This window comes from Acinetobacter wuhouensis (assembly GCF_001696605.3).
Lineage (GTDB): Bacteria > Pseudomonadota > Gammaproteobacteria > Pseudomonadales > Moraxellaceae > Acinetobacter > Acinetobacter wuhouensis.
On the sequence record NZ_CP031716.1, the window covers coordinates 2882479 to 2940149 of the forward strand.

A 57671-nucleotide genomic window follows, 5' to 3' on the forward strand; every position below is an offset into this window, starting at 1 on the left:
TATGGGACTCAAACCATCTGAAATCATCGAACTTTGGCCAGTAAAAATTTTCTTTATTATTTTTTCTGTGACCTTGTTTTATAACTTTGCTCTTGCCAATGGTGCACTCGAAAAGCTTGCCAGTCATCTCCTGTATAAATGTCGGAAATTCCCACAGTTATTGCCTTTGGCAGTGTTTTTTGCCTCAACCATCATCGCGGCTTTAGGTGCAGGTTTCTATACCGTCTTAGCCTTTATGGCACCAATCACCCTATTGTTATGTCGTAAAACCAATATGAGCATGATCATTGGTGGTATGGCGGTCAATTACGGTGCGCTTGCAGGTGCAAACTTTATGACCTCGCAAAGTGGCATTATTTTCCGTAGTTTGATGGAAAATGTCGGCATTGATAGCGCAACCAGTTTCAGCTATGCCACAGGTATTTTTGTGGTGACACTGGTTATTCCGATTGTGGTATTGGGCATCTACACTTTATGGAATCGAAATAGTAATTCGATTCATATTGAAGATACACCACCTGAAGCATTTGACGAAAAACAGAAAAAGTCTATCGCCCTAATTATTGGCATGATGGCGATTGTTTTGATCTTCCCGATTTTAAATTTATTGATGCCAGATCAACAGACCATTGCCTTCTTAAACTCAAAAATTGATATCGGTTTTATTGCCATCATCTTTGCCCTGATCAGCCTGTTCATGAAACTTGCCGATGAGAAAAAAGTCATGGCATTGGTTCCTTGGAACACTTTAATCATGATCTGTGGTGTCGGCATGCTCATTGCATTGGGTGTAAAGCTCGGTGTCATTACGCAACTGTCTGATTGGTTAGCCAATAACGTGCCGATTTGGTTGATCCCGATTCTGATTTGCTTGATCAGTGCCATCATGTCTGTTTTCTCAAGCACTTTAGGTGTGGTTACACCGACGCTTTTCCCGATTGTACCTGCGATTGCACTTGCTTCGGGCTTAAACCCTTTGGTCCTTTTCCTTTGCATCGTTGTTGGTGCGCAAGCTTCCGCCATCTCCCCGTTTTCGTCTGGCGGAAGCCTAATTTTAGGATCAGCACCCGCGGATGTTGATAAAAACCAACTCTTTAATCAACTGTTATTTAGAGCTGTTCCTATTGGTTTAATCGCAGCTTTGATTGCAGTACTGATACTTAAATTTGTAATGTGAGATAAAAATGTTTGCTGTTGATACGCATGCCCATGTATTTTCAAAAAATGATCCTTGTATCGCCACTGCACGCTATACACCAGATTATGATGCTTCTGTAGGCGAATATATTGCGCATCTGGATCAACATCATTTAACACATGGCGTTTTAGTTCAACCCAGTTTTTTAGGTACAGATAACCGTGCAATGCTGAATGCTATTGCGCAATATCCTGAACGTCTCAAGGGCATTGCGATGGTCGAGCCAGACCTTTGCATTGATGAATTGGTCAAACTCAATCAGCAAGGCATTGTAGGGGTTCGTTTAAACCTATTTGGTAAAGAACTACCAGATTTTTCTACCTCTGCATGGCAGAGCTTGCTTAATCATTTATCTTTTATGAATTGGCAAATTGAGTTACATGCACCGCCCGCCTATTTGGTGCAAATCTTACCTGTGCTAAGTCCGTATAAACTCAATGTGGTGATTGACCATTTTGGACGTATTGACCCAATTAAAGGTATCGCAGACCCTGATTATCAAAACTTTTTGAATATGTTAGATGCAAATCAACACTGGATTAAAGTCTCTGCTTTTTATCGTCTGGGACAATTCCCTGAAAATATTGCAGTTGCAACTCAAGCCTTTCAATTACTCAAAGAAAAAGGTTTTATGCATAAACTCATCTGGGGCAGTGATTGGCCACATACGCAGCATGAATCTAAAATATCTTATGAAACTGCCATAAAAGCATTTAAGACAATTGTTCCTGATCTCAAAGAACAGCAACAGATTTTGAGTGAAAATGCGCAAAAGCTTTTTTTATTTTAAGACCATAAAATAATACCAATCTGTTAAATTAACTTTATATAAATTAGCCTCTTTTGCTTTTCTGCACCAATCGCTTTAAACGTGGTGTTGCTATTGTGAGGCGACATGGATGTCGCCGTTGGGCAAGGGTACAGGGACGAACCCTTTGCCCAACAAAGGATTTTTGTCACCTTGCGGAATACATTCCTCATCCTTCAAAAGTGAGGCATCGACTACGCAAAGCAATTTAAACTTGTCAATGTAATTCGAGTCTGTGCAAACCTTTAATTTATATTATCTAACTTTAATAGAATGGTATAACAGCTTTTAAAATTCGATAGATAAAATAAAGTCGGAATAATTTAAGTTATTCCGACTTTTTTATCGTCTAGCATTTTGATTGGCTCAGAACATTTCCATATAAAACTGTTCTTTTAAAATTTTTAAAATCAACGCAATCGCTTCATTTTTCTGATCTTTACGATAGCTCGCATACAATCCAATCATCGGTAAAGGCTCGATGGTATTTTTCACCACGATCTTATCGCCCAGTAAAGGAATCACATAGGCAGGGACTAAACTCCAGCCTACACCCATACCCACCAAATTGACATTCAACAAAATATTGGTCGACTTCTGCACCACATTAACATTCAGCTTAGACTGCTTGAAGAAATCTTGAATAATTTTATGCAATTGAGGTGAAGCATCTTCATCACTAATCACAAAATCTTGATGATTAAATTCTTTAATACTCACTGTGCGCTGATCTGCAAATGTAGAAGCCTTTGGAATAATTAAAGCCAGAGGTTCCTGAAAAACCTGCACATTTTCAAACTCACCCGACTCATCGGGATAACGGGTAAATGCAATATCAATTTCACCCTTACGCAAAGCACTAAACTGTGCTGAATCCGTCAAACTGTGGAAATCAATTTTAATCTCAGGAAAATGCGCCCGAATATTCGGCATGATGTATGGAAATACTTTCATTTCTGCGACAGGAACAAAGCCAATTTTTAACTGATCTTTATTGATATTGGCGATTTGACGTGCATCATAAATGGCTTTTTCAGCGTGTTCTAAACTCAGCAATGCCTCTTTTAAAAATGCTTTCCCCTCTTCGGTCAACTCAACTTTACGGTTGGTACGAATCAAAAGTTGCACACCAACTTCATGTTCCAAATCTTTAATTTGCTGACTGAGCGATGGTTGTACCGTACACATTCGATGTGCCGCTTTAGTAAAATTTAACTCTTCAGCAACAGCAACAAAATATCTTAAATGACGTAATTCCATAATGCAGTCCTCACTGTACTGAAGTTAACTGTGGTGCAACTTTGGCTTTATAAATGAATAAAGTGACCACGATGATTGCAGCACAAAATAAATAAGTAAAAGAATAGCCCAACTCAGCAATCAATAAGCCCATAAGAACAGAACCGATCGCCATACCAAAGTCGAATAATGTAAAAAAGCTTGCGATGGCATGCCCCATCCGCGCTTTAGGTACAGATTGAATCGCAACAGTTTGAAAGCATGGAAATAATGAACCATAGCCAATCCCGATAAAAATCGCAGACAGCCATAGAATCCATGGATTGGACATAAAACTTACAATCACTAAACCAATAGCAAAGCAAATAAAGGATGGATAAATCACTGAACTCGCACCTTTACGGTCAAATAATTTTCCAATCCATGGTCTGACAATAATCATTGAAACAGCAAAGATGATGAAAAATAGACTGACGTAAGGCAAAAGATGCTTCGACTCTGCATAAGCCGTAATAAAACTCATAATGCTGGAATAGCTAAAAGCAGTGAGCAAAGCAACAAATCCAATGGGAAGTACTTTAAATTCAATGACATCATGAATTGAAAATTTGTTTTTTTGTTCATGCTCAATATTTTGAGATACATTTTTACTTTGCATTGGAATCAATAGGCAGAAGATAAACCCAATACAAATAATCGCAGTAAGAACTTGAAAAAGTATTTTAAAATCTGAATATTGCAAAACAGTTAAGGCAATAAATGGACCAAATACTACCGCCAAATTGGTCGACATCACATAATAGCCCATGCCCTCGCCTTTACGCTGTTCAGGAATAAACTCATTGGCAACAGGTACGGCAACTGTGGTTAGTACACTAAACCAAATACCATGAATGAAGCGTACCAATAACAAAATCCATAAGCTGTCGGCAAATAAATAAGTAAAAGCAAACAGCATGAAGAAAAATTCAGAACCACGAAATGAGAGCTTATGCCCTATTTTTTCAATAATTAAGCCTGAAAATGGACGAATCGCAATGGATGAAATCAAGAATAAGGTCAGCGCTAAACCCGCTTCTTTAACCGAACCACCCAAAGACTTCATGATATAAATCGGCAGAATCGTTAAAAATGCAAAATAATAGGTAAATAAAAACAAATTATTTAAAACACAAAGAATAAATGAACGATTCCATAAACGATCTGGGGTTTGATTTAAACGGGGTGCAGTTGTATTTGCCATTATACCACCTCATCTACACAACGCGCAGGCGCTAAGATTAAGGTGACCAACTGGTGAATATATTCAGCATTTGGAACTTGATTAAAGAAAATAATTTGATAATGAATGGGTGCATATAAGGCATCGAGCATCAATTCATAAGGATAATCTGCTTTAATTTCTTGACGTTGTACTGCTAATTCAATCAGTTTTCGAGTCTGTTCACGGCGCGGTAATAAATATTGTTTAAAAAACTCACCTGCTGCTTCACGATGTTCAGCCATCACCACCAATAAAGCACGACCTACTTGATGATTTAAAGCTTTGGATAACTTAATCAGTTGTTGTTCTAAATTATGCTCAAGACTTTGTGAAAAATCCATTTCAAATACAGAGGCTGTCTGTGCTTTAAAAGTATCAAATACCAGATCAGACTTATGTTTCCACCAACGATAAATCGTTGATTTTCCAACACCTGCTCGTGTCGCAATATCTTCTATGGTCAAGCTACTATATTCATGTTGTTCAAGCGCTTCCACAACAGCATTGAGAATACACTGCTGTCGTCGTGAAGTTTTTTCTATTTCAATCATCCTTGCACCAAACGATACGATACGTTTCGTTTTATTCTAAAAAATCTCTAGCCTTTTTATAAATAGTTGTTTTATTAATCATAATACTTAAAAACGATCATTGAGACGCGTAGACAGCATTTCTGGATTTATACACAATGTACAAATATTCACATTGAAGACTTATATAATAAATGCTCTACTGAACACGTTCTTTGAACTTCTTTTTATAAATAAAACATCTATTAAAAATCTAAGGAATCAAGATGCTTAAAAAACTCATAGGTCTCAGCTTACTCAGCATACTTTTGGTGGCATGTGGCAAACCCTTACCAACAGATAAACATAGTTATTCAGGGACTTGGCAAAGTGAAGATGGTCGCGTGAATTTAATCATCACACCAGAAGGTCGCGTGGAATATAGTAACAAGCAGCCCAATTCAAGCTCATCTGTATCCGCACCGATTACTGAATTTAAAGGCAACAACTTTAGTGCAGGAATTGGACCACTTGCAACTGAGTTTAAAGTTGAGCAAGCTCCTCTGCAGACTGCTGAGGGAACATGGACGATGACTGTCGATGGACATGTACTCAATAAAGTTCAATAAATCCACTCAAAATAAAACCATCTAAAAAATAAAAGACCCCCACAATGGATAATGCCACTCAATTAAGGTTTTTTGGATCCACCCCAACCCTCCTTTTTCAAAGAGGGGTTAGGGGAGATTTTAGGAATCTATCCAATAATTTTTCTTAACTGATCAGCATTATTGACATCGGAGGTCTTTTATTTTCAACTACGAGAATGAATTAACTATGCGATGTCTTTTTATAAATACTGCATGATGGATGATGATTTTCTTGTAAACGTGCCACTTTACGGTGTTCTGCCGCTTCATAACGACAACGTTTCCAATCATTATCCAAGTTCAAAGGTGGTACTTGTTGCGGTTTACCATTTTCATCAACCGCAACCATCGTGAAATAACAACTATTGGTATGACGCACTGTACGTTTACGAATATTTTGCGCTTCTACACGAATCCCAATTTCCATAGAAGTACGACCAACATGGTTGACACTTGCAAGGAAACTCACCATTTCACCGACATGAATTGGCTCTTTAAAATTCACTTTATCTACTGAAAGTGTGACGACATAACTACCAGAGTAGCGACTTGCACATGCATAAGCGACTTGGTCAAGAAGCTTGAGGATGGTTCCACCATGTACATTACCTGAAAAGTTTGCCATATCTGGTGTCATGAGTACGGACATGGTTAATTCTGTTTGGTCATCTGTAGCTGGGATCATTTGATCTAATGGAGACATCGTATGCTAGACTCTATTTTAGGCAGGAGATATATGCCTATTATTATATATCTTTTGAATTAAAAAACATGCTTAATTCGGCAATTGCTCATTATCTCAATTTATGATTGTAAACATGATCATTTATTTGAAATATATTCTAGTGTTTTATTGACTATTCTCTACTTTTTGAAGCATTTCAGCTGCAATATTGTCATATTGAAGTACTTGTTGATCAGACAAATGATATTGGATTTCATAGGAATGATCATGATTTACTTTAGAAATTTCAAAAACCACTTCAGGCTGAATTGCAATTTTAACTTTGTCACCAACAATAAATTTATTCATCTTTTATCTCATTATGCGATTTTAATGATCAACTTCTTTAATCATTTTATCGCACTTAATAGGGTAAAATTATAATAAATTTAAACTCATTGGTAAATTTAAAAATTTGAAAAAACAGAATTTATCCACAGAATGAAATTTTATACTCCAAAAAAAACCTGATCAATAATTTTGCTCAACCTAAGAAGATTAAAAGTAAGAGCGTTAATTTTGGACTTGCAAATGCTCCTGATTTTGTTCAGATTTTAACTTGGTCGCAATTACAACATCTAAATCATGCATCCGCTGATTTGCGGCATCAATACCTGCTTGCATGGTATCTAGCCGTCCTTTGACATCAAAAATATGGGCTTTTTCACGTAAATCAGGTTGAATCACAATATCCGCATTTTTAAGTTCTTCAGCAGCTAAACGATTCTGCATGATATTGATATTTTGGTTAAACAAGCCCCAGACATTGGTTGTTTCTGTATTAACTGGTTGCGCCAATATATCTACCGCTATCACAATATCTGCACCCAGTTGTTTTGCAATATCCACAGGAACAGGACTCACCAAACCACCATCCACATATTCCTTACCTTGAATTTTAGTTGGGATAAACATACTTGGAATTGAAACTGAAGCACGTACAGCTTGCCCTGTATTGCCATAGTTAAAAATAGTTTTTTCACCATTTTTAAGTTCTGTTGCAACCACATACATTGGGATTTTCATTTTCTCTAAAGGGGTTTGATTGATCTGTTTGTTGACATAATCTTCAACTTTTTGACCATCAAAAAATCCCTTCATCCCAATTTTAAAATCACGTACATCGCCTACTTTCATATCTAATGCAATTTGACGTAACTGCTCCGCAGATTTACCACTTGCATAAATTGAACCGACAATACTCCCCGCACTGGTTCCAACAATAAAGTCTGGTTTAACACCATGTTGTTCCAATACTTCAATTACACCAATATGAGCATAACCACGTGCACCGCCACTGCCCAAGACCAAGGCAATGACTGGTTTCTTCTTCACTGTTTGTTTGAAATGATAAAAACTCTTATCTAACTTTGATGTGGCTTCCGAAACTTGTTGTGATTGCAACATTTTCACCTGTTCATTTTTAACAGGTGTAACACTACAAGCCACTAAAGGCAAAGCACAACAAATAGAAATTAAAGTCTTATTGAACAATAGCATATACTCTCGTATTGAAATAATAATCAATGCTCTATTTATCTAAACATAATTTATGAAAATTTGCTGTTGTATTTATTTAAACTGTCATCTTTTTCCCATACATTAAAAGACGTTATGGTCAAAAATAATGCTTTATTTATGCCTAGATTATTTGAAATATTTTGGATTTTTTTAAAACTAGGCTTTACCAGCTTTGGTGGCCCTGCTGCACATTTAGTATTTTTTAAACAGACTTTTGTAGAGCAAAAAAACTGGCTAAATGAACAGCAATATGCTCAGTTACTTGCACTCACCCAACTCCTCCCTGGCCCAAGTAGTAGCCAAATGGGGATGGCGATTGGTTTCTTAAAACAAAACTATAGTGGTGCAATTGTTGCATGGATTGGTTTTACGCTTCCCTCAGTACTTTTAATGGCTTGCTGTGCTATGATCGTGCAACAACATGCTCAATTTTTCGATTCTGCGTTGTTTTCTACCCTCCAATCTATTCTTTTAGCCATCATCATTTTTGCTTTTTGGCAAATGTTTAAGAGTTACTGTAAAACTAAATTTCAATTTACATTAATGTGTTTGAGTACTGTCATTTTAATACTAATTACTAATGCATGGATTCAGTTTGCACTCATTTTCACAACGGGTATCTTTTCATTATTCATCACACACCATCAAAAAAATCATCAGAAAATTCATCCCAAAATTGAGCAAAAACAGAATGCTTCACTATTTGAATTTTCTTACTCAAACAGCTATATCTGGTTAATCATTTTTCTCATACTATTTTTTGCCTTGTGGCTCGGGCAATTATTCACAAGTTCTATACTTTTACAATCAAGCTTTGACTTTTATAAAACAGGTTCATTGGTCTTTGGTGGGGGACATGTTGTACTGCCAATGTTACAGCAAGACTTTGTGAATACAGGATTAATTAACCATAAAAATTTTGAATTGGGTTATATGCTTGCACAGTTTATGCCTGGACCTTTATTTACATTTACGAGTTATCTTGGTGCATTTTTACCACTCACAGATTCAACAATACTCAATATTGGCATTGCGACTATCGCTATTTTTATCCCCTCCTTTTTCTTTATTTTTGCTGCTTTACCTTATTGGTCTAAGTTATTGGAAAATATCTATATCCAAAATATGGTGACCTATATCAATGCCGTGGTCGTAGGATTTATCTTATCAATCATTGTTCCCATGGCTGAAAAATCACTCATTAACATCCAAAATATTCTTTATACTTTTCTAATGTTACTTAGCTTAAAATTAAAAATATCAGTCTTTATCAGTGTTCCAGCTATTTTATTGATTCATTATTTATCCATATTTATTGCATAAAAAAGCCAGTGAGATCACTGGCTTGATGTATAGCTTTATCTAACTTAAACCACGAATTTCAAAATCAACTGAATAACTGTTGCGTTGATCAAATCGACGAAGAATGCACCACATAATGGAACGATCAAAAATGCTTTATGTGAAGGTCCATACATGTTGGTAATCGCTTGCATATTAGCAACCGCAGTAGGAGTCGCACCCATACCAAAACCACAGTGCCCTGCTGCCAATACAGCTGCATCGTAGTTTTTACCCATCACTCGGAATGTCACAAATGCTGCATATAATGCCATTGTCAGTGTTTGCGCTGTAAGAATCACGACCAGTGGTCCTGCAAGATCAGCCAACTGCCAAAGTTTCAATGATAATAATGCCATCGCTAAATAAAGTGATAGTGCCGCATTACCAAATACATCAATCGCGCGATCAAAAATTTTAACGCGCAATAAGCCTTCTAAAATATTTCGAAGGATAACACCACCGCCAAGCGCCCACACAAATGTTGGGAGTTCAAACCATTGCCCTTTACTATAACCCGTCATAAATTCAGCAAAAGCCAAACATGCTGCAAATAGACCCAAGGTGGTAATCGCATTATCAGCAGTGATTAAACGAACTTTTTGTGGGTATTCGAAAGGAACATATTCGCCTAATTCAGAATCTGTATGCTGACTATTTGGATCAGCATCTTTTTCTGTTTTAGGACCAGAAAGTTGGTAACGATTAATCAACAACTTCGCCAATGGCCCACCGATGATACCACCGATAATTAAGCCAAAGGTCGCACTTGCCATACCCAATGCCAATGCACCTTGGATACCGTGTTGCGTCTCAAGGATTTCACCCCAAGCCCCTGCTGTACCATGACCACCAGTCAGTGTGATAGAACCTGCAATTAAACCAATTAGAGGATCTAAACCCAATACTGTTGCCAATCCCATCCCAACAAAATTTTGAACGACGATAAATGATGCAACACAGATCAAGAAGATGACTAAGCCGATCCCACCTTCTTTTAATTTGGCGAAATTCGCACTTAAACCGATTGAGGCAAAGAACACCAACATGAAACTGGTTTGTAACTCGCTGCTGGTGCTAATACTATAGCCCCACAAGTTATGTACCAAGAGAGAAATAATTGCCGCAACAAGACCACCTGCAACCGGTTCTGGGATATTATACTTACGCAGAAAATCGATTTTATTGACAAGGAAGCGCCCTAATAACAATACAATGACGGCAGCAATCAATGTATAGAAGGCATTAAAAGTAAATTCCATATTAATTATCCATTCTTCAGTTATATTTTTTGCTGTAAAGTAATCCTATTTATCTTACTCAAGATTACAGCCTTATACAGCTACGGTTACCAAATCACTGGATAGACACAACAAAAAATAAAAAAGGTAGACTTTCAAGTTTGAAAATCAAAAGATTTTTAGAAAATGAGACTAAAGATAGGCAGAATTACAATGCTGTAAAAACTCAATATTGAAAATAATCATAATGTTACTCCTACTCTTAATGAAAGATCATTTCATCAAAAAATGAGAAATAAAGTTTCAAAAATTGATAATTTTCAAAACTGGGAAAACATGCAAGTGAACTATCAAATAGTATCAACATGAAAAAAGTGCGTCAATTATGCATTTTTTTTGACAAATGTCTAAACTTTTACGCATTTTATAATATCTCAATTTATTTTATGGATGTTTTCAAAATAAAAAACCGAGGAATCAATCCTCGGTTTCTTTAAATCGTATATATTTCTAAATTAGAAATTATATTTCGCCATCAAACCAACACGGTTATCTTTGAATGAATCACCTTTGAAAGTTTCACGCTTACCATTCACATATTCGATACCAAGATCAATTGGTTTAGCTGGTGAATAAATCACGTTTAGCCAAGCCTGTTGAACTTTTTCGTTTGCACTTTGGTTCGCTTTAGCAAAATCAGTACCATTATCAGCAAATAATGCACCATATGCTAAAGTCGAACGTAGATTTGGTAAGATTTTATAAGTTCCACCCACTTGAACCGCTGTGAATTCATTTTGCTCAATATCACCATTTACAACTGAGTATGCACTATTACTACCGTATAGGTAGTTATTGTTACCCACAACATAAGATGCATCAGCAAAAAGTTTTAATGGATCTGAAACTTTGAAATCAGTACCTAGACCAATACCCCAACCAGTTTTATCCTTACCAACGCTGTCATCTTTATAGTTTTCAACTAGGACACGTGCTGAAGCATTACCATTTCCACCAGCATATGATTGTGTAACTTTACCAGTTAACACAGGAAGGCTATATTTGATCGTTGTACCTGTAACGCCTGTACTATTTCCTTCTTCAGCTGCAACCAAAAGTTTTGTCGTTGGTGCTAAAGTATATGAATAACGCACTTGAGGGATACGTGTTGTACCACCACCCACGTTCGTTGCAAAATCAATCATTTCAGGCGCATGGCTAGATAAGAAGTTTGAAGTCGTTTGACCAAATAACCAACTGTTATAAGTTAAATATGCATGACGAATACGAAGATTTTCATTTGCACCATTACCTGCAAAATCAACTTCAACTTTACCGCCCACTTTTGCATCGCCAGCAGGTGTATTAAAATCTAAACCGATACGTGTTGTTTTGGCAGTAGCGCGAAGTTTATCTTTCGTTTTACCATCTGTGCTATTTACTTTGTTGAAATCATCATCTGCACCTTCAATGATGTAGTTTGCATCACCACGTACAAAACCGTAAATGTTAATGTCAGCGCCAGATTTTGATTTTAAACCCGCTGAACCTGTTGCAGGAGAAGAATCAACTTTAGACTCTACAAGGCGAACTTGTTGTTGCTGTTGTTGAAGAAGTGCTTTGAGCTCTTGAACTTCGTTACGAAGTTGTTGAATTTCTGAATTGTCAGCTGCTTGTGCAGTATTTACCATTAGCGCAGTTACTGTCAGGGCTAAGCTCTTAATGATAAATGACTTACGTTGTGTAAATAGACCCATGAAATATTCCTCGTCTTTTAAAAAGTTGTGCATCCGTACAATTTTGACTTTTTAACCCCAATACTTTGCTAAAAAATCGTTTTTTGTTTTTGCAGTAAATTCATACTACATTGAAAAAACATTGCACTTTTATGCTTGCTATAAATTATGTAAAGCATTGAAACTAAGTTCAAACCCAAAAGTAACAATTTGTGTATAATTCTTACACAGTTGTAATCTAGCTTAACTTAACATCATTATTAAATCAGTTTTACCGAATAAGAATCAAATATCAATTCTTTTTTTAGATTAGTATTTCTATAATCATTATATAATCTAGGGTTTAGGGAATTCAGTTGAAAATGAATATTGCTACTCTAAGACTATCGTATATAGTTATTTCGATAAAAAAACGCATCAATAAAGGACTTTTATGAATTTAGAACATGTTCAAGCAGTAGATCAGGCAATTACAGGACGTCATTCAGTACGTGCATTTTTGGATAAAGCTGTCGATACACAGACGATAAAAGATATTTTAAATGTTGCTTGTCGCGCGCCATCAGGTACAAATACACAGCCTTGGAAAGTTTATGTAGTCACTGATAGAAAACGCCAAGAGATGATTGATCGTGTCTGTGCAGCGCAGATCGAATTGTTTACCCAACCTGAACTTGCAGAAAAATATACAGAAACTTTTCCTTATTATCCTGAAACTTGGATTTCACCTTTTATTGACCGCCGTCGTGAAAATGGTTGGGGGCTTTATGGGCTACTTGGCATTCAAAAAGGTGAAAAAGAAAAAATGGCAACGCAACAATTGCGGAACTATCAATTGTTTGATGCGCCTGTCGCGCTGTATTTCACAGTCAATAAAGCCATGGGAATTGGTTCAAAAATGGACATTTCCATGATGATTCAAAACGTCATGGTTGCTGCCAAAGCACGTGGTTTAGATACTTGCCCTCAAGCCGCATGGAATCACTTCCACAATATTGTTTTAGATGTATTAAATGCACCAGATGATGAAGAGTTGGTATGTGCTGTTGTTTTAGGTTATGCAGATCCAAATCATATTGTGAATACATTTATCACACCACGTGAGCCTGCTGAAAACTTTACTGTTTTTTTAGATTAAATCTGAAAACTTGATATGAAGCAGATTTGGTAGATGCTAGGTCTGCTTGAATAAGCTGAAAATGCATCAACATTTAATAAAAAATTAGACTGATAAAATATGAATAAGAATATACTGATTTTCCTTGGATTTTTCACATTGAGCGCTCATGCGAAAATAAATTCACCTTTCTTACAACTTCAAGCTGAAGTACAAAAAGCTATAGCAGATCCAACAGGCATTATTTCTCAAGGAAGCGATAAGCTCAGCAATAATGAACATTTGCAGATGTGGATAAAAAAACTCCTGAAGATGATTTAAGCCCTTCTATTAAAGCCTTCATCATCTATGGTTATACACAGAAAGATCAGAACCTTGAAATCACCAATTATATGAAAGGATACTCATACCTCGACTGCCAAAACAAAAAAACAGCGATGCGATCAGGGCTTGTTCTCGCAAAAAACGGCGAAGGAAAAGTAGATTATGAGAACTCAACCTTAGTCTGGAAAAGTAAAAATCTGACAGGACAAGCAGGAAAAGACTTTCTTAATTTTTATAACCAACTATGCCCTTCGGCATCATCAATTTCGCAAACAAACAATTAAATAGTGGTGACTTGATCATTATGTAATCTTTTGTAAATTCACATTGAAAAATATATTGTCTTTATGACACTATATATGTATAGGCAGTTAACCACCATAGAGAGATATGAAAATGTCTATTCAAATCAAAGATACAAATAACAATATCATTCCTGTGCAATGCATGCAGTTTGCAGGCGGTGAACGCCATGTACAAGTTGATGCAGAAATTTTAAAAACACTGACAGACTGCGTGCATGTTCAAGCCAAAATCAGCAACAGTCAGGATTTAATGGATTATCTTTTGCTTGAAAATGTATTGCTCAATCAAGGTTTAAGCATCGATTTGGAAATCCCCTACTTCCCTTATGCACGTCAGGATCGCATCTGTGCAACAGGACAGGCTTTTTCCTTAGACATCATGACCAAGTTGCTGAATCTCAATGCTGAACAGTTTCCACAGCAACGCCGTTCAATCACCGTTTGGGATGCGCACAGTGTAGTAACTGAAAAATTACTGCATGAAAATACCCATTTTCTAAATATCGAAAATGTGCAATCGAGCGATATTATTTTACAAAGCAAGGCATTAACCGAAATTTTAAAGGCTGAAAATACGGTGTTGATCTGTCCTGATGCAGGGGCAAAAAATCGTACTCAACACATTGCAAATGTCATCAATGATTTAAGACAGCGTGAAATTGAGATTATTTATTGCGATAAAAAACGTAATCCTGAAACAGGGAAAATCATGAACTCACATGTCAATGCTACGGATTTAACAGGCAAAGTTGCGGTAATTACCGATGATATCTGTGATGGTGGTGCAACCTTTAAAGGCATTGCCGAAGAATTAAAAAAGCTGAATTGCGAACATGTGGTGCTCTATGTCACGCACGGCATTTTCAGTAAAGGCTTTCAGGTTTTTGAAGGATTGGTTGATCAGATTTTTACTACGAATAGCATCAAGCAAACTGAACATGAAAAGCTGACTGTTATTAACTTTTCAACAAAATAATACAACGAATAATATTGGAGATATAAAATGAGCTTAAAAATTAATCCATTAAATGCTATCGACTTTTATAAAGCAGACCACAGACGCCAATACCCTGTCGGAACTGAATATGTCTATGCTAACTTCACGCCACGTTCATCACGTTTAGCCAATATGTTGCCTGATTTTGATGACAAAATCGTGTTCTTCGGGCTACAAGGTTTTATCAAACATTTTTTAATAGAAACATGGAATGAAGGCTTTTTCCAACAGGATAAAAACAAAGTCGTATCTAACTATAAGCGCCGTATGGACAATGCATTGGGCGAAGGTGCGATTCCTGTCGATCACATTGAGGCTTTATATGACTTAGGCTATTTACCGATTAAAATTAAAGCCTTAACTGAAGGCAGCCGAGTCAATATGAAAGTACCTGTATTGACCATTGTAAATACGTTGCCTAAGTTCTTTTGGCTGACCAATTATTTAGAAACAGTGTTGAGTGCAGAACTTTGGAAGAGTTGTACTACAGCAAGCATTGCTTTTGAATACAAACGCTTATTGACTGAATATGCAATAAAAACAGGCGCACCGCTCGATTTTATTCCTGTGCAAGGACATGATTTTAGTAGCCGTGGCATGAGTGGTATTTATGATGCAACGCAAAATGGTGTGGGTCACTTAACAAGCTTCATCGGTACAGATGCAGTATCTGCGATTGATTATGCGGAAGAATATTATAATGCTGATGGCATCATAGGCGTATCCGTACCTGCAACTGAACATAGCGTCATGTGTATGGGCAGTGAGGACAATGAAATTGATACCTTCCGCCGACTCATCACGGTGCTTTATCCATCAGGTGTGGTCAGTATCGTGTCGGATACATGGGATTTTTGGCGTGTGATTACTGAATTTACAGTTGAACTCAAAGCTGAAATCCTTGCTCGCCAACCGAATGCTTTAGGTTTAGCAAAATTAGTGTTCCGTCCTGATTCAGGTGATCCTGTAAAAATCATTTGTGGCGATCCTGAGGCTAAAGTCGGTAGCCCTGCATTTAAAGGTGCTGTGGAATGTTTATGGGAAATCTTTGGCGGTACGACTACAGACAAAGGCTATAAAGTTTTAAATGAACGTGTTGGCTTAATTTATGGTGATTCGATCACTTTAGACCGAGCTTTACGGATTTTAAAAGGCTTGGAAGCCAAAGGTTTTGCATCGAATAATTTGGTCTTTGGGATTGGTAGTTATACCTATAACTATCTGACTCGTGACACTTTTGGTTTTGCAGTTAAAGCGACTTGGGGACAGGTGAATGGCGTTGCTCGTGAATTGTTTAAAGACCCTGCAACAGATTCGGGTATTAAAAAATCTGCCAAAGGTTTGTTACGTGTTGAAAAGACTGCACATGGTTTTGAATTGTTTGATCAACAAACACTTGAGCAAGAACAACAAGGTGAGTTAAAAACGGTATTTGAAAATGGTCGCCTGATTCGGGAGTGTAGTCTAGATGAGATTCGAGAACGATTAAATTCAAATTTATAACCCAACAATATTGCATTCAGCTTTGCTACAAAAAGCTGAATGCATCAATCAATCTTATTCAAATACACCAGCAAAATAATATGTTCCATTGATTGTATTTGAACCAATTTTCACATTATTAAATGTAAAATTTTGCTTTGAATTATCTACCGTTAAACCAGTACATGCTGTATTTCGATCTCCACAATGATAAATCGTTTCACCTTGAGTTAAAGTCGCACTTAAATGACCTTTAAATTCCTGAATAATAGTAAGATTACCTTGTTCTTTAAAACCTAGTTCATAAAGTTTCTGATCATTTCGCGTATATGCTTGAACATTTGAATTTATCAAAGATAGTTTATTCATATTATTCAAAATTAAATTTGATTGATCAAATGGTACAAATGCATTTGAGCTTAAAATTTTCATCTGATCATTTGAATTTTTGAGTTCCAAACTATTTAAGTTTAGTTGCAATCCCTGAGTTGAGGTAGACCATATTTCATTTGGTAAATCAGTAATTCGATATGTATCAGTATCCGTCGAAATAACGATAGCAATATCATTTTCTGAAGTTGTATTATAAGTTTTAATAATAGTCAGAAATATTGATTTATCGCCATTTTTTAATATTAGACTCCGCTCTGTCCGTAGAACTTGATTTTCATAAGTTGAGTCAACCTCCTCATAACGTTGAATTTGGTATTCATCTTTATCAAATATGATTTTTCCTTGTATTGGTATTGCAGGAAACCGATTACTTTGAAAAATTGGCCAATTGCTTTCTGAATAGTAATTCAGTTTTCCAGATACTGTTACATTTTTTAATTCTGATAAATCTGTAATTTGATGAGATGAATCTCCCATATAAAATTGATTTGGTGCATCCACTAAAGTGACTTGAATTTTCTTTTTTTGATTTAGGTCTGTAATCGAGTATGTGCTATTTGATGAACAATTAAAATTAGGAAAACAAATAACTAATTTAGCTTGATTGATACCTGCCTTAGTATATGCCATTGTAAGTTTTACGTTGTTGTCTTTATTAAATTCTACATTCGTAAATGCAGGATATACTTCACCAATAGCATTAAAAGAGCCTAAAGAAATAGGTTGATTACCTGTGGCTACGATTGTGTACTCTAATTTTGATTCATCAAATTTCATTGTTTCAGAGATACCATTACCCTTAACAATCAGATAACTAGAGTCATTATCAACTTTAGACGAATCAGAATGATCACTACCACCACACCCAGCTAACACAAACATACTAAGTAGAGAAGAAACAGCTATTTTTTTCATAATTAAACCTTAATAAAACTCTTTTATTTTTAACTAGTTCTTAAATTATTTTATAACAGTTTTTTTACTTGGCGAAAATGCTATAGCCTGCAATAATCCACTTATCCTTTCTTTTTTATAAATAAAGCGAGCCTGACTGTGACTTTTTCTTCAGAACAAGATTTTTTAAATCAATACAATAAGAAAGACTTTGAAGCTCCTTTATTTACAGTCGATATGGCGATTTTTTCTGTTAATGCAGGTCAATTACAAGTTTTACTGATCAAGCGTTCCAATTTTCCACAAAAAGACAAATGGGCGCTACCGGGAGGTTTTGTCGATTTATCCAAAGATACAGATTTAATGGCTTCGGCACATCGTAAATTGGTTGAAAAAACAGGGTTGAAGTCACCACATTTGGAGCAAGTGTGCACGGTGGGCAATGCAACCCGTGACCCACGTGGTTGGGCGGTGACTTCTTTGTATTTTGCGCTGATTGATTTTAAAGAGTTTCAACGCATCGCTACTGAGCAAACTGAACAAAATAAGACTGAGTACAGCGAATGGATGACGATTGCTGATGCGAAAAAACTCGATTTGGCTTTTGACCACTTACAACTTTTAGATATGGCAGTGGAACGTTTAAGTTCTAAGGCACGTTATACCGCTTTGCCTGTCAGTTTGATGCCTGAATTGTTTACGTTGACTGAGCTACAACAAATTTATGAAATTATTTTAGGGCAAAGTTTAGAAAAGAAATCGTTTAGACGCCGTATGATTGAAGCGGGTGCAGTTGAAGAAACCGATCAATCGAAAATTGCAGGGAAACGCCCTGCTCAATTGTATAAATATGCTTTGGATAGTTTTGATTTTCACTTTCCAAGAATTTTGGAGTATCCGAGGAATTCACTTGATAAATCTTGAAATTATAAAACTTTAATAAGTAGTTCTGGAGAGAAGCTCATTGAGCTTTCTCGTATTTATTGATTTCCCTCAACAACAACATAAGTACCCATAGACATTTTTTCTTTAAGACATTGAACAATTTTTGCTAAAAAGTTCATAACCTCAATATCTGTAACATTTAATGTCTGAATTTTAGAAATGATAAGTAGAATATTCTCTTGATCGAAATAATTATCAAAACACGTATCAAAATACTGTTCCATCTCTCCTGAGTAAGGATTTAAAACAGGATACACTGATCTAAAAATTTCAATCACATAAGAAAAATCATCACTTGGTATGAAATACATCCTATTTCGATCATTATCAATTGGCTCAAAATCTTTACCTGCTGCCCAAATAAAAAAACCAATCTTGCTTACAGCTTCAGGATTTTCGTCAATTGTTAACTTTATTGGCATCGTATTAAGCACATCATTTTTATAATTTCAGTATTTATACATTGAAACCAACAAAATTGCTTTATCTTTAAATAAAGATCAAACAGGAATAATAACAATGACCGCCCTCACCTACTTCGAAATCCAATCCTCAAATCCTGAACGAGAAGTGAAATTCTATAGTGAAGTCTTTGGTTGGACATTTACAAAAGTCGAAGGCTTACCGATCCAATATTATCAGATCGAAACAGCAAATATTCACGGCGGCTTGCTCGAACGCCCTGCACAAACGCCTCCAATACATTGTGGAACCAATGCATTTACCTGCTCATTTGAAGTTGCTGATTTTGATCAAACTGCTGAGAAAATCTTAGCTTTGGGCGGTCAAGTTGCAATGGAAAAATTCGCCATTCCCAATAAATGCTGGCAAGGTTATTTTTTAGATGCCGCTAACAATACTTTTGGCTTAGTTCAAGTCGATCCAAATGCAGGATAAAAGAACAAGCTGTAAAACTTAGGCGACCAATCGTGTCGCCTATAGAAATTCATCCATCCTGAATATTCGAAAACATGCTAAATTACACAGGGCATTTCAAAGACTTGAGTTCACATGACTGTACGCTTTTTTCATACTTCAGATTGGCATTTGGGACAATTTTTCTATAACCATTCCCGTCAATACGAACATGAACAATTTTTAGTATGGTTACTTGAGCAAATCAAAGAAAAACAGCCACATGCATTATTAATCGCAGGCGATATTTTCGATGTGATCAATCCTGCATCATCGGCACAAAAACAACTTTATCAGTTCCTTGCAGATGCCCACGATCTTGCACCACACATGCAAACCCTCATGATCGCAGGTAACCATGACTCAGGTTATCGTATCGAACAGGTTGAACCATTACTTGAAAAATACCATGCTAAAACAGTCGGTGTAATTCATAAAAATAGTGAAGGTTTAATTGATTTAGATCGTTTACTCATTCCAATTTATGATGAAAATAAAAACATCGTCGCATGGTGTCTAGCTCTACCCTTTTTACGTCCTGCAGAAATTACAGGGTTAAATGAACACACAACGAATAGCCAAAATGCGATTGCCTATGTGCATCAGCAACTGATTTCAGCAGCCAAACAACGTAAAACCGATGATCAAGCTTTAATTTTGATGTCACATGCTCACATGCAAGGCGGTGAAACTTCGGACTCAGAACGCCCGATTATTATTGGTAATGAAGAGGCACTTTCGACTGCACTTTTTGATGATGTGATTGACTATGTGGCACTTGGACATTTACATAAACCGCAGAAAGTTGGTCAGGAACATATTCGCTACAGTGGTTCACCGATTCCTCTGTCATTCAGTGAAATAAACTATAAACATCAGATTGTTGAAGTTACGATTGATCCATCAAAAAATGATGAATCGCGTTTTCACTATGATGCAATTGCCATTCCACGCAGTATCAAACTGCATAAAATCAAAGGCGAACTGAATGAGGTTTTTACGCAGTTAAAAGCCTTAGCAAGTGGTGAAATTGACGATATTGATCAGCGTGAATATGTGGATATTGAGTACCATACCCATGTTCCGCCACAGCCAAATTTAAGACAACAGTTTGAAGATGCTTTGCCACCGGATCGTTATCGTCTAGTGCGTATTTCCCGACAATATTTAACCACAGAAAAAAATGGCGATGATGCAATTCAAGTCAGTTTAGAACCACCAACACCTGAAAAACTGTTTCAACAGATTTGGGAAAAAAATGGTTATGCCAATGATGATGCTGTGTTGAAAGATTTTTTAAGCCTCGTTCATGAAGCCGAAAAATCACTTGAAGATGAACACAAAGCATAAGGAGTTGCCATGAAAATTTTATCTATTCGACTTAAAAATCTGGCATCTCTTTCAGGTGAACATTTTATTGATTTTGAATCTGAACCTTTGGCTTCGGCAGGTTTAGTGGCGATTGTCGGGAAAACAGGTGCTGGCAAATCCACCATTTTAGATGCGATGTGTCTTGCCCTGTTTAATAAAATTCCGCGTTTAAAAGACAGTGATGGCAAACTCACTGATGTTGATGGATCAGAATTATTGACCAATTCACCACTGACCGTTTTACGTCGTGGCACGGCGCATGGTTTTGCTGAACTGACCTTTGTGGCACAGGATCAAAAGCACTATCTGGCACGTTGGGAACTGAAACGTTCACGTGAAAAAGCTGATGGAAAATTACAAAGTGTACAACGTTATTTAAAATGCCTAACCTATGGTGTCGTTGTTGCGGATAAAGCCAAAGCTGTAGATGCAAGTATCCATCAAATCACCCAACTCACATTTGAACAGTTCACTCGTGCGGTACTTTTGGCACAGTCTGAAGTGACCGCATTCTTAAAAGCCCGTGACAATGAACGTGGTGAATTACTTGAATATTTAACCAATTCTTCAATCTTTGCCAAGATCGGTCAATTGGCTTTTGAGCGCACCAAAGCTGTTGCTATAAAACGTAAAGAGCTGGAAAATTTGCTTGGACATATCGAGATCCTTTCAGATGAACAGGTTGCTGAATTGTCCAATCAGTTTCAAATGGTTAATACTGAATATCAAAAACTGGATGCTGAAAAATCACAACTTGAAAAGCTACGTCTATGGTTTGAGCGTAAGCAAAAGTTTGATCAAGAGATTATTTTAAAACAACAAACAGTTGATACGCATCTTCAAGAGCAACAAAACTTAGCACCTGAACGTGAGCGTTTAACACGTTTGGAAATATTCTCCGAAATTCGTCCGCATGTGTTTCAGCAACAGCAACTGATCAAAGCTGAACAGGAACTTGCGCCACAAATTCAGCAACAGCAAAGTATCTTTAATGAATTATCAACGCAGTTTGAAGCTCAAAAAACTCATTATCTACAAGCTGAAACTGCACTGGCTGAGATTCAAAATTTTGAAAATCTAAACTTAGACAAAATCAATACTGTACGTGACTGTAATACTGAGCGTGACCGTATCGTGATTGAGTTTAAGAAAATCCAAGTAAAGCTTGCTGAGTTAGAACAAGCTCAACAACCTTATGCACAACAGAAACAACAGCTTGAACAACAAATTCAGCAGATTCAACAACAGCAAGATCATGTGACTGGACAACTGTTATCTACCCAACAATTTACAACTTTAGATAAAGGCTTATCTGCTCACCTACAGCAACTCGTGCAATTTATTCAGCAATATCAAAATATTGAAAATCAACTCGGTAATCCTACACAAGCCGAAAAACAGCTCAATGCGCAAAAAACTGAATTACAACAAGCCATTGCACAGTCTGGAAATATTGAGCAACTTGAAAAACATCTTGAAGATGGACGACAACAACGAGAATTAAAACTCAATCAAGCTAATCAACTGGATGTGATTCAGCAAAAGCTCAATCAATACTTTGATTTACACAGTGAATCTCAGCAAATTCAAACCAAATTTCAAAATATCACGGCGCAATTACAGCAAAGTGAAAAAAGCACCTTAATTGCTGAACAAGACTATCAATCCGCCAAAGACGCACGATTGAAATTACAAGAAATTCTGCAACAGCAACGCTTACTCCACACTGAAAATGTAGAACATTTACGTGCAGAACTGAATAATGGCGAGCCATGTCTAGTCTGCGGTAGTACTTCGCATCCCTATAAAGTCGATGATTCTACGGTATCCAAAGCCTTGTTTGACCTACATCAACAACAGGAACAGCAAGCACTGGTTAAAGAGCAAGAAACTTTAAAAAATTGGCAACAATCACAGCAAAATTTAAGTAAATTCTCTGCTGAGCATGAACAGTTAAAAAGTGCAATTCAAAGCAACTCTGAGAAAACTGCGCAAATTGTAAATGCTTTAAATGAGCAGATTCAAACAGCGAATATTCAACTGAATCTGAACTTATCATCTGCTGAAATTACACAAAAAATCCAACAATTTATTCAGCAAAATCAGTTCGATTTACAGCATATTGAAACACAGACCAATCAGTCGATTGTGAATATTAAACAGCAACAACACCTGATTCAAAATATCCAACAAGCTGAACATTTACTGCAAAATGCACATAATTTACAACAACAAGTTTCACATCTTGTGGCGTGTCTATCCGATACTAAAAAAGAACAATGGCAACAACAGACGACTGCTCAAGCACAGCAACTACATACACAACTTAAAAACCGCTTACTACAGATTGAGCAATTTGAACTATTGAAACAACAACTCGATCATGCATCACAACAGCTTCATACTACACAGTTAAATCTGGATAATACGTCAAATCAAATTGCTGAAACGACGGATAACTTCAATGCGATCAAGGTTAAAGGACAACAGAATACTGAAAAAGCCAATCAGCTGATCTTAGAAATGACAGGTTTAACTGACATTAAACCGAATGAATGGTTGGCTGAACATGATGCCAAACGCCAAAATTCACAAGTGCATTATCAGCAACTGAAACAGCAGTTTGACCAATCACGCAGCCAATATGAACAGCAAAAAAGTCGTGTAGAACAGCTACTGGCTCAGCAGCAACAAAGTCAGAATAGCCTGAGTCAGGTGAATCGTGATATTCAAAACTGGTTGAATGTTCATGCTGATTTTCAGGTGAATGATCTGGCTGAACTAACACAGATCACGTCTGCGCAGGAACAGCAGATTCGCCAAAACCTGCAAAATACTGAACGCTTACTGCACGAAGCAAGTTCTGTGCTTAAAACCATTCAGGCGCAACTGGCGGAGCATGTATTGCAACAACCTGAGATTGATTTTGCACAATTACAGCAGTTGATTACAGATAATATTGAAGCACTGAAAGCGCAGTCTGAACTTCGTGATCAGATCAAAATTGATCTGGCAAAACATGAAAGTAATGTACAAAAGCAGAAACAATTTGCCGATCAGATTCAAGAAGTGCAACAAGAAGAACATCGCTGGAGCAAAATTTCAGGTTTAATGGGCGATTCGACTGGTAAAAAATTCCGTGATTATGCTCAACAGTTTAACCTCGATATTTTACTTGAACATGCCAATCAACAACTGGCGATGTTATCGCAACGCTATACCTTAAAGCGTCTGGATAACTCATTAAGCCTCGCCATTATTGACCATGACATGGATGGTGAAACCCGTTCTGTGGCTTCGCTCTCAGGTGGTGAATCTTTCCTGACTGCCCTTGCCTTGTCGCTTGCGATTGCCAATATGGCTTCAGGTTCAATGAAAATAGAATCTCTGTTTATAGATGAAGGCTTTGGCACACTCGATGCTTCATCATTACACATGGTCATGAATGCTCTCGATCAATTGCAAAACCAAGGACGTAAAGTGGTGCTCATTTCCCATATTCAGGACATGCATGAACGGATTCCTGTACAGATTCAGGTACGTCCATTGGGTGCAGGTGCGAGTACGATTGAGGTGGTGAGTTAATTATAACTGACCACTTTGTTTTTAAATTTTATCATATTCAACTTGGACGGCTTCACAGCTTGCTTTTTGTTCTTGTTCAAAATTTTGAATTTTTGTTAATAGTGCATCATAACTACTTTGTTCTTTAAGTAGCTCTTGATTAAATTCATCCTTATGTTTTTCATTATTCTTAAGCATCTGAATTAATTTATGATTAATCACACAACGCCAATATAAATAGGTATCAGAACTTTCAGCATCACCACTCGCTAGTGAAATCCTTTCTGTGAGAATGAGGTCTAATCCGTACTGAAAATTTTCCCTAAAATCATGATATGTCTGTTGTTCTGAAATATCCACATGATCAAGATCTGAAGCATTCACCTGAACAAAAACGCTAAATATTCCAGCTAACATCAATATAGATTTAAAAATTTTCATTATTCTCCCTCTTCATAAAATGAAAGAAGCACTCAAAATAAGTGCTTCCCAAATTACCTCAATCAACGATCTGCTGGAAAAGCATTTGGTGGTGGTGCATATTTATTAACAGGCTTTGCTTCTTCTTCAGGAGATTCAAGTTCGTAAATCGCAGTACCAATCACACCTGCATTTTGGATTGAACCATTGTCCGAATTTGCTGCATAAGACTCTTCTGGCTTGCTGAATGTAAATGATGCAACCGCACGTTCACTTTTACGGAAACCTTCGATCTTCAACGAATCATGAGCATGTAGAATATAACCTGCATTGCTACGAGATGCTTCACTACCATTAATCACATCAACACCATCGACACTGGCAACCACTTCAAAGGTTTTGCCCGTATTATTTTCATATTGAAGTTGATAGCTACGCCCTTCTCGACCTTCTAGGTAATAGCTTTGTCCAACACGATAGATAGGTAACTTATTACCCTGATCATCAATCACGGAGAATTCAATTTTCCCAGCAGCTAAAGAAATTGAATTGACCGATTTTCCTTGGTAATTTTTATCTGCATATTGCACGATACTTTCAGCGATTGGGTCACTCGACTTACGCTTTAAATCGACCTCAGTCACATGAGAGTCAATTTCATCCCCCCATTTCGTTCCAAGCTTTTCATCACTTGCAACATCATTATTGGCAGCTTCAGTAGCAGCATCTGCACTGGTCGTTTGAGTATTACTATTTGAAGAACTTTCTTCCGCTTTTTTCGAACAAGCAGCAAGAAAAATACAGAACAAGAGGCATAACAGAATATTTATTTTTTTCATTATGTTACCTATTTTAAAGTTGTAAATAAGCTTCCAATCGTTTTAATGCTTTTATTTACCGCATTATATGATCAGAAATTTTGGGTAACTTAGACTATTATCACAGCCATCATATCAAGATGATTTTAGATTCACGATCATCAAATGGTTATAATTTTGTAATATTATAACATCTCAATAAAATTTATAATGAGGCATCTTTCGCCTCATTTTTAGATAGATCACCTAATCTGCTGGAAATGCATTCGGTGCAGGCGCATATCCATCATTTGTTTTTTTGGGTGGGTAATACTTAGGGGCTTTAAGTTCATAAACCACGGTACCAATTACACCTGTATTTTGAATTGAACCACTCGCGGAATTTGCTGCATAGGAGTTCTGAGGTTTACTGAACGTAAATGATGCAACGGATGAATGACTTTTTCTAAAACCTTCAATTGCAAATGAACTATAAGGGCGCAGAACATAACCACTCTTTGAACGAGATGCACGGCTACCATCGAGCACATCTAAACCATCAACACTCGCCACAATTTCAAAAGTCTGATTACTGGTATTTGAATAGCGAAGTTGATAACTTTGCCCATCATTTGCTGATAAATAATAATTTTGACCATCACGATATAACGGTAAAATTCGCCCGCGATCATCAACAACTGAAAAGCTAATTTTCCCAGAAGCTAAAGAAATGCTATTGATACCACGACCTGAAAACTGCTTACTGGCATAGCGAATTTGAGTTTCATCAATGGGGCTACTACTTAGACGCTTCAAATCGACTTGTGTTACATAAGAACTCAAATCATCGCCCCACTTTGTTCCTAAGCGTTCATCTGAGCGCACATTATTTTGCGTAGATGCAGCTCTAGGATTGGCTTTAGCTTTTGCATGAGTGGATGATGGAGCAGGTTTTGCAGAAGTTTCCGCTTGTGGTACAGGTGCATATTCTGCTTCAGAAGCAGTCTCTGAGGTGGCAATTTTTGTTGTACTACACGCGCTGATTAAGCAGGTCAAAAAAAGCCACAGTAAAATTTTTGATTTATACATGTTCCATTCCCTATTTTTAGAATTATATTGAAATCAGTATAAATAAATTGATTGTTTTGATACGTTGAAAATTGTTAAACCACTTTCGCTTTAAAAATTCACTTCAACATACACTCTCTAAAATGGCTCATTTGTCAAAGACCTATTCCAATCATTTAAAATAAGCCTTTGAAAATGCAAATAATGCTTTCTACTCTTGCATCGGGCGCAAAGTTAATATCTGCTCACTACGTCCAAAAGGTCCTTGTGTATCATGCAAAATCGAACTAGATAAACCAATCCCATCCGCACCATATTGCTGAACTGCTTCAATGCCCAACCATTTACCTTGTGGCATGCGATACAAATGAATTTGCAAATCTAAATTTGGAAATCCCCAATCAAATGGACGATTTTGTCTAGGCACAATGCCATTCGCCATATCTGACATACAGACCAATTGTACAAATGGTGAGGTTGATTGCCCCTCGACCATATCGACATCAGTACTTAACCACACCAATCCTTTACCATTTCTTTGCTGATTTGAGCGTGCTTCTACAGTCTTGGTATATTGACCACGCCACTGATGAATCCCATCGAATACTGGCATATTTTCAGGGCTTTCAACAGCTAAATCTTCAAGCCCTGCAATTGAAGAGGTATCTGAGGTCATCATACGCCAAGTATGTGCAACGACTAAAGTTTTACCTTGCCCTTTCATCGTCGACTCAATCAATTCAATGGTTTTACCAGCACGAATAGTTTTAGTCGTGATTTCAATTTCACCCAATGCAATCAAACCATAAATATCGAGGCTAATTCGCCCGATGCGCATATGCTGACGTGGTGCATATTGTTCTAGTTCTGCACAAATAATTCCTGTTGCAGGTGCCATATGTTGCTCATTGGGATTCCATGCACCTTGGGCATTCATGGTTGACACATAATGAGCGGTCACTACACCTTGAGCATCGATTTGACGATCAATCAATTGATAATATGCAGACATAAACTTCCCTGAAATTTTTAAATACTTGCGCGTTAAACTAATCTTTTGGAGTTATTTTTGTACTGAACTTTAGTGGTAAAGTCTAATAATTAAGGCAAATATGACCTCATGGGTTCTCAAGTTTGCAATTGCTGTTATTAGGGATGATATAAAAATGGGATGTTTGACCTGCTAAATGCGTATACCTCTTACGTAAGTCATGAAATGTTCGAATCTTAAACCCAGAGGTGTATCGAGAATTCCTTCTCTTACGCCATATATGGCTCAGGGATGAGGAGGTAACTCCGCAAGAGGATGAGGGGGACTGCTAATTAGGACTACTAATTAGAAATGCTCAAATGCTATCCACAATCACTTTCATAATAAGCCTCCTCTAAAAGGAGGCAAAACATCATGACAATAAAGCACTAAACTGACTTTGACCTACACCAACTTTGAATAGTCTCTCGCACCAAACAACGCAGTTCCCACTCGAACCATGGTTGAGCCTGCAGCAATCGCCTCGCTTATATCGCCTGACATTCCCATACTCAACGTATCCCAATCTTCAGGATGTGCATGTTGTGCTTTCACATTTTCAAATAAAGCTTTTGCATCTAAAAAAGCTTGTGGATTGTTTGGCGCAGGAATCACCATCAAACCACGCAATTTTAAATGTGGTAGTTGACTGATTTGAGCAACTAAATCGGCAACCTCTTCAGGCTGACAACCATCCTTAGTGTCTTGAGCATCAATATTGACTTGTAAACATATATTTAATGGTGCTTGTGTTGCTTCACGTTGATTCGATAATCGTTCAGCAATAATCAAACGATCCACCCCATGCACCCAAGCAAATTTTTCAGCCAAATGTTTGGTCTTATTGCGTTGTACATGACCAATAAAATGCCACTCAATCTCTAAATCACTTAAAGCTTCAATTTTATCCAAAGCTTCTTGCAAATAATTTTCCCCAAATGCGCGCTGTCCTGTTGCATACATTGCTTTTAACATTTCACTGGGGTGCGTTTTTGAAACTGCCAATAATTGCACCTGACTCACATCTCGATTTACTGTCAAACAGGCTTGCTGAATTTGTTCTAACACATGATTTCGAGCTTGATTTAGATCATTCATTGATAGGATTCTCATTTCCAAAAAAATTCAGCTTCCAAGCGATGAAATTGTTGGTTATGCTGAGTGAAAAGCACTATTATTCTACAAAATAATTAAGTGAATAGCTTTAAATTCGGGGACATTATGGATATTACAGAATTATTGGCATTTTCTGTCAAAAACGGGGCATCAGACTTACACCTTTCAGCTGGTATGCCACCGATGATTCGTGTGGATGGTGAAGTTCGCCGTATCAATTTACCAGCTTTAGAACATAAAGATGTTCACCGTCTTGTTTATGACATCATGAATGATAAACAACGTCGTGATTTTGAAGAACAATTAGAAACTGACTTTTCGTTTGAAGTCCCTGGTGTTGCCCGTTTCCGTGTCAACGCATTTAACCAAAACCGTGGTGCAGGCGCTGTATTCCGTACCATTCCTTCTAAAGTTTTAACGATGGAAGATTTGGGTCTAGGACAAATCTTTAAAGATCTTTGTGAATTACCTCGTGGTTTAATTCTCGTCACAGGGCCTACAGGTTCGGGGAAGTCAACAACCTTAGCAGCAATGGTTGATTTCATTAATGACAATCGTTATGACCACATCCTCACAGTCGAAGACCCGATTGAATTTGTGCACCAGTCGAAGAAATGTTTGATCAACCAGCGTGAAGTGCATCGTGACACCCATGGCTTTAATGAAGCACTGCGTTCGGCACTGCGTGAAGACCCAGACATCATCCTCGTCGGGGAAATGCGTGACCTTGAAACGATTCGTTTGGCACTCACAGCTGCGGAAACAGGTCACTTGGTATTTGGTACGCTACATACCACGTCTGCGGCAAAAACCATTGACCGTGTGATCGACGTATTCCCAGCTGAAGAAAAAGACATGGTTCGTGCCATGTTATCTGAATCCTTACAAGCTGTTATTTCTCAATGTCTACTGAAAAAAACAGGTGGTGGACGAGTTGCCGCGCATGAAATCATGATCGGTATTCCTGCAATCCGTAACTTAATCCGTGAAAACAAAGTTGCTCAAATGTACTCTGCGATTCAAACAGGTGCAAACTATGGTATGACGACATTGGATCAAAGTTTAAAAACACTGGTATCTAAAGGTGTAATTAGCCCTCAAGTTGCACGAAATTCTGCAAAACAACCAGAATCATTCTTATAAAAATGGATAATTAGGAATTAAAGATGGACTTTAATGACTTGCTCAATATGATGATTGAGCAAAAAGCATCCGATTTATTTATTACGGCTGATGTTGAACCATCAATGAAAATTAATGGTCAAATCGTACCTGTGGTAAAAACCAAGTTGAATGGCGACATCATCATGCAATTGCTCAACTCAATTATGAGTGAAAAGCAACGTAAAGAATTTGCCGAAACTCGTGAGTGTAACTTCGCGATTACCAATAAAGACAAGACAGCGCGTTTTCGTGTCAGCGCATTTCAGCAACGTGATATGCCAGGCATGGTTTTACGTCGTATTGAAACTAAAATTCCAACGATGGAAGAGTTAAAACTTCCACCAATTCTAAAAGATTTAGCCATGACCAAACGTGGCATTATTATCTTTGTAGGTGCGACAGGTACGGGGAAATCAACCTCTTTAGCATCGATTATTGGTTACCGTAACCATAATTCTAAAGGTCATATCATTACCATTGAAGACCCGATTGAATTTGTTCATGAACATGCGGGTTGTATTATTACCCAACGCGAAGTGGGTATTGATACCGATTCATTTGAAATCGCGTTAAAAAATACCTTACGTCAAGCACCCGATGTAATCTTAATTGGTGAGATTCGCTCTCGTGAAACCATGGATTACGCGATTGCCTTTGCGGAAACGGGTCACTTGGTTTTTGCTACACTGCACGCCAACAACGCCAACCAAGCCATTGATCGTATTATTCACTTCTTTGAATCTGACCGTCATAGCCAATTGTTCATGGACTTGTCGCTGAATTTAAAAGCGATGATCGCGCAACAGTTGATTCCAACACCAGATGGTAACTCTCGTCGTGCTGCGATTGAAATTCTAATCAACTCCCCTTTAATTTCTGATTTGATCCGTAAAGGTGACATTCACGAAATTAAAGATTTGATGAAACGCTCACGTGAGTTAGGGATGCAAACCTTTGACCAAGCCTTGTTTGACTTATATAAAGCAGGGCAAATCACCTATAAAGATGCACTGAAACATGCAGATTCACCAAATGATTTACGTCTACAAATCAAACTGGATGAAGAAGGTGGTGCACAATTGCTCAATGCAAATACTAAATTAACTTTCGACGGTCAATAGATTTCACAATTGCCAAATACGTCATAAAAAAGGGAGCTGAATTCATTCAGCTCCCTTTTTTAATTTGTTGTATTTATGTGATTTTTAGCGCTTACGATATGCTTCCTGACATTCAGGTGCATCACAATAACCATATAAATTCAACGAGTGTCCAGTCAATTTGAAACCGTGCTTATCTGCAACTTCATGCTGTTCATGTTCGATAATATCATTAGTAAATTCAACAACTTTATTGCAGTTTTGACAAACAATATGATCATGATGATCTTCTTGCATAATTTCAAAAACAGAGTGATTGTTTTCAAAATGATGACGCTGAATAATACCCGCAGCTTCGAATTGTGTTAACACACGATATACGGTAGCCAAACCGACATCTTCACCTTGCTCAAGTAATGTTTTATAAATGTCTTCCGCGCTCAAGTGGTGTTGTCTTGAATTTTCTAATAATTCCAAAATCTTGATTCGTGGTAGGGTAACTTTAAGTCCAGCTTTTCGTAAATCTTGATTTGAAATAGGCATATAAAAAGGTCTCTCAACAAATTTTAAGTTGGAATATGCAACAGAGTTGAGATGCAGTATGATCTATCCGTGGATCAATTGCATCATAATTAATTTGGGATAGTGTAGCAAAATGCAAAAAATCATGCTGACGTTATTCGTCGCTTCTTTACTTGGTGGCTGTTCAGTATTTGGAGTATACAAAGTTGATATTCCTCAAGGAACACCCTTAACCCAAGCTCAAGCTTCAAAAATTCAAGTCGGTATGAACTACCAACAAGTCCGTTTCTTGCTTGGTAGCCCAACAGTCACAGATCCAATGAATCCAGGACGATGGGACTACATTTACAACTATATCCCAGGAACTTATGCAAAAAAAGCCAAGATTCCCGCAGCACATGGTCAACATCTCAAGGTTTACTTCGATGAAGCAGGTGTAGTCACCCAAATCGAAGGCTTAGACACCATTCCAGAGTCTCAACCAGGCTTACCAGCTTCTAAAGAAGCGATATTGAATGCGCCCCCACTATAGACACTTTGCTATAAAAAGAAACCCCTCATTGAGGGGTTTTTTATATGCATTCAATTGTTTAAAGCGATTATTGAAATAATTGCTTATTTGAATAGCAATTGTTGGTAACGATTGCCACGACAATAACGCCCTACAGGATTCGCTTTGGCGCGATTACGGCGAATATCTTTAGGGTTAATGGTTAAAGCTCTATATATTTCAACACGATCCCCTGCGGCTAGCAGTTGTTGTTGATCTTTACATTTCACACCAAAAATACCAAAACTAAAATTTTCAGGTAATTCTACCTGCGCAGCCAAACCGCTTTGAGCAATCGCATCAGCAATCGTCATACCGTCACAAAATTGTAACTCAATGTGAAATTGCTGCGTTTCAGCAGCATATGCGACCCAAACTTTCGACACACGCCCACCTTTAATTTTTAAATCAATTGACCAATATAGGCAACGATTGCCAAGATAATTGCCAAAGGAATAACAATACGTACCGCAATACGCCAAATATTATAGAACGCTTCTGAGCTAAAATTCATGGCTTTACGCAAATGACTGATCTTCATGATCCAACCCACAAAGATTGCATAGATCAGACAAATCACTAAGCCCCATAACATGAGCAATGGATTAAAGATCGTCGAAATATTTGGAATTGCCCAAACCAACAACGCTGCTAGTAATACGACAAATTGAATCACAATCGAAGTTTGACGCTGTGCCAATTGTTCTTTTGCCAGTTGCAACAACAATGCAGCAGAAACAATGGCTGTAAATAATAAGGTATAAGCTGGAATTTGCGCTGAAACTGCAAAGAAACCAAATGCAATCACAGCTAAAATTTGCGCGACCCAAATCGGTAAAGCTGTTTTCGATGCTTCATTATGTTGTTGCGTATTCAGCAAACTGGTTTGCCAATACAGACCTAAACCTAAACCAGTCGCTACAAGCGCTAAAATACTCGCTTTACCCCATTCACTGAACTCAACAGGTGTCACGTGCCATGCTTGTAAATTCGTTCCAAAGACATTGGCAACAACCAACGACAACACAACACCAAGCGCTGTCAAAGCAATTAAGATTTGACGAGGAACAAATGAAAGTGCGAAAGCAACAACAGCAACGCCGACAAATGCGATATTCGTCGCGACAGGTAACTGTGCGAACTGTACAGCACTTTGACTAATATTAGATAAGATTCCACCCGCAAGGAACGGAATGAATACGACAGCCAACCACCCTACAATACGCCATGATTGAGACGCATCTGCATCACGCGTTAAACTCGACAACGCATTCAGCGCGGTTGTTTTCGAACGCTTTGCCAATGCTACTTCTAAATAAGTAATCGGCAATGCCAAAATCAGCATTGACACTAACCACAATATCCAAAAATCAATTTGTCGATCAAGCTGAATACCCAAACTTGGTGCCAAGCCTGCAATAATCATAAATGAGAGACAAAATGCCATGAGCGGCGATAACCATCGTGACATAGAATAATCCTGCATGAGGTGTTTCGTAAAAAGTTCTGCTATTTTGCCTTTCTCGTTGCTGAAAATCAAAACATAAAAGAACATCGCAAAAGAAAAAAGCAAATCACCCCTCGATGATTTGCTGCGCTAGATTTTTTATAATCTATCCACTTTCTTTTTATACCCTCTGAATTTTTTTAGTTAGAGAGTTGGTCACTTCCATAATTCATTCAAATATTGCCGTTATATCACCAGCATTGATTCGATATTATGAGAAGAATCTTGCAAACCAATTCTTACCTTTTTTCTTCTCGTTTTCTTTAATAATGCCCATCATATTCAACTTCACAGCGCCGACATAATCTGCATCATCGTGTTGAATATGGTTAATTAACCATTTTGAAAGCACTTCATGTAATTCTTTTTCAATTGAATTACCTTGTTCAAAACTGGTGCGATAGCTTTCAATACGTTTAATAAATAAATCATGTACACGTTTATGTGGAACACGATATTTATAACCCGCTTCTTCTTGCAAACTTTCCTCAAAAGTAAAATGCGATTGAGTATAGTCAATAATATTATCAAGAATTTGCTTAATACGCGCACGATCCGTTGCAATACCAATTTCATCAATTTCATTGATGTAATCCAAAATCCTTTTATGCTGATCGTCAATCACATCGATACCAGTATTATATTCTGGAATCCATTTCATCTTCATACGACCACCTTAAAAAAAATAATGTCTTCATATTTCGAAGCCATCATAGCGACTATTAATTCAAATAAAAATGAACTGTATTACTCGGAATTAATAAAAAAGTATGCATTAAAGTTTAAACCATTGTTTATATGTGTTAATTATTTTAATTCAAAGTAAAAGAGTAAGATATTATTTAACCAATTTGAATCGTGATCATAATCACAATCGCTCAAAATTGTTTTAAATTTTAAATATATAGTTTAATTTAATTAAATTCAAAATGGTTTTTATTAATATTTAATTATGAATGAAAATATTTTCAATGACCCATCCTTTTAAATATTTAAAAGACATGTATATGAATAATTCAATTTACCATTTAAAAATGAGGAGCTGTATTTATTTTCTGTCTCTATACATTTAAAAAGAAGTAATGACTTTCAATATCACTACTCCTTTTATATTTTTATATTAATGCTTAAAATTAATACTGATCTGCTTTAGTTTTTCGCACCAAACTCGGATCTGCCGCTTCACGAATCAGTCTTTCCACTCGTGTTGTTGCAGTTTTCACCATCTGACCTTCTTTAAATAAAATCATTTCACCAGGCTGATACGCTGTCCATACTTCATTTTCAGTCAGTGGCTCAGTGGTAATCACAGCAACACGGTCTTCTTTGGTGGTAAATTGACTAAAATCAATATCGACATCAATATCGACTAATCGCGCGTAAGTAAATGGGTACTCACGAACAATCCAATGCAGCTTCGTCGTTGCATAAGTGAAAAGTGCTTGCCCATTCGAAAGGCAAAAATTAAACGTACCATACTCTGCGATCTTCGGAGAAATTTCTTCAAGTAAAGAAAATATATCATTCAAACTTGGCTCAAAATATCCAAAACGAAGTACCAACTGTTCAAGCAAATAACAAAATGCTAATTCACTATCCGTACTACCTACTGGTGTAAAACGCCCTGATAAATGCGGATTAAAATGATGTAAATCACCATTGTGGGCAAAAATCCATTGTCTACCCCACAACTCTCGCATGAAAGGATGCGAGTTCTCTAAAGTAATTTTACCTTGTGTCGCTTTACGAATATGAGCAATCACATTGCGTGATTTAATCGGGTAATTACGTACTAATTCAGCAATAGGAGACTCAACAGCCGATTGATTATCAACAAATAAGCGACATGCTTTATCTTCAAAAAAAGCAATTCCGAAGCCATCAGAATGATCAGATGTTATTCCTGCGCGTTGCGAAAAACCTTTAAAAGAAAAGGTAATATCCGTCGGTGCAGCACAGTTCATTCCAAGTAATTGACACATAATTGATTCATTCATACAGCATTTTAGTTATATGAATATTGTGCATGAGTCGTCACAAGCTTGCAAATCTCAATCACTGATATTTACTGCAAATGAAGTCATATTCGACCAATGATTTGTTTATGAATGAATGATGCTTAATGCGTAGCTGATTATCATCAATGAGTATCAAAAAATAATTAGTGATTGTAGATTTCAAATCAGAGGTACTATCGCGATAGGCGACACGGATGTCGCCGTTGGGCGGGGGTATAGGATATACCCCTCGCCCAACAAAGGATTTTTGTTACTTTTCATCCTTGAAAAGTAAGTATCGCCTACACAAATTGAACTAAACTTTGCAAGGCAGATGGGGCTGTGCTAGCTCAAGAATTTTGTTGTGATAGTCAATGTGTTGAGCACTCTCAGTTTTTAAACATTCTTTAAATACGTAACATCAGTAATTAATTGAATTGAGAATGCATTTCTATTTTTTATAAGAAAAGCATTCTCGTTTACTTTGTAATACAGATCAAAACACTTAGCGATTAACCATTTTATTTAACACAAAATTTTTCGCTACTTCATTAACATCTAAAAATACAAAATAATCTAGACAGTTAAATGATTCATCATGAAATGCTTGCTTAGATAAACGCGCATTCATTTTTAAATAAACATCAAACAATTTCGGGATGCGTTCATCTTGCGGAAAACTATATTCAGGATGCGTTGGTTCAAAAGCAGGTTTTGCTTTCACATCAATCGATTGTTGTTCAGACATTTTTTTTAGATGTTGGTGGGTATAGTAAGCACGTGCTTTATTGTCTTCTAAACGAATACTGACACAGCCCATCAAGTGCTTGGCTTTCATTTTCCACAATACTGTGGGTACCAAGTGTAACCATAACATCGACAATGCACGTCCATTTCGATAACGTGGATGCACACAAGTACGTCCAATTTCTACGATATTGCTTAGATTTGAAAATTGAGAAACATCAAACTCTTGTGCACTATAGCTTTGTGCCAACTCATGACCTTGTACCAACTTTAATCGTGTATAAGCAACGATTTCATTACTCCATTTGTCACGCAGTACTGCATGCTCACAATCAAGATCATACAAATCTTGATCTAAACCATTTTCAAATGTAATGCCAAATTGATCTGCGAATTGAACTGCACGGAATTTTTGTACTTCTTTGAGCGTTTTGAGGTCTTCGACCCATTCAAATTTATATTGTGATTGTGCTTTTTTAGGTTTTGGAAGTGGTAAAGGAATACTAAAATTTTGACGAACTTGATTTAATTTTGCGAACATATTTTCTGCTCCTTGTGCTTTTATTAACACTAGGCAATCCACATGACAAAGATGTGACGAAATAATGAACGTTTTAAAACAGCTTATAAATGGTCATTCAAGTTTGAAAGAAACTTTTTATTTTTAGCTAAAATAGAACTAAAAAACTCTCCCCATCTCGGGAAGAGCTTAAATATAGAGCAAGCTTAAGACACAAAAATAAATGATTAATGTGCTTTGGCACGATTGGTAATCAACGTCCCGACACCATGATCGGTGAAGATTTCCAATAAAGTTGCATGTGGCACACGACCATCAACAATATGCGCACTCACCACACCACCTTTTACAGCATCTAGCGCACAACCGACTTTTGGAATCATACCACCATAGATCACACCTGTTTCGATCAAGCGATCAACTTCTTGCGTGCTTAGACCTGTAAGCAGATTTTTATTCTCATCCAACACGCCCGTGATATTGGTTAATAGAATGAGTTTTTCAGCACCCAATGCTTCAGCAACTTTACCTGCGACGAGATCCGCATTGATATTATAGGTTTGACCATCTTCATCTACACCTAAAGGCGCGATGACAGGAATAAAATCACTTTGGGTGAACATTTCTAAAACGTCAGTTTTAACACCCACGACTTCACCAACCAAACCTAAATCAATTTGAGTCACTGAACCATCATCTTGTGTCTTTTCCATCAGTAATTTTTTAGCGCGGAGCAAATTACCATCTTTACCAGTAAGACCAATCGCACGACCACCGTGCTTATTGATCAAATTGACAATAGATTTATTCACACTACCGCCCAAGACCATTTCAACCACTTCCATGGTTTCAGGATCAGTGACACGCATTCCATCAATACGATCAGATTCACGACCTAATTGTTTTAATAATGAATCGACTTGTGGGCCACCACCATGCACCACGATAGGATTTAAACCTACAGTTTTGAGTAACACGATATCGCGAGCAAATGAACTTTCCAAAGCTGGATCAGTCATTGCATTGCCACCGTATTTCACCACCAGCGTTTTACCTGAAAAACGTTGAATGTACGGCAAAGCTTCAGTCAATATTTGTGCTTTGTCGATGCCAGTATGCTGATGTGACATTCGCCTCTCCTTAATAAACTGTAGGAATTAGACTGAAGATATTGAAAATAAAACAGTCAATGTGCTCGTAGAATATCTTGAGCGATCATAGGATAACGATCACTGAGCATAGACGCAAATGTCTGACGAATTTCGTCTAAACGATTTGGACAATCCGCATCAAAACGTACTGTGAAATATTCACCAGTATTCGATGCTCGAATAATCCCAAAACCATGTTCAAAATCGAGGCGTATCCCATCTATTTTACTCAGTTCAGCACCGAAACTTTGGCTTAAAGTTTCAATTTCATTGAGTACAGTTTTAGGATCGGTATGATGAGTACTGATGTAAGTATCTTCAGTATAAAAACGGTCAGGATAATCGGCTAAAATTTCAGAGAGAGTTGCTTGTGGGAATGCACACATATATTCCATGACACGCAGCGCAGCATATAAGCCATCATCATAGCCCATACCACGACCATCATTAAAGACATAATGCCCTGCATATTCTCCACCAAAGACCGCTAGACCTTTAGATTGCGACATATATTTGCGTAGAAAACTACTTCCTGTGCGAATCATTTTGGCTTTTCCACCCAAATGCTCAACCGCTTGGCGTACCATTGAAGAACACTTCACATCAAATACAATTTCATGTTGTGGATGATCTTTCAAACAAATCTGCGCAAACAGTGCCAATAAACGATCTGCTGAAATAATGTGGGCATTTTCATCCAACAATACCACTCGATCACCATCACCATCTAAAGCGATGCCAATATCCGCTTGGTGATTGAGAACATTTTGATGCAGTAATTCTAAATGTGTAGCTTGTGATGGGTCTGGCGCATGATCAGGAAAATTACCATCTGCATTACAACGAATCGCAACGACTTCACACCCCAATTTCTTTAAAATCAAATTGGCACAAAAACCTGCAGAACCATTTAAGCCATCGATCACGACTTTCAAAGGTCGAGTTAAATGAATATCTTTTAGAATGGCATGTTGATATGAAAGACAATATTCAGATTTGATTTGATGCGAGATTTTAAAATTACTTTCTAAACCTGAATGTTTTTCGCCTTGTAAATACGCAGAAGCCAGTATGCCAATTTTTTGAATCATTTCAGGTGATGGTGGTTCAGACTGAATAATCCATTTAATCCCATTATCTGTTTTAGGATTGTGACTTGCCGTCACCATGATACCGTTCCCTTGCGTACTACGTGCAGCAAAGTACAGTTGTGGGGTAGAACAACATCCAATTTCAGTAACCTGAATATTATTATTTTCAAAAACTTGTTTTATTAATTGTGCAAATATTGGGCTGCTTAAACGTGCATCATAACCTAAGCTAACCTCAGTTTGACCTTTTTCAATAAATTGACTCGCCAAAGCATTTGCAATTCCCTGAATAAGCTCAGGTTGCATCATTTCAACTTTTCCGCGAATGTCATAAGCACGGAAAATTTGGAATGGAAAATTATACATTTTATTCATAAGCAAAACTTCTATTCGCTTAACCCTTTATGTTGATTCAATTTCTAAACTTTTAGAATAAAAAGTTAAATCATTTATGTGAAAGCTATATCTTTGGGTCAGAGGCAATCATATATATTAACGCATAATAATATATTCAAAGTGCATATTTTGTTTATATTTATTTTGTTAAAAACTAGAAAATCATCAATAAAGCCCACATTTTGCAGGCTTTATGATCAAGTAATTTTTTTAATTTTTACCCGTATGACCAAAACCACCTGCACCGCGCTCAGTTGCTTCAAACTCATTCACAACATCAAATTGCGCTTGAATTACAGGAACAAGAACGTATTGAGCCAAACGCTCACCTGGCTCTAAAGTAAATGTTGTTTGGCTACGATTCCATACAGAAACCATCAGTTCGCCTTGATAATCTGAATCAATCAAACCCACTAAGTTACCTAAAACAATGCCGTGTTTATGACCTAAGCCTGAACGAGGCAAGATTAAACCTGCAAAATTCGGATCTTCGATATAAATTGCCATCCCTGTTTTGACCAAAACAGTTTGACCTGGCTCAATTTGAATCGCCTCTTCAACACAAGCACGTAAGTCCAAACCTGCTGAACCCGTTGTTGCATAAGTTGGCATTGGCCATTCTTGACCTAAACGTGTATCAAGTACTTTTACCTGAACTTTCATTTTGAAATCCTATTGAAATTAAACGTGGAAATTTTAAATAAAGCACCCTTAATCTTTTGCTTCAAAGACCAAGAGTGAATATAAACCTGAGATCATTCGCAATTATTTTTTCAATAATGCTTTTAAATTTTGCAGATATTGCTGTGCTTGTTGCTTAGGATCGACATTTTCCGCCAACTTTTTCTTACGCCCTAGCCAATCCAACTCATCTTGTGGCAATTCATCTAAGAAACGACTTGGGGTCATTTGCTTCATCTGACCACCATTTTTACGTTGCTCTGCCAATGTCAGCGTCAAGCCTTGTTGCGCACGGGTAATTCCCACATACATCAAACGACGTTCTTCTTCAATCGTTTCAGCGGCAATCGAGTTTTTATGTGGAAGTAATTCTTCCTCTAAGCCCATGATGTAAACGAATGGAAATTCCAAACCTTTTGAAGCATGTAGCGTGAGTAAATTGACTTTATCTGTGTCTTCTTCTTCCTGCTGTTGCTCAAGCATATCGAGTAACACCATTTTACGAATCACACTTTCAATATTTTTTTCATCCACATCTTCCGCACGGTTAATCAAACTCTGGATACTGCTATACAACATTTCCACGTTATCGAGTTTGGTTTTTTCCTGTGCTGGAGTGGCAGCCGTTTCTTTTAAATAATCAATATAGCCCGCTTCCATCATCATCTGACGAATTTTCGGTACAGGCTCATCATCATCTAACAATTCACGTGTGAAGTTGTTAATAAAATCGGCAAACTCTGCCAATTGCGTGGTTGCTTTCTTTGGCATCACCATTGTTAAACGTTGATCATTCGCCGCAGCCAATAGTGAAAGATGATTTTCTTGAGCGAATAAACCCAATTTTTCAAGTGTCACAGGGCCAATCGCACGTTTTGGTGTATTGATAATGCGTAAGAATGCACTGTCATCTTCAGGATTAATGATGACACGTAAATAACTCATGATGTCCTTAATTTCAGCACGTCCAAAGAACGATTGACCACCTGAAAGTTTATAAGGAATCTGCATTTGACGAAGCTGTGTTTCTAGAACACGTGCTTGGAAGTTACCACGATACAATACGGCGTAATCTTTCCAATTTTTCCCATTCATGAGTTTATGGGTCAATAAATCTTTGACTACACGCTCAGACTCATCATCATCATTACGGCAAGTAATAATTCGAATGACTTCACCGTGACCTTTATCACTCCACAATTTTTTGTCAAAAATATGCGGATTGTTATCAATCACATGGTTGGCAGCTTTTAAAATACGACTGGTTGAACGATAGTTTTGTTCAAGTTTGATGACTTTTAAATTGCGGAAATCATCTTTTAGCAACGCCATATTTTCAGGTTTTGCACCACGCCATGCGTAAATGGATTGGTCATCATCACCTACCGCAGTGAATTGTCCCATCACACCTACCAATAATTTTACTAAAATATACTGTGCGGTGTTGGTATCTTGATATTCATCGACCAATAAATAACGAACACGATTTTGCCAACGATCACGAACTTCTGCATTATCCTGTAAAAGGCGCGTTGGCATAACAATCAAATCATCAAAATCCACTGCATTATAAGCACGTAAATTACGCTCATAGAGTTGATACAAATGCGCAAATTGTACATCTTCAGTGGTTTCACAAGTCGTATGTGCTTGCTCAGGAAGAATTAGATCGTTTTTCCAATCCGAAATTTTCTTCATGGCTTTGGCAATCAAATCTTTACTTTCTGCACCTGACAAATTGTCACGATGCATCAAATCCATCAAAATGCGTTTACAGTCGTCTGCATCCAAAATAGAGAAATTGGCTTTTAATGGCGTATTTTTAAGCTCTATACGTAATAAATTTAGACCGAAAGTATGGAAAGTCGAAACCGAAAGCCCCTTACCCTCTTCTTTACCTAGCAATTTACCCACACGTTCTTTCATTTCACGTGCCGCTTTATTGGTAAATGTCATCGCCGTAATACGATGTGCTGGAATGCCACACTGCTGAACTAAGTATGCAATTTTTCTTGTAATTACTGAGGTTTTACCTGAACCTGCCCCCGCAAGTACTAACAAGGGCCCTTGAGTATATTTCATGGCTTCAAGTTGCTTGTCATTCAGTTGACTTGCTTTCGACATTGTTCATCCTCTAAAAACTTCGCGCTTGATTATAGTCATCTAACGAGGACTTGCAAAATGCTTGATGTGAATTTTAAGACACAGTACTACATGTATTAAGTTGTCAGCTCACCATTTTTATAAATTGGAGAACATCTTCTTAATGATTAAATTTCAATTTATTAATAACTTATCTTCAAACACAGTGAATGCATTTTTATTTTAAATTCGATTAGCTGTAATTCTACGCTCGAAATATGACTCACAGAATAAAAAAAGGAACCATAAAAAGTCTATGATTCCTTTTTCAACAACACCATCAAGAAATTAATACGTTTTTACTAACTTCTTCATGTAATGCGAATTAGCTCGCAGCATAGATGCTGATTTCTACACGACGGTTTTGTTCACGACCAGCAGCAGTTGAGTTATCTGCGATTGGGTTTTGTGAACCATAGCCTTGAGTGTCAATACGGCTAGAAACACCTTGACCTTTCAAGTAGCTTGCTACAGACGCAGCACGGTTTTGTGACAATGGAATGTTAATTGCATCGTTACCTGTGTTATCTGTATAACCAGTAACAAGAATTACACTCTTGTTGTCTTCTTTCAAAGTTTGAACAACTTTGTTTAAAGTACCGTAGAAGTTAGGCTTAATATTTGATTTATTCGTATCAAATGTAATACTACCTGGCATAATTAAAGAAACAGAACCATCTGGATTACGGTTAACGTCTACACCAGTACCTTGCATTTGTTGACGAAGTTTCTTCTCTTTATTATCTAAATAAGCACCTGCGCCAGCACCAACTAAAGCACCAATCGCTGCTGCACGGTTGTTTTGCGCAGAAGTATTTGCATTACCACGAGACAAACCATAGCCTGCTGCCGCACCGATCAAACCACCTAAAGCAGCTTTATCGTATTCCATACCGCCGATATTATTACCAGTTGTTTGACAGCCAGAAAGTACGAGAGCCCCTGCTGTTAAAGTTGTAATTACTAGTGCACGCATGACATGCCTCCAAGTTGTGTTTTTTGTTGAAGTAATTTTGGTATAAAAAACAAAGTCTCACTATATGTATTTTGTTAAAAAGCGCTTTTTTTTTAACATTTTGTAATATTTTGATCTCATTTTACAAACTGAACGCCATAATTTATACATAGTGATGAATTGTGTCTTTTTAAATTCAGTCACAACGACTATATTGCATAATTGAACTTATCTTCTCAATCCAAGATTAGGACTGTTCTATGTCATCTCAACAGCAGAAGCAACCTATTTTAAAAAAAATTACGAAAGGTTTAACCGTTGGTACTGTGATTACGGGTAGCACTTTCTTTCATGGACCGCCTGTTTTGGCTTTAGGCTTCACGAAATTTTTTAAAAAATCCAAAAAAGTCGATGAAACCAATATTAACATTACAAATAGTTGGTTAAGTGTCAATAACTGGTTGATTGATCATGTACTTCCTGAAACGAAATGGGACATTTCTGTCGATGAAAACCTCGACTTAAATATGCAAGGTCGTTATCTGATGACCTGTAATCATCAAAGTTGGGTGGATACCACAGTGAATCAATACTTTGGTCTAACCCGTATGCCACTCACTCGTTTCTTTACTAAATGGGAGCTCATTTTCATTCCATTCGTGGGACAAGCCTTTAAGATTTTAGGCTTTCCAATGATGAAGCGTCACACGAAAGAACAAATTGCGAAAAACCCTGAACTGAAACATCGTGATATGGAAGAAGCTCGCAATGCTTGTGAACAGTTATTAAGTCAACCTTTTACCTTGCTGAATTATCTTGAAGGGACACGTTTTACACCAGAAAAACATGCGCAGCAAAAATCACCTTATACCAATCTACTCAAACCTAAAGCAGGCGGATTAGCCTTAGCACTCAATATTTTAGGTGATAAAATCGATGCATTGGTCGATATGACGATTGTTTATCCTGATGGTGCGCCAAGATATGGTGAGTTTTGGCTAGGTGAAGTTCCTCGTATTGCCGTCAATATGCGTAGAATCAATATTCCTGATTGGGTACTTGGCGGTAACTATGAAGATGATGCAGAATACCGTGAACGTTTTCAAATTTGGGTCGATGAACTTTGGACTGAAAAAGACCAACTCATTTCCCAAATGAAACAAAAATACAAAAATTAAATTCATTTCGATGAAAAATTAAAAATAACTCAGAAATAACAAAGGATTGGTATGACAGAACAAGCCACAGATCAAGACAACATAGAAGCACCAAAAGTAGAGAAAACGGTTGGTTGGTGGATCGCTTTTGGTTATGACATCTTTATGATGTTTATCATCGTGTTTAACTTGTTCTGTTTGAGTGCCAATGCATTTCTAATGAGTGAATTTGGAAATTGGTTTTTTAACGAAATCCAACTTCCACAAGTCTTACATTATTACAAAACTGATCTATATCCTTGGGTTGTCAAAACTGAAAGTTGGTTTATTACCTTTTTAATTGCAGAGCTCGGTATTCGTTGGTTCATTGCGATTATCAATAAACATCATGCACGTTGGTTCTTCTTTCCTTTTATTCATTGGTATGAAATTTTAGCCATCAATCCATACTTACGTTTTTTACGTTTAATCCGTGTCGGCATTATTGCCTATCGTTTCCATGAACTTGGTTATAAAGTAGTTCCAGATAGTATTATGAAACGTGTATTGTTCTATTACCGTGTGGTGATGGAGGAAATTTCAGATCGTGTTGTCATCACAGTGATTGATAGTATCAAACATGAATTAAACACCAGTTCGACGCATAAAAAGATTATCCATAATCTGGTAGATCATCACCGAGAGCAATTTGCACAAACATTAGCAGAAATTTTGCAAGAGGCTTTAGCCACTGAATTAAAAGCACAAAACACAGCAATCACCAATGGTGTTGGACAAATTGTCCGCCAAGCAATTGAAGACACACCACAATTGACCCAACTGTTACGCCTCATTCCAATTGCAGGTAGCATGATTGAAAATCAAATTCAAAATATTGGGCAACAATTGGGTGAAAATATTACTCAAGGTCTCATTGATCCATTCACCCAAGGAAATGTACAAAGCCCAAATTCAACCTATCAATTGATCTCAACTAAATTAAGTCAGTTAAATATTGATAATCAAAAGCTTGAAGAACTGGTTGAATCTGTAGTCTATGAAAGTTTAGAATCAGTTAGGCAACAAGTGAAAGTAAAACAGTGGCAAATTGAATTAGAAAAAAATGATCAAGCGAAAGAATAAGCAATTCATTGAAAATATTTGTATCTTTACTAGAGAAATCATTCAATATGCTCTAGCATTTGCTCAATTTCACCATTTGACTTTTAGATAGAAGAATTTAGGTCACAAGCCTATTAAGGAATCACTATGGCTGATATACGGATTACTGGCAGAATGGTTAATTTTACCCGATTAACCTTTGATACAAATGATCATGATGCCATCCGCCAGCAATTAAATTCAATGATGAGCGAAACCTCTTATCAAGGGGCTTTAGTTATTATTGACACGACTGTTGAACAAGAGCTTATTGCGCTTATTCAATTGTTAATCAGCTTAGATTTACAGCCTATGGCTGTGATTGATGGCTTATTGGGTGACCAAGCACGTGCAATTCAATTTCCAGTATTAGCAGCAGACAGACCATTACAACGGATTAAAGCGACAAAAGAACAAGTGGTTGAAACGCCTGTAAAAGAACCAACAGCATCAACAACGCAAGTGAATCATGTCAATGCTGAACCCGCTAAAAAAGTCAGTCACATCACCTCTTACCATGATGAAATTTTAAGAACAGGTCAATGCCTTGTACAAGACCATGGTGACATTATTCTCAATGCTGGGATTAATAGTGGCTCAGAAGTGATTGCTTCAGGAAATATACATATCTACGGAAGTGTTCGTGGTAGAGTCATTGCAGGTGCAGGTGGTAACACAACTGCAAGAATTTTTTGTCACTCATTAGAAGCCGAATTGGTTTCGATTGCAGGGACATATTGTGTCGCAGATGACATCCCGCCAGATGTAATTAAAAAATCTGTACATATTCACTTAAATGATCAGCAAGAGCTTGTATTTGAAGCTTTGCAATTTTAAGGTATAAATTAAACACCATATAAAACTCGTTTAAACGGGTGGATGACCATAATAGGAGTGGATTCGGTGGCCAAAATTGTTGTCGTTACATCAGGCAAAGGCGGTGTAGGTAAAACTACAACGAGCGCATCTTTTGCAACAGGACTTGCCCTTCGTGGTCATAAAACTGTTGTGATTGATTTTGACGTAGGTTTACGTAACTTAGACTTGATCATGGGTTGTGAACGTCGTGTTGTATATGACTTTGTAAACGTTTTAAATAATGAAGCACGTTTACAACAAGCATTGATTCGCGATAAAGATATCGAAAATTTATATATTCTTCCTGCATCACAAACACGCGATAAAGATGCTTTGACTGATGAAGGTGTAGCTCGCGTTATCGATGAACTATCACAAGAGTTTGACTACATTATTTGTGACTCACCTGCGGGGATTGAACGTGGTGCGATCCTTGCCATGTATCATGCAGATGAAGCAATCATCGTGACGAATCCAGAAATCTCTTCTGTACGAGATTCAGATCGTATTATCGGTATGTTGGACAGCAAAACCAAGAAAGTTGAAAACAACGAAGGTCGTGTACGTAAGCATTTATGTATCACTCGTTTCAACCCTGAACGTGCTGATAAACAAGAAATGTTAACGATTGATGATATTTCTAAAGATATTTTACGTGTACCAACTTTAGGTGTAATTCCTGAATGCCCAAGCGTATTGCAAGCATCGAACGAAGGTAAGCCTGTTATTCTTTATCAAGATGCAAGCGCAGGTCAGGCTTATGATGACCTTGTTGCACGTTTCCTAGGTGAGGAGCGTCCTTATCGTCATATTACAGTGAAACCTAAGGGTTGGTTAGCACGTCTATTTGGAGCGTAGAAATGGCAGGATTTTGGAGTAAACTTTTTAGCAATGATGACAAACCATCTAGCGCCCAAACTGCTAAAGATCGCTTAAAAGTTATCGTTGCTTCTGAAAATGGCTTGGGTAAACGCCTGAGCCAAGATAAGATTGATCAAATGAAGAAAGAAATCATGCAAGTGGTCAATCGTTATGTACGTGGTGTGGATGAGCAGCATATTCAAATGCAAGTTCGTTCAGAAGCTAACATTGAAATGTTGGAAATGAATATCAATTTACCTGAAGAACGTTAATTTCATTATTGATTAGTCAAGTGAATTGATTCAGGGCAAAATATGAGACTGGGATAGCAAAGCGCTGCTTTGCCCAGTCGCAAGACGAGAAGCTGTGCTTCGAGTGGGCAGATCGAGCTAAAAAGGTTTTTTCTGCCCATATTTTTGCCCTTTTTCATAGACGAATTTCATAGAAACATTGCTGTTTTCATTCTAATACGATCTGAAAATGCTTTTATAATATTGAGATAAGTCAAACAATTAATTATTTTGAGGAGATGCTGTTATGGCACTTTCACAGCCAGCAACGTTCAATGAAGAATGGTCAGACGAGCGTGTATTTGCCTATTTGGATCAATTACCGCCTGAAGGTGTGAATGGTGATTTCCATGTGCTTTATCATGCATTTAAACACATGCGTCCTTTCGACTATGCGCGCTTATTGACTAAATTCATTGCAGATGGACGCGATGTCAATGCGACTAATCCAGAAGGTCAACGCATTCATGACGTGATTGCACAGTATCCTCGTCAAAAAGAAGGTTTCTTAGAAGTATTGGCTAAATTTGCTTAATATTTTTAGTGAATAAATAAAGGGAAGCTAAATGAACTTCCCTTTTTTATGCTCATCATTTTGCGCTGATCTATAAACTTCACTCTAGATACCTTTGATCATTTAAATACGAATCATCTAGACCCAAACTAAATATTTGAATTTACAGTTATCGACATAATTTTCTAACGAAATAACCATAATGGCATCAATACAAGTCAAAAGCCTTAATCTAGCCCATTTCAATACGCCAATACCAACTTTCAACATATTCTGTGTTTAATAGAATTAACCCATCAAAAAAGTACAGACCATAAAAAACCCAGCTTTCGCTGGGTTTTCTTCGAATCAATTCAGAGCTTAGTGAGCAGCGAATTGGTTCATTGTGTTTTTAGCATCGTCGTGCGCTTTAAGAGCGTTGTCACCAGAGAAGATTTCTTTGTGATCATCACCGATGTCAGAACCAGCCATTGCTTGGTGTTTAACACAAGCGATCGTACCGCGGATCTCTTTACGTTGAACGCCAGCAACATAAGCAAGCATACCTTGGTCGCCGAAGTAACCTTGAGCAAGCTCATGCGTAGAAAGAGCAGCTGTGTGGTAAGTTGGAAGTGTGATCAAGTGATGGAACACACCCGCTTCACGAGAAGCATCAGCTTGGAATGTACGAACTTTTTCATCAGCATCAGCAGCTAATTCAGTTGCATCGTACTCAGCGCTCATTAATTTAGCACGGTCGTAAGCAGAAACGTCTTTACCTTCAGCAACCCAACGGTCGTATGCTTGCTGACGGAAGTTTAAAGTCCAGTTGAATGATGGAGAGTTGTTATAAACAAGTTTCGCATTTGGAACTGTTTCTTTAACACGGTTCACCATGTGAGCGATTTCTTCAACGTTTGGAGTCGCAGTTTCGATCCAAAGAAGGTCAGCACCGTTTTGTAAGCTAGACACACAGTCAAGTACAACGCGGTCAATTTGAGTGCCTTCACGGAACTGATACAAGCCAGAAGCTAAACGCTTAGGACGGTGTAATTTACCGTTACGTTTGATTAGGATTTCGTCTTCTTGAGCATCAGCGATGTCGATTTCAACTGTGTCTAAGTAGCTGATGTATTGAGAAGCGATGTCGCCTGGCTCTTTAACCACTGGGATTTTTTGAGTCAAGTCAGCGCCTTCAGAGTCAGTACGCGCAACGATGATACCGTCATCAAGACCCATTTCTAAGAATGCATAACGTAATGCATGGATTTTAGCGATGAAGTCTTCATGTGGAACTGTTACTTTACCAGCTTGGTGACCACATTGTTTAGCATCAGATACTTGGTTTTCGATTTGAAGTGCACAAGCACCAGCTTCGATCATTTTACGAGCAAGTAAGTAAGTCGCTTCTTCGTTACCGAAACCAGCGTCGATGTCAGCAATAATTGGCACAACGTGAGTTTGGAAACCGTCGATTTGAGCAGTGATTTCAGCGGCTTTAGCAGTATCACCAGCTTCGTTTGCTTTTTTAAGCGCACGGAACAAATCGTTTAATTCTTTCGCATCAGCTTGACGAAGGAAAGTATAGATTTCTTCGATTAATGCTGGAACTGAAGTTTTTTCGTGCATAGATTGGTCAGGAAGTGGACCAAATTCTGAACGAAGCGCAGCAACCATCCAACCAGAAAGGTAGATATAACGACGTTCAGTTGTACCGAAGTATTTTTTGTTCGCAATCATTTTTTGTTGTGCGATGAAACCGTGCCAGCAACCTAATGATTGAGTGTATTTGCTAGAGTCAGCATCATAAGCAGCCATATCACGACGCATAATCGCAGCTGTATATTTAGCAATGTCTAAACCAGTTTTGAAACGGTTTTGCATTTGCATACGCGCAGCATCTTCTGGGCTAATGTCGCGCCAAGTGCTTCCGAATTTTGCTTTTAATTCACGGATTGCATCAATCGCTGTTAAGTATGTAGACATGATATGTTCCTGTAATAATATTAGGATTTCATCAATTGAAGTGCTGAACCTGCTCGGTATTCAATTGTTCAGATTTAGAACACTTCGTTGTTATGGACTTAGCTTAGATTGACTCCTAGAATTAATCCAATATTTTGAGTTAATTCTCAGTATTTATTTAAAAAATATGTAGATCAAAGTCTTATTATAATTATGTTTCAAAACTTTAAATAATTATTTTTAAATAACTTTTTCAAGAAATAATTCCTTAGTGTTTGTATAGATATAATACAATTTGTCTGTTTCGACATCATTAGACTTAAGTCTGAACAATCAACAAAAAACTTGATTTCACGTTTTAGCGGAGAAAATACGGGTAAAATATTCGTAACCCCCCCCCTATCCACCTTGTTCATTAATTTACCTAAACCTTGTGTTTATTATTCATTTCCGAACTAAGCGCTTAGGCTATACTGTATAATGAATGCTTTGATAAAATTTATAAACTGCTGTGATTTACTCTATGCTTAGACACTTACTGACATCAATTTAATAAATGATAATGCTCATCCGATAAGCTAGATGTTTTTTCTTCTACTTTTTACACAAAGCCATTTCCTTATGGCATAATCCAAAATGATTTTTAAATTTTATTTTCGGTATTTTTTTTATGAATCTTGAGCGGGTCGATCTCAACCTCTTAATTTACCTTGACGTTCTTTTACGTGAAAAAAATGTCACCCGTGCCGCAGAACAATTGGGTGTGACCCAACCTGCCATGAGTAATATTTTACGTCGTCTCCGTAATTTATTTAATGATCCCTTATTGATTCGTTCTTCTGAAGGTATGACCCCAACAGAACGTGCTTTAGAATTACAACCGCGTATTCGTGATGCACTTTCTGATTTGTCGATGATTTTGGAACCACGTACCGAGTTCCGCCCTTATACTTCAAATCGTGTCTTCCGCATCATGACGTCAGACTATGCCGAAGCGACTCTTGTTCCTCGCTTAGTTAAAGCCTTACGTTCAGAAGCACCAAACGTGGTTCTCGACTTTTTAACACCAAGTGATGTGTCATATCGTGATATGGAACAAGGTAAAGTTGATTTAGCGATTAACCGTTTCAATGAAATTCCACAAAGTTTCCATCAAGTCCTTGTTTGGCGTGATAGCTTTTCATGTCTTTTGAATGGTAAACACCCTGCTGCAAATAATTTAAATCTCAAAAGCTATTTAGATGCACAACATATTTGGGTATCTAAAACGGGTATGGGCGTGGGCTTTGGTGTCAATCCTGAAAAACAAGCAGGTTTAGGCTGGATTGATCAGGCTTTAGAACGTATTGGGCAAAAACGTAAAATTTCAGTATTTACCCGTCATTATCAAATGCCTGCATTATTGGCTTCAAATGTTGACTTGGTTGCAACCTTACCGACTCGCATTGCTCGCCTACAAGCAAAAAGCCAAAACTTATTGATTAAAGACCCTCCATTTTATATTCCTGAATTTGAATTAAAAATGGCATGGTGTCCTTTATTGCATCATCACCCTGCACATCGTTGGTTACGTCAATTGATTCTTTATGTGGCACGCCAAATGATTGAAGAAGAAAATCGTGAATTCATGCAAAATAATTCGCATTTTTCTCAATATTAATAGAATTTTACTTAAATTCTTATCATTTCAAGCTTATACTCAATTCAAATCGGTAGTGTTTTACACACTACCTCCCTTTATTTGTGTTAATTTATGACATATTAACAACATCTCATAATAATGATGATCCATAGGTGGATTCGTGAGCCTCTTCCAGAATATCCTCATCATCGCGGTACTTATTGTAGGAGCAGGTTTTTTATCTTTGACTGAAATCGCACTTGCAGGTGCGCGTAAAGTCAAACTCAAGATCCTTGCCGAATCAGGTGATGAACGCGCACAGAAAGTCCTCGACTTACAGCAAAATTCAGCTGATTTCTTTGCTGCGTCGCAGATTGGCTTAAATGCTGTTGCCATCCTAGGCGGTATTTTAGGTGAAGGTGCTTTTCGTCCTTATTTCTTTGAATTTGTTTCACGTTTCTATGCTGGTCCTTGGGCTGAAACCATCAGCTTTGCACTTTCATTTACCTTAGTCACTTCATTATTTATTCTGTTTGCAGATCTGATGCCAAAACGTATGGCAATGATTGCACCTGAAAAAATTGCTGTCTCGGTCATTAACCCGATTCAGATTTTTATTGTAGTCTGTAAACCATTGGCTTGGTTTATCAATGCTGTTGCCAACTTGCTTTTCCGTCTGTTCAAAGTGAATACGACACGTGAAGATAATATTACTTTTGACGATATTTCTGCGGTGATGGATGCAGGTGCGCAAGCAGGTGTATTGCAAAAGCAAGAGCACCATTTTATTGAGAATGTATTCGAACTCGAAGAACGCAATGTACCTTCAAGTATGACCACACGTGAAAATGTGGTGTATTTTACACTTAAAGAATCAGAAGATAGTATTCGTCAAAAACTGGCTGAATATCCTTATTCAAAGTTTTTAGTTTGTAATGAAAATATTGACCAAGTGATTGGCTATGTCGATGCCAAAGATATACTAGTACGTATTTTAAATAATCAAAAAATCAATCAGCTCAATGAATCAACAATTCGTAATGTCTTAACCATTCCTGATACTTTAACACTCTCTGAACTTCTCGATCGTTTCCGCTCAAGTAAAGAAAAATTTGCTGTGGTGATCAATGAATATGCTTTGGTCGTTGGTGTGATCACCCTGTCTGACATCATGATTACTGTGATGGGCGATTGGGTTACACCGATGGAAGAAGAGCAGCAAATCATTAAACGTGATAATAATTCATGGCTGATCGAAGGTAGCACACCGATTGAAGACATGATGCATGCGCTGGCTATTGATGAAATGCCAGATGCAGATAATTATGAAACTCTAGCAGGTTTCATGATGTATAAACTCAGAAAAATTCCACGCCCTGCGGATACCGTGATCTTTGGTGGTTATAAATTTGAAGTTGTCGATGTCGATCATTTTAAAATTGACCAACTTTTAGTGACACGTCTATTAGAACCTAGTGAAGCAGAAACACCTGAAGAAGAAGCTAAATAATCATTTTTTTTAATGGCTAAAATTTTAGACATAGGCTTAGTGACCTACAAGCATAGGTGACTAAGCTTATCTTTTTTTAACCACACGATTCGCCCATTTCCTTTATAAATCATGTAAAGAATATGACCCATAGCACAGATTGTTTATCATTTTAAAAAATATGAAAATTATCATGATTCAACTCAAATCCAACCACTAAAAATAAATACCTTAAAAATCAAAATATTAAAAATAATCACCTTTTTAGTGCAAAAATTATTAAGTTCCATAACTGACTGTTTTTTATATTTTATAATTTTCAAAAATAGTGATGAAATCATCATTTTCAATCATATATTTTAATTTAATCAAATAACTATTAGCATTCACCTACACAAAAAAAGGCTTTTCAATAATGCCTATCTTCAAGGATTGAACTATGCTCACCGTATTAGGTTTGGGCATGATTTTGTGCTTTATGTACTTAATTATGTCAAGAAAAATGACTGCTCTCGCAGCTTTAACACTGATCCCAATTGTCTTTGCACTCATCACTTATGGTTTGAGTTTTTATATCGACAGCATAGGTCACTTCGAACTCAAAGAACTCGGTGAAATGATGTTAGATGGTGTGAAAAAGCTCGCACCTACAGGTGTAATGCTACTTTTCGCAATCCTCTACTTCGCCATTATGATTGATACTGGGCTGTTTGATCCTTCAGTTAAATTCATTCTTAAATTGGTCAAAGGTGATCCACTCAAAGTAGTCATCGGTACAATTACACTTACCATTATTGTGTCATTGGATGGTGATGGCTCTACGACTTATATGATCTGTGTTGCAGCTATGCTTCCGCTCTACAAGCGTTTAGGTATGAGCCCATTGATCATGGCATGCTTAATGATGCTTGCCAGTGGTATCATGAATTTAACCCCTTGGGGCGGTCCAACGGCGCGTGCAGCAAGTGCACTCCATGTAGAAGCAAGTGATGTATTTGTACCCATGGTACTTCCAATGATTATTGCGATTATTTGGTTGTATTTTGTTGGCTATATGTATGGTCGTTCTGAGCGTAAGCGTTTAGGCATTATCGAATTGGATGTTAGTCATGGTGACAATATTCAAATTTCGACCAACCCAGAAGCCAACCGTGCACATTTAAGATGGTTCAATGCTTTGCTTACAGTCGTGTTGATGGTCTGCTTGGTCAAAAGCGTGTTACCGCTACCAATCCTGTTTATGATTGCACTGTGTATTGCACTGGTGGTGAACTATAAAGATGTCGACATGCAAAAATCACTGGTTGCACACCATGCAGGAAGTGCTTTAAATGTCGTTGGAATTATCTTTGCAGCTGGTATTTTTACAGGGATTCTCTCGGGCACGGGTATGGTGGATGCTATGTCTAAGGAGTTGGTGGCGATTATTCCTGAAAGCATGGGACCATTTCTTGCTCCAATTACCGCTGTAATTAGTATGCCTTTGACCTTCTTTATGTCCAATGATGCTTTCTATTACGGTGTGCTTCCTATTCTTTCTGAAGCTGCTGGACACTACGGTATTACCCCTGTAGAAATGGCGCGTGCTTCGATCGTGGGACAACCTGTACACTTACTTTCACCATTGGTTCCATCGACTTATTTACTCTGTGGCTTGGCTGGAATTGAGCTAGGACAACATCAGAAATTCACCATTAAATGGGCAATTTTGACATGTTTGGTCATGGGTGCTGCGGCATTGGTACTTGGTGTGTTCCCACTCTATTCGACTTTGCAATGAGTTGAAACTAGAAATATTCTCCCAATACAGATATTACTAGCCCTCAAAAAATAAAAGCACGATATTCGTGCTTTTATTTTTGACTAATTTTTAGAATCAATAGCCAGTAATCAGCATATCCAATACAGCTTGATAGTGAATATTAATATCATCTTCTAAAATTTTATACGCGCTATCGAACTGTACCATTGGCCAGCCTTCTTTCCAGAAAGGGAAAATATTATGTAGGTCATGCGTCACAATGGCATCTTCACGAATAATCGCTTGCGCCACTTGAGATAAAACTTGTGCCGTTTCAGCACCATCAATTTTTAAATAATCAATGCCATGCGCTTTTAGAATGCGGATACGGTCTTTTTTATAACGAATTTTTTTCGCTTGTGCTTCATTTAAATTTAAAGCTAAAACAACTGCTTCTACAAATTTTTCTTCAAAACTTTGATTTAAAGCCACTAAAGCCTGTTTATGTGCTTCCTGACGTCCTGCTTTCCCACCATCACGAATGATTTTATTTGATTCGACATTGAGTTCATCAGATTTCATTGATTGAAGAATGTCTAAAATTTCAATATCACTTAATGATGCAGAAGAATCTGTCATGGGAGTCCTAAAAACAAAATAAATTAAGTGCCTATTTTCGCATAAATTGAAAATTAAAACAGAGATAATGTTAATCTCAATATAGAAAGGCTACTACTTAGCTGATCATCCATCAATGTTAATCAAATAATAATTCAGGATCTCATCGTGTTATGTCAATTTCAGCTTTAATCGCATGTACCAGTTTTTATTCAGCTTTATACCTTTTTTACTTTTATTTTGCCAAGCAACAACAACCTCTTTTGCTTATTTTAGCTGTAGCGCTACTTGTCTTTGCCTATATCATTACGCCATCGGCAGAAAAGAAAGAACGCCGTCATTTCAATAACACATTGAACTATGAAAATTGGTTTACCTTACCACTCTATACATGGTGGCGATTATTTAGTTTACCCATACGTTTTTTACTGTCTAAACTATTTGATTAGTGTATAAATTATTCTATCCATATATAAATGATTTGATCAATCAATAAAAAATGAGGTCATATGAAAGCGATTGCCTACAAAAAACCTTTAGCTATCTCAGAATCAAATGTGTTTTCTGAAATTGAAATCAACCAACCTATTGCCAGTGGTCATGACTTACTCATCCAAGTTAAAGCCATTTCAGTAAATCCTGTTGATGTTAAAATGCGGCAACGCACTGCACCTGAAAATGACACTTGGAAAATTTTAGGACATGATGCAGTTGGAACCGTCATCGCCATTGGAGATCAAGTTGAAGACTTTAAAGTCGGTGATGAGGTTTTCTATGCAGGATCAAACCAAAGACAAGGTTCTTATGCAGAGTATCAATTGGTCGATGAACGTATTGTTGGATTTAAACCTAAATCATTAAGCGATGCTGAAGCAGCTGCGCTACCACTCACATCTTTAACCGCCTATGAAATGCTCTTTGATCGCTTAAAAGTTCAAGAAACCAAAGCAGATAAACCTGTCATTTTAGTGATCGGTGCTGCTGGTGGCGTGGGTTCAATTACAGTTCAACTATTAAAAGCCTTAACTGAATTTACCGTGATCGCGACTGCTTCTCGTCCTGAATCCAAAACTTGGCTTAAAGAAATTGGTGCAGATTTTGTCATTGATCATCAGCAATCAATTGAATCACAAATCAAAGCTTTAGATATTGGCTCACCGCACTATGTATTCTCTATCAATGGTACAGGAGCTTATACACAAGCCATTGCCAATGTGATTGCACCACAAGGGCACTTTGGCTTGATTGATGATCCTGAAAATTTTGTGATTAATCCATTTAAAGTGAAGTCGATTTCAATTCATTGGGAATCAATGTTTACACGTTCAACTTTTCAAACCAAAGACACCGCTCGACAAGGCGATATTTTAAATAAAGTGTCAAAATTACTCGATGACAAACGAGTAAAAACAACTTTAGGACAAAACCTCGGTAAAATTAATGTAGAAAATATTACTGAAGCCCATCGATTGATTGAATCAGGGAAAAGCATTGGTAAGATTGTATTAGAAGGCTTTTAGTTTAAGAACTTCGAAATGATCAATCTTTATATGCTGGTCAATAAAAGCCTGAGTCAAAGCCTCTAAATTTTAACGCATGGTGTAATGTCAACTTCGTACAATGACACTACACCCTGTTTTTAATAAATATTTTATTAAACCCGAGATAGTGACGTTGCATATTGAACAACGTCTAGATGCCCAAAGAATCCAGGCAAACCACCTGTGTGTAGGAAAATGGTTTTCTGCCCTTTTTGAATCGTCCCATCACGTACGGCTGCAACCAAACCTGCAAATGCACGTCCTGTATAGATTGGATCTAAAACAATCCCTTCATATTGTGCAATTAAACGTAATGCCTCTTTTACAGGCTCAGTTAAAGCACTATATCCATCACCAACTTGATCCAGTCGCACACGAATTGTGTCTGAATAATCTGAGGATTGC

General features: G+C 37.3%; 56 protein-coding genes (2 of these 56 only partly in view). 27 read left to right on the forward strand and 29 right to left on the reverse strand.

What is annotated here, in order from left to right; translation table 11 throughout:
* Both BEN71_RS14375 and BEN71_RS14380 read left to right on the forward strand, forming a co-directional pair.
* A protein-coding gene (locus tag BEN71_RS14375) for an SLC13 family permease (protein WP_068975771.1) crosses the window boundary here: on the forward strand, positions 1–1177 show its 3' portion. 113 nt of this gene lie to the left of the window's left edge; only the last 1177 of its 1290 coding nucleotides appear in the window; the start codon falls outside the window, past its left edge; its stop codon occupies positions 1175–1177.
* 7 nt (positions 1178–1184) lie between these two features.
* Positions 1185–1988 carry an amidohydrolase family protein gene (locus BEN71_RS14380; protein ID WP_068975772.1) on the forward strand — a complete coding sequence of 268 codons (804 nt, stop codon included), beginning with the start codon at positions 1185–1187 and terminating at the stop codon, positions 1986–1988.
* Positions 1989–2372: 384 nt separating this feature from the next.
* Here BEN71_RS14380 and BEN71_RS14385 read toward each other — a convergent pair whose 3' ends face one another.
* From BEN71_RS14385 to BEN71_RS14395, 3 genes are read right to left on the reverse strand one after another with little or no spacing between them, the layout of a single operon-like run.
* A complete protein-coding gene (locus BEN71_RS14385; protein WP_068975773.1) occupies positions 2373–3266 on the reverse strand; it encodes a LysR substrate-binding domain-containing protein in 894 nt (297 codons plus the stop codon).
* A 10-nt stretch (positions 3267–3276) separates the two neighbouring features.
* Complete coding sequence (locus BEN71_RS14390; RefSeq protein WP_068975774.1) at positions 3277–4488, reverse strand: MFS transporter; 1212 nt, start codon at positions 4486–4488, stop codon at positions 3277–3279.
* Positions 4488–5060 (reverse strand): TetR/AcrR family transcriptional regulator, encoded by a 573-nt coding sequence (locus BEN71_RS14395; protein ID WP_068975775.1) that lies wholly within the window; start codon positions 5058–5060, stop codon positions 4488–4490. Before BEN71_RS14395 ends, BEN71_RS14390 begins: the two co-directional genes overlap by 1 nt.
* Before the next feature lie 245 nt (positions 5061–5305).
* Here BEN71_RS14395 and BEN71_RS14400 point away from each other — a divergent pair, with 245 nt between their 5' ends.
* On the forward strand, positions 5306–5647 hold the full coding sequence (locus BEN71_RS14400) for a hypothetical protein (RefSeq protein ID WP_068975776.1): 342 nt from the start codon (positions 5306–5308) through the stop codon (positions 5645–5647).
* 202 nt (positions 5648–5849) lie between these two features.
* Here BEN71_RS14400 and BEN71_RS14405 read toward each other — a convergent pair whose 3' ends face one another.
* From BEN71_RS14405 to BEN71_RS14415, 3 genes are all read right to left on the reverse strand, one after another.
* Positions 5850–6371: an acyl-CoA thioesterase gene (locus BEN71_RS14405; protein ID WP_068975777.1), complete on the reverse strand. Its 522-nt coding sequence runs from the start codon at positions 6369–6371 to the stop codon at positions 5850–5852.
* A 147-nt stretch (positions 6372–6518) separates the two neighbouring features.
* The gene (locus BEN71_RS14410) at positions 6519–6701 is read right to left on the reverse strand and encodes a hypothetical protein (RefSeq protein ID WP_068975778.1); all 183 of its coding nucleotides are present in this window, start codon (positions 6699–6701) and stop codon (positions 6519–6521) included.
* Between the two features lie 204 nt (positions 6702–6905).
* Positions 6906–7892: a patatin-like phospholipase family protein gene (locus BEN71_RS14415; RefSeq protein WP_068975779.1), complete on the reverse strand. Its 987-nt coding sequence runs from the start codon at positions 7890–7892 to the stop codon at positions 6906–6908.
* A gap of 138 nt (positions 7893–8030) precedes the next feature.
* Between BEN71_RS14415 and chrA the strand changes: the two genes are divergently transcribed.
* Positions 8031–9236 carry a chromate efflux transporter gene (chrA, locus tag BEN71_RS14420; protein ID WP_068975857.1) on the forward strand — a complete coding sequence of 402 codons (1206 nt, stop codon included), beginning with the start codon at positions 8031–8033 and terminating at the stop codon, positions 9234–9236.
* Positions 9237–9280: 44 nt separating this feature from the next.
* Here the strand turns inward: chrA and gltS are convergent, their stop codons facing one another.
* Both gltS and BEN71_RS14430 read right to left on the reverse strand, forming a co-directional pair.
* On the reverse strand, positions 9281–10516 hold the full coding sequence (gltS, locus tag BEN71_RS14425) for a sodium/glutamate symporter (RefSeq protein ID WP_068975780.1): 1236 nt from the start codon (positions 10514–10516) through the stop codon (positions 9281–9283).
* 494 nt (positions 10517–11010) lie between these two features.
* Positions 11011–12252 (reverse strand): DcaP family trimeric outer membrane transporter, encoded by a 1242-nt coding sequence (locus BEN71_RS14430; RefSeq protein ID WP_068975781.1) that lies wholly within the window; start codon positions 12250–12252, stop codon positions 11011–11013.
* A 412-nt stretch (positions 12253–12664) separates the two neighbouring features.
* On the opposite strand from BEN71_RS14430, the gene BEN71_RS14435 reads away from it, so the two are divergent.
* From BEN71_RS14435 to BEN71_RS14455, 5 genes are all read left to right on the forward strand, one after another.
* Positions 12665–13369: a nitroreductase gene (locus tag BEN71_RS14435; RefSeq protein WP_068975782.1), complete on the forward strand. Its 705-nt coding sequence runs from the start codon at positions 12665–12667 to the stop codon at positions 13367–13369.
* Between the two features lie 99 nt (positions 13370–13468).
* A complete protein-coding gene (locus BEN71_RS14440) occupies positions 13469–13669 on the forward strand; it encodes a hypothetical protein (RefSeq protein WP_068975783.1) in 201 nt (66 codons plus the stop codon).
* Positions 13639–13956: a hypothetical protein gene (locus tag BEN71_RS14445; protein ID WP_068975784.1), complete on the forward strand. Its 318-nt coding sequence runs from the start codon at positions 13639–13641 to the stop codon at positions 13954–13956. The genes BEN71_RS14440 and BEN71_RS14445 overlap by 31 nt, the downstream gene beginning before the upstream one ends.
* Before the next feature lie 112 nt (positions 13957–14068).
* On the forward strand, positions 14069–14953 hold the full coding sequence (prs, locus tag BEN71_RS14450; protein ID WP_068975785.1) for a ribose-phosphate diphosphokinase: 885 nt from the start codon (positions 14069–14071) through the stop codon (positions 14951–14953).
* A 27-nt stretch (positions 14954–14980) separates the two neighbouring features.
* On the forward strand, positions 14981–16477 hold the full coding sequence (locus BEN71_RS14455) for a nicotinate phosphoribosyltransferase (protein ID WP_068975786.1): 1497 nt from the start codon (positions 14981–14983) through the stop codon (positions 16475–16477).
* A gap of 54 nt (positions 16478–16531) precedes the next feature.
* Here the strand turns inward: BEN71_RS14455 and BEN71_RS14460 are convergent, their stop codons facing one another.
* On the reverse strand, positions 16532–17764 hold the full coding sequence (locus BEN71_RS14460) for a hypothetical protein (RefSeq protein ID WP_068975787.1): 1233 nt from the start codon (positions 17762–17764) through the stop codon (positions 16532–16534).
* 138 nt (positions 17765–17902) lie between these two features.
* Here BEN71_RS14460 and ntrR point away from each other — a divergent pair, with 138 nt between their 5' ends.
* Entirely contained in the window at positions 17903–18667 is a 765-nt protein-coding gene (gene ntrR, locus BEN71_RS14465; RefSeq protein WP_068975788.1) for an ADPR responsive transcriptional repressor NtrR, read from the forward strand.
* Between the two features lie 56 nt (positions 18668–18723).
* Here the strand turns inward: ntrR and BEN71_RS14470 are convergent, their stop codons facing one another.
* A complete protein-coding gene (locus BEN71_RS14470) occupies positions 18724–19110 on the reverse strand; it encodes a hypothetical protein (protein ID WP_068975789.1) in 387 nt (128 codons plus the stop codon).
* A 97-nt stretch (positions 19111–19207) separates the two neighbouring features.
* Between BEN71_RS14470 and BEN71_RS14475 the strand changes: the two genes are divergently transcribed.
* From BEN71_RS14475 to BEN71_RS14485, 3 genes are all read left to right on the forward strand, one after another.
* Positions 19208–19585 (forward strand): VOC family protein, encoded by a 378-nt coding sequence (locus tag BEN71_RS14475; RefSeq protein ID WP_068975790.1) that lies wholly within the window; start codon positions 19208–19210, stop codon positions 19583–19585.
* A 114-nt stretch (positions 19586–19699) separates the two neighbouring features.
* The gene (locus BEN71_RS14480) at positions 19700–20953 is read left to right on the forward strand and encodes an exonuclease SbcCD subunit D (protein WP_068975791.1); all 1254 of its coding nucleotides are present in this window, start codon (positions 19700–19702) and stop codon (positions 20951–20953) included.
* Positions 20954–20962: 9 nt separating this feature from the next.
* On the forward strand, positions 20963–24559 hold the full coding sequence (locus tag BEN71_RS14485; protein ID WP_068975792.1) for an AAA family ATPase: 3597 nt from the start codon (positions 20963–20965) through the stop codon (positions 24557–24559).
* A gap of 21 nt (positions 24560–24580) precedes the next feature.
* Here BEN71_RS14485 and BEN71_RS14490 read toward each other — a convergent pair whose 3' ends face one another.
* From BEN71_RS14490 to BEN71_RS14510, 5 genes are all read right to left on the reverse strand, one after another.
* Positions 24581–24979 (reverse strand): hypothetical protein, encoded by a 399-nt coding sequence (locus BEN71_RS14490; RefSeq protein WP_068975793.1) that lies wholly within the window; start codon positions 24977–24979, stop codon positions 24581–24583.
* Between the two features lie 62 nt (positions 24980–25041).
* Positions 25042–25797, reverse strand: a complete 756-nt coding sequence (locus tag BEN71_RS14495; RefSeq protein ID WP_068975794.1) for a hypothetical protein — start codon at positions 25795–25797, stop codon at positions 25042–25044.
* Positions 25798–26022: 225 nt separating this feature from the next.
* The gene (locus BEN71_RS14500) at positions 26023–26844 is read right to left on the reverse strand and encodes a hypothetical protein (protein ID WP_068975795.1); all 822 of its coding nucleotides are present in this window, start codon (positions 26842–26844) and stop codon (positions 26023–26025) included.
* A gap of 190 nt (positions 26845–27034) precedes the next feature.
* A complete protein-coding gene (locus BEN71_RS14505) occupies positions 27035–27835 on the reverse strand; it encodes a thioesterase family protein (RefSeq protein ID WP_068975796.1) in 801 nt (266 codons plus the stop codon).
* Between the two features lie 423 nt (positions 27836–28258).
* A complete protein-coding gene (locus BEN71_RS14510) occupies positions 28259–28951 on the reverse strand; it encodes a YggS family pyridoxal phosphate-dependent enzyme (protein WP_068975797.1) in 693 nt (230 codons plus the stop codon).
* A gap of 123 nt (positions 28952–29074) precedes the next feature.
* Here BEN71_RS14510 and BEN71_RS14515 point away from each other — a divergent pair, with 123 nt between their 5' ends.
* Together BEN71_RS14515 and BEN71_RS14520 are read left to right on the forward strand one after the other, a co-directional pair.
* Positions 29075–30112 carry a type IV pilus twitching motility protein PilT gene (locus BEN71_RS14515; RefSeq protein WP_068975798.1) on the forward strand — a complete coding sequence of 346 codons (1038 nt, stop codon included), beginning with the start codon at positions 29075–29077 and terminating at the stop codon, positions 30110–30112.
* Between the two features lie 23 nt (positions 30113–30135).
* Positions 30136–31254, forward strand: a complete 1119-nt coding sequence (locus BEN71_RS14520) for a PilT/PilU family type 4a pilus ATPase (RefSeq protein ID WP_068975799.1) — start codon at positions 30136–30138, stop codon at positions 31252–31254.
* 84 nt (positions 31255–31338) lie between these two features.
* Here BEN71_RS14520 and fur read toward each other — a convergent pair whose 3' ends face one another.
* The gene (gene fur / locus BEN71_RS14525) at positions 31339–31776 is read right to left on the reverse strand and encodes a ferric iron uptake transcriptional regulator (protein WP_068975800.1); all 438 of its coding nucleotides are present in this window, start codon (positions 31774–31776) and stop codon (positions 31339–31341) included.
* 112 nt (positions 31777–31888) lie between these two features.
* Here fur and BEN71_RS14530 point away from each other — a divergent pair, with 112 nt between their 5' ends.
* Positions 31889–32287: an outer membrane protein assembly factor BamE gene (locus BEN71_RS14530; protein WP_068975801.1), complete on the forward strand. Its 399-nt coding sequence runs from the start codon at positions 31889–31891 to the stop codon at positions 32285–32287.
* A gap of 83 nt (positions 32288–32370) precedes the next feature.
* Here the strand turns inward: BEN71_RS14530 and BEN71_RS14535 are convergent, their stop codons facing one another.
* From BEN71_RS14535 to BEN71_RS14580, 10 genes are all read right to left on the reverse strand, one after another.
* Positions 32371–32691, reverse strand: coding sequence for an RnfH family protein (locus BEN71_RS14535; protein ID WP_068975802.1), 321 nt, complete (start codon positions 32689–32691; stop codon positions 32371–32373).
* Positions 32692–32708: 17 nt separating this feature from the next.
* Positions 32709–33791, reverse strand: a complete 1083-nt coding sequence (locus tag BEN71_RS14540) for a hypothetical protein (RefSeq protein WP_213073242.1) — start codon at positions 33789–33791, stop codon at positions 32709–32711.
* 232 nt (positions 33792–34023) lie between these two features.
* Positions 34024–34479: a bacteriohemerythrin gene (locus tag BEN71_RS14545; RefSeq protein ID WP_068975804.1), complete on the reverse strand. Its 456-nt coding sequence runs from the start codon at positions 34477–34479 to the stop codon at positions 34024–34026.
* A 466-nt stretch (positions 34480–34945) separates the two neighbouring features.
* Positions 34946–35794: a class II glutamine amidotransferase gene (locus tag BEN71_RS14550; RefSeq protein WP_068975805.1), complete on the reverse strand. Its 849-nt coding sequence runs from the start codon at positions 35792–35794 to the stop codon at positions 34946–34948.
* A 520-nt stretch (positions 35795–36314) separates the two neighbouring features.
* A complete protein-coding gene (locus tag BEN71_RS14555; RefSeq protein ID WP_068975806.1) occupies positions 36315–37097 on the reverse strand; it encodes a GNAT family N-acetyltransferase in 783 nt (260 codons plus the stop codon).
* Positions 37098–37303: 206 nt separating this feature from the next.
* Positions 37304–38206: an acetylglutamate kinase gene (gene argB / locus BEN71_RS14560; RefSeq protein ID WP_068975807.1), complete on the reverse strand. Its 903-nt coding sequence runs from the start codon at positions 38204–38206 to the stop codon at positions 37304–37306.
* A gap of 56 nt (positions 38207–38262) precedes the next feature.
* Positions 38263–39693: a phosphomannomutase/phosphoglucomutase gene (locus BEN71_RS14565; protein WP_068975808.1), complete on the reverse strand. Its 1431-nt coding sequence runs from the start codon at positions 39691–39693 to the stop codon at positions 38263–38265.
* Between the two features lie 231 nt (positions 39694–39924).
* Complete coding sequence (dut, locus tag BEN71_RS14570) at positions 39925–40377, reverse strand: dUTP diphosphatase (protein WP_068975809.1); 453 nt, start codon at positions 40375–40377, stop codon at positions 39925–39927.
* Positions 40378–40479: 102 nt separating this feature from the next.
* Positions 40480–42519 (reverse strand): UvrD-helicase domain-containing protein, encoded by a 2040-nt coding sequence (locus BEN71_RS14575; protein ID WP_068975810.1) that lies wholly within the window; start codon positions 42517–42519, stop codon positions 40480–40482.
* 343 nt (positions 42520–42862) lie between these two features.
* The gene (locus BEN71_RS14580) at positions 42863–43513 is read right to left on the reverse strand and encodes an OmpA family protein (RefSeq protein WP_068975811.1); all 651 of its coding nucleotides are present in this window, start codon (positions 43511–43513) and stop codon (positions 42863–42865) included.
* 239 nt (positions 43514–43752) lie between these two features.
* Here BEN71_RS14580 and BEN71_RS14585 point away from each other — a divergent pair, with 239 nt between their 5' ends.
* The 6 genes from BEN71_RS14585 to BEN71_RS14610 all read left to right on the forward strand — a co-directional run bounded on the left by BEN71_RS14585 (position 43753) and on the right by BEN71_RS14610 (position 48333).
* The gene (locus tag BEN71_RS14585) at positions 43753–44670 is read left to right on the forward strand and encodes an acyltransferase (protein WP_068975812.1); all 918 of its coding nucleotides are present in this window, start codon (positions 43753–43755) and stop codon (positions 44668–44670) included.
* A 51-nt stretch (positions 44671–44721) separates the two neighbouring features.
* Complete coding sequence (locus BEN71_RS14590; protein ID WP_068975813.1) at positions 44722–45771, forward strand: hypothetical protein; 1050 nt, start codon at positions 44722–44724, stop codon at positions 45769–45771.
* Positions 45772–45897: 126 nt separating this feature from the next.
* Complete coding sequence (gene minC, locus BEN71_RS14595; protein WP_068975814.1) at positions 45898–46626, forward strand: septum site-determining protein MinC; 729 nt, start codon at positions 45898–45900, stop codon at positions 46624–46626.
* A gap of 66 nt (positions 46627–46692) precedes the next feature.
* Positions 46693–47505 (forward strand): septum site-determining protein MinD, encoded by an 813-nt coding sequence (gene minD, locus BEN71_RS14600; RefSeq protein WP_068975815.1) that lies wholly within the window; start codon positions 46693–46695, stop codon positions 47503–47505.
* A 2-nt stretch (positions 47506–47507) separates the two neighbouring features.
* The gene (gene minE, locus BEN71_RS14605; RefSeq protein WP_004722763.1) at positions 47508–47780 is read left to right on the forward strand and encodes a cell division topological specificity factor MinE; all 273 of its coding nucleotides are present in this window, start codon (positions 47508–47510) and stop codon (positions 47778–47780) included.
* Positions 47781–48045: 265 nt separating this feature from the next.
* Positions 48046–48333, forward strand: a complete 288-nt coding sequence (locus tag BEN71_RS14610; protein ID WP_068975816.1) for a PA4642 family protein — start codon at positions 48046–48048, stop codon at positions 48331–48333.
* Positions 48334–48672: 339 nt separating this feature from the next.
* Here BEN71_RS14610 and BEN71_RS14615 read toward each other — a convergent pair whose 3' ends face one another.
* The gene (locus tag BEN71_RS14615) at positions 48673–50277 is read right to left on the reverse strand and encodes an isocitrate lyase (protein WP_068975817.1); all 1605 of its coding nucleotides are present in this window, start codon (positions 50275–50277) and stop codon (positions 48673–48675) included.
* Between the two features lie 649 nt (positions 50278–50926).
* On the opposite strand from BEN71_RS14615, the gene BEN71_RS14620 reads away from it, so the two are divergent.
* The 3 genes from BEN71_RS14620 (at position 50927) to BEN71_RS14630 (ending at position 55146) form a co-directional block, all read left to right on the forward strand.
* Entirely contained in the window at positions 50927–51916 is a 990-nt protein-coding gene (locus BEN71_RS14620; protein WP_068975818.1) for a LysR family transcriptional regulator, read from the forward strand.
* 142 nt (positions 51917–52058) lie between these two features.
* On the forward strand, positions 52059–53387 hold the full coding sequence (locus BEN71_RS14625) for a hemolysin family protein (protein WP_068975819.1): 1329 nt from the start codon (positions 52059–52061) through the stop codon (positions 53385–53387).
* 418 nt (positions 53388–53805) lie between these two features.
* On the forward strand, positions 53806–55146 hold the full coding sequence (locus BEN71_RS14630) for a CitMHS family transporter (protein WP_068975820.1): 1341 nt from the start codon (positions 53806–53808) through the stop codon (positions 55144–55146).
* A gap of 96 nt (positions 55147–55242) precedes the next feature.
* Here BEN71_RS14630 and BEN71_RS14635 read toward each other — a convergent pair whose 3' ends face one another.
* Positions 55243–55746, reverse strand: a complete 504-nt coding sequence (locus tag BEN71_RS14635; RefSeq protein ID WP_068975821.1) for a hypothetical protein — start codon at positions 55744–55746, stop codon at positions 55243–55245.
* Between the two features lie 152 nt (positions 55747–55898).
* Between BEN71_RS14635 and BEN71_RS14640 the strand changes: the two genes are divergently transcribed.
* Complete coding sequence (locus tag BEN71_RS14640) at positions 55899–56174, forward strand: hypothetical protein (RefSeq protein ID WP_068975822.1); 276 nt, start codon at positions 55899–55901, stop codon at positions 56172–56174.
* Between the two features lie 60 nt (positions 56175–56234).
* Positions 56235–57245: a zinc-binding alcohol dehydrogenase family protein gene (locus BEN71_RS14645; RefSeq protein WP_068975823.1), complete on the forward strand. Its 1011-nt coding sequence runs from the start codon at positions 56235–56237 to the stop codon at positions 57243–57245.
* 134 nt (positions 57246–57379) lie between these two features.
* On the opposite strand, the gene BEN71_RS14650 is transcribed toward BEN71_RS14645, so the two are convergent.
* Positions 57380–57671, reverse strand: partial view of a D-cysteine desulfhydrase family protein gene (locus tag BEN71_RS14650; protein WP_068975824.1) — the 3' end only. It continues 665 nt past the right edge of the window; the window shows 292 of its 957 coding nt (coding positions 666–957); its start codon lies beyond the right edge, outside the window; its stop codon occupies positions 57380–57382.

Bases quoted from the DNA above. Each gene is read 5' to 3' on its own strand.
- BEN71_RS14565 (WP_068975808.1), bottom strand. From the start codon at position 39,693: ATGAATAAAATGTATAATTTTCCATTCCAAATTTTCCGTGCTTATGAC.
- dut (WP_068975809.1), bottom strand. From the start codon at position 40,377: ATGAAAGTTCAGGTAAAAGTACTTGATACACGTTTAGGTCAAGAATGG.
- BEN71_RS14645 (WP_068975823.1), top strand. From the start codon at position 56,235: ATGAAAGCGATTGCCTACAAAAAACCTTTAGCTATCTCAGAATCAAAT.
- BEN71_RS14385 (WP_068975773.1), bottom strand. From the start codon at position 3,266: ATGGAATTACGTCATTTAAGATATTTTGTTGCTGTTGCTGAAGAGTTA.
- BEN71_RS14470 (WP_068975789.1), bottom strand. From the start codon at position 19,110: ATGCCAATAAAGTTAACAATTGACGAAAATCCTGAAGCTGTAAGCAAG.
- BEN71_RS14410 (WP_068975778.1), bottom strand. From the start codon at position 6,701: ATGAATAAATTTATTGTTGGTGACAAAGTTAAAATTGCAATTCAGCCT.
- BEN71_RS14405 (WP_068975777.1), bottom strand. From the start codon at position 6,371: ATGTCTCCATTAGATCAAATGATCCCAGCTACAGATGACCAAACAGAA.
- BEN71_RS14395 (WP_068975775.1), bottom strand. From the start codon at position 5,060: ATGATTGAAATAGAAAAAACTTCACGACGACAGCAGTGTATTCTCAAT.
- BEN71_RS14610 (WP_068975816.1), top strand. From the start codon at position 48,046: ATGGCACTTTCACAGCCAGCAACGTTCAATGAAGAATGGTCAGACGAG.
- BEN71_RS14575 (WP_068975810.1), bottom strand. From the start codon at position 42,519: ATGTCGAAAGCAAGTCAACTGAATGACAAGCAACTTGAAGCCATGAAA.
- BEN71_RS14475 (WP_068975790.1), top strand. From the start codon at position 19,208: ATGACCGCCCTCACCTACTTCGAAATCCAATCCTCAAATCCTGAACGA.
- fur (WP_068975800.1), bottom strand. From the start codon at position 31,776: ATGCCTATTTCAAATCAAGATTTACGAAAAGCTGGACTTAAAGTTACC.
- BEN71_RS14455 (WP_068975786.1), top strand. From the start codon at position 14,981: ATGAGCTTAAAAATTAATCCATTAAATGCTATCGACTTTTATAAAGCA.
- BEN71_RS14400 (WP_068975776.1), top strand. From the start codon at position 5,306: ATGCTTAAAAAACTCATAGGTCTCAGCTTACTCAGCATACTTTTGGTG.
- BEN71_RS14620 (WP_068975818.1), top strand. From the start codon at position 50,927: ATGAATCTTGAGCGGGTCGATCTCAACCTCTTAATTTACCTTGACGTT.
- BEN71_RS14480 (WP_068975791.1), top strand. From the start codon at position 19,700: ATGACTGTACGCTTTTTTCATACTTCAGATTGGCATTTGGGACAATTT.
- minC (WP_068975814.1), top strand. From the start codon at position 45,898: ATGGCTGATATACGGATTACTGGCAGAATGGTTAATTTTACCCGATTA.
- BEN71_RS14440 (WP_068975783.1), top strand. From the start codon at position 13,469: ATGAATAAGAATATACTGATTTTCCTTGGATTTTTCACATTGAGCGCT.
- prs (WP_068975785.1), top strand. From the start codon at position 14,069: ATGTCTATTCAAATCAAAGATACAAATAACAATATCATTCCTGTGCAA.
- BEN71_RS14520 (WP_068975799.1), top strand. From the start codon at position 30,136: ATGGACTTTAATGACTTGCTCAATATGATGATTGAGCAAAAAGCATCC.
- chrA (WP_068975857.1), top strand. From the start codon at position 8,031: ATGCCTAGATTATTTGAAATATTTTGGATTTTTTTAAAACTAGGCTTT.
- BEN71_RS14390 (WP_068975774.1), bottom strand. From the start codon at position 4,488: ATGGCAAATACAACTGCACCCCGTTTAAATCAAACCCCAGATCGTTTA.
- BEN71_RS14630 (WP_068975820.1), top strand. From the start codon at position 53,806: ATGCTCACCGTATTAGGTTTGGGCATGATTTTGTGCTTTATGTACTTA.
- BEN71_RS14435 (WP_068975782.1), top strand. From the start codon at position 12,665: ATGAATTTAGAACATGTTCAAGCAGTAGATCAGGCAATTACAGGACGT.
- BEN71_RS14640 (WP_068975822.1), top strand. From the start codon at position 55,899: ATGTCAATTTCAGCTTTAATCGCATGTACCAGTTTTTATTCAGCTTTA.
- argB (WP_068975807.1), bottom strand. From the start codon at position 38,206: ATGTCACATCAGCATACTGGCATCGACAAAGCACAAATATTGACTGAA.
- BEN71_RS14530 (WP_068975801.1), top strand. From the start codon at position 31,889: ATGCAAAAAATCATGCTGACGTTATTCGTCGCTTCTTTACTTGGTGGC.
- BEN71_RS14415 (WP_068975779.1), bottom strand. From the start codon at position 7,892: ATGCTATTGTTCAATAAGACTTTAATTTCTATTTGTTGTGCTTTGCCT.
- BEN71_RS14495 (WP_068975794.1), bottom strand. From the start codon at position 25,797: ATGAAAAAAATAAATATTCTGTTATGCCTCTTGTTCTGTATTTTTCTT.
- minE (WP_004722763.1), top strand. From the start codon at position 47,508: ATGGCAGGATTTTGGAGTAAACTTTTTAGCAATGATGACAAACCATCT.
- gltS (WP_068975780.1), bottom strand. From the start codon at position 10,516: ATGGAATTTACTTTTAATGCCTTCTATACATTGATTGCTGCCGTCATT.
- BEN71_RS14510 (WP_068975797.1), bottom strand. From the start codon at position 28,951: ATGAATGATCTAAATCAAGCTCGAAATCATGTGTTAGAACAAATTCAG.
- BEN71_RS14590 (WP_068975813.1), top strand. From the start codon at position 44,722: ATGACAGAACAAGCCACAGATCAAGACAACATAGAAGCACCAAAAGTA.
- BEN71_RS14580 (WP_068975811.1), bottom strand. From the start codon at position 43,513: ATGCGTGCACTAGTAATTACAACTTTAACAGCAGGGGCTCTCGTACTT.
- BEN71_RS14540 (WP_213073242.1), bottom strand. From the start codon at position 33,791: ATGCAGGATTATTCTATGTCACGATGGTTATCGCCGCTCATGGCATTT.
- BEN71_RS14635 (WP_068975821.1), bottom strand. From the start codon at position 55,746: ATGACAGATTCTTCTGCATCATTAAGTGATATTGAAATTTTAGACATT.
- BEN71_RS14585 (WP_068975812.1), top strand. From the start codon at position 43,753: ATGTCATCTCAACAGCAGAAGCAACCTATTTTAAAAAAAATTACGAAA.
- BEN71_RS14485 (WP_068975792.1), top strand. From the start codon at position 20,963: ATGAAAATTTTATCTATTCGACTTAAAAATCTGGCATCTCTTTCAGGT.
- BEN71_RS14515 (WP_068975798.1), top strand. From the start codon at position 29,075: ATGGATATTACAGAATTATTGGCATTTTCTGTCAAAAACGGGGCATCA.
- BEN71_RS14545 (WP_068975804.1), bottom strand. From the start codon at position 34,479: ATGAAGATGAAATGGATTCCAGAATATAATACTGGTATCGATGTGATT.
- BEN71_RS14430 (WP_068975781.1), bottom strand. From the start codon at position 12,252: ATGGGTCTATTTACACAACGTAAGTCATTTATCATTAAGAGCTTAGCC.
- BEN71_RS14380 (WP_068975772.1), top strand. From the start codon at position 1,185: ATGTTTGCTGTTGATACGCATGCCCATGTATTTTCAAAAAATGATCCT.
- BEN71_RS14615 (WP_068975817.1), bottom strand. From the start codon at position 50,277: ATGTCTACATACTTAACAGCGATTGATGCAATCCGTGAATTAAAAGCA.
- BEN71_RS14460 (WP_068975787.1), bottom strand. From the start codon at position 17,764: ATGAAAAAAATAGCTGTTTCTTCTCTACTTAGTATGTTTGTGTTAGCT.
- BEN71_RS14500 (WP_068975795.1), bottom strand. From the start codon at position 26,844: ATGTATAAATCAAAAATTTTACTGTGGCTTTTTTTGACCTGCTTAATC.
- BEN71_RS14490 (WP_068975793.1), bottom strand. From the start codon at position 24,979: ATGAAAATTTTTAAATCTATATTGATGTTAGCTGGAATATTTAGCGTT.
- BEN71_RS14555 (WP_068975806.1), bottom strand. From the start codon at position 37,097: ATGTTCGCAAAATTAAATCAAGTTCGTCAAAATTTTAGTATTCCTTTA.
- BEN71_RS14505 (WP_068975796.1), bottom strand. From the start codon at position 27,835: ATGTCTGCATATTATCAATTGATTGATCGTCAAATCGATGCTCAAGGT.
- BEN71_RS14550 (WP_068975805.1), bottom strand. From the start codon at position 35,794: ATGTGTCAATTACTTGGAATGAACTGTGCTGCACCGACGGATATTACC.